Raw genomic sequence first — 57,098 nt, 5'->3', positions numbered from 1 at the left:
CAACTGCGCGGCCGTCCACGCGCGGGGCTTGCTGTCGATGGCACACAGCGAGCCGAGCACCCGACCGGAGAGATCGGTCAACGGCATTCCGGCGTACGCGACCACGCCGAGGTCGTCGATCGCCAGATTGTCCCGCACGCGGGGGTAGAGCCGGGCGTCCGGCAGCACCATCGGCACCTCGATGTCCACGACGTGCTGACAGAACGAGTGGCTCAGCGGGGTCTGCCGACGCTCCGACCAGGGCTCCGGCAACCCGACCGCGCCGGGGAAGAACTGCCGGTCGGCGGAGACCAGGGAGACCAGCGCCACCGGCACGTCCAGCAGGTCGCTGACCAGCCGGGCGAAGCGGTCGAACGCCTCGTCCGGGGCGGCGTCCAGCCCGGTGTCAGCGAGCGCACGAAGCCGCGCCGGATCGCCGAGCACCGACGGTGGAGCGATCGGGAGCCGGGCGGTGGCGGGGGAGCCGTCGGTCATCGAGCACCTGTCTGCCGGGGCGGAGGCCGACCGGCCCTCCGACCCTTCGTTATACCTCGTTCGGGGCGGAGTCGAACATCGGTGTGCTGAGTCTCGCCCGCTGCGGCACCGCGCGCCATCCCCCGGGACGCCGGTTCGTCGCCGTGCCGCGCCGGCCGCAGGCCAGGGGGACTATCGTCGGCGGACGTGAAGGTATGGATCCCACACCAGGCCGGTCTGAACCTCATGGGCGAGCTGCCCCCGGACGTGACGGTGGAGGTGTGCGAGCACGCCGACCGACTGCCCTCGGAGGCGGCCGGCGTCCGCGTCTGGGTGCCACCGTTCCTGGGCGGCTCGGACGCGACGGCCTTGCTGCGTGAGCTGCCCGACCTGGCCGTGGTGCAGTTGCTCTCCGCCGGGGCGGATGCCTGGGCCGGTCGGACCCCGCCGGGGGTCACGCTCTGCGACGCCCGTGGCGTGCACGACCCGTCCACCGCCGAGTGGGTCGTCGCGGCGGTCCTTGCCCAGTTGCGGGCCTTCCCGACGTTCGTCCGGGCGCAGGCCGAGCGGCGTTGGGCGAACGAGGGGAACCTTCCGACCGACGAGCTGACCGGCAAGCGGGTGCTGATCGTGGGGGCCGGCGCGATCGGCACCGCCGTGCGGGACCGGCTCGCCCCCTTCGAGGTGAGCTTCACGCTGGTCGCCAGGACCGCCCGCCCGGAGCAGGGCGTGCACGGCGTCGAGGAGCTGCCCCGGCTGCTGCCCGAGGCGGACGTGGTGATCGTGATCGTGCCGCTGACCGACCAGACCCGTGGCCTGATCGACAAGGACTTCCTGGCCGCGATGCCGGACGGGGCGTTGCTGGTCAACGCTGCCCGGGGGCCGGTGGCCCACACCGAGGCGCTGGTCACCGAGCTGGCCACCGGTCGGATCTCGGCCGCCCTGGACGTCACCGACCCGGAGCCGCTGCCCGCCGACTCGCCGCTCTGGACGATGCCGAACGTGCTGCTCACCCCGCACGTGGCCGGGTCGGTGCGAGGTCTGCTGCCGCGTGCCTACCGACTGGTCGGTGATCAGGTGCGCCGTTTCGCCGCCGGGCAGCCGCTGATCAACACGGTGGTCGACGGTTACTGACCGGGCGCCTCGGCCGGGTTGTGGGGCAGCGTCTGGCCGGTGGCCGACACCAGCCGGGGCAGGTCCACGCCGCGTACCGCCGGCAGGGTGACCTGCTGGCCGTCGTCGAGCCGCGCGACCGCACGTCCGCGCTGGTCGGTGACCAGTTCGAGGACCTGGTCCCAGTCGATGCGGCGTTGCCCGGCCAACGCCCGAACGCGCAGCTCCCGGGCGTTGGCGTCGGTGCCGGCCCGCCAGGCCCAGAGGGCGACGGCGAGCGGCAGGAGCAGCACCGGCAGCAGGTAGGTCCGGGCGCTCGCCAGCGGCAGTGCACCGATGAAGGCGATGACCGCGGCGACCAGGATGGCTTGGTTGTACCGGAAGCGGACCGTGTCGGACTTACTCACCCTCCGATGATCCCACCCCCGGCCGGTCCGGCTCGCGGCGGGCGGTGCCGGCGGGGTGCGTAACGCCGTACAGTGACACAGGTCATTGTCTCCTTCAGGTGACCGACACGTAACCAATCCGGCCGCCGATCGTTGCCAGTTGTTGAGCAGCGGACCCGCAACGTCCGATGCCCCGCACCGTCGTACCGCCCCCGTGCCCCCTCACGAAGGCGACCGCCGTGCTCCTCGCGTACCCGTTCCGTGTTCTCGTCCCCCGCCGGGCGGCACCGGAGGCCGCCACCTCCACCGCAGTGGCGCTGCTCCTTCTCGCCGGTGCCGTCGACCTGGTCCCGACCTCGGTGGTGATCGCGCTGGCCGCCGGTGCCGGCGCCACGCTCGCCGGGGTGCGGCTCTCCCGGCTGGCCGGCCGACGCCGCGCCGATCCGTCACCGCGCACGGCGGGCGTGCTCCTCGACGCGGCGGTGGTGACGGCTGGCCTCACCGCCGTCGTGCTGCCCCTGGCCGACGTCGGGTCGACCGTCGCCGTGCTGGTCGGTTCGCTGGTCGTGGCGGCCTTCGCCGGGATCGGTCTCTACCGCCTACCCGGCCGGACGCGGGCGTCGGCCGGGGCCCGGCTGCGCCGGTTGGTCGAGTCGGGCGGCCCGGCCGTCGGCCTGGCCCTCGCCGGCTGGCTGCTGCTGCCCCGTGCCAACCTGTCGGGTTCGACCCGGCTGGTCGTCGCGTTGGCGCTCGGCGGGCTGGGCATGGCCGCGCTCAACGCGTTCGCGGGGCCGCGACGACGCTCGGGTGCGGAGGTCTGCCGGGGCGGCGTCCTGCTCACCCTGGGCGGGTTGGTGCTGTTGGCCACGCTGCCGACCGCGCCGGTCGGGCCGGCGGCCCTGCTGGCCGTACCCCCGCTGGTGTTCGGGATGTTGCTCGTCGCGGTCGGTGCGGCCGACGCGGCGGACGAGGGTGACGCGGAGCCGGCGGAGCCGATCGCAGCAGCCTGGCCCCGGGCGGTGCTCCCGGCGGCGATGCTGCTGCTGGCGGCGGGTGTGCACCTCGGCGCCGGCCGTGCTCCCGACCGGACGAGCGTGTTGTTGGCCCTGGCGGCGGTGCCGCCCCTGGTGCTGCGTGAGCTGCTGCGCGCGGGTGACGCCTCCACCACCGAACGGCGGGCCGCGCACCGCCGAAGCGCGGTCCGGCATCGCCGTGCGGCGTCATCCCGCTGGCCGGGCAGGTCTGAGCCGCCGGCCGCACCGCCCCAACGCCACTCCCGCCGCGCCGTCGACCCGGAGGGTCCGGCCACCGCGAGTGGTGTCGGCTCAGCCTGGTCACCGGACGACGGTGCCGCCTGGTCGGCGCTGAGTCGGCGGCCCGTCCCGGCGGGCGGCGGTGGCCCGGGCGACCGGGCGGCCCTGCTGGACGCGCTCGCCGCGATCGGCGACGTGCCGGCACCGGCGGGCGCGCTGCTGCTGGTGGACCTGCACGGCACCGAGGGCGTCGGCCCGACGACCCGGGAGGACATGGTGGCCGAGGCGGTGCACCGGGCCCGCGCGGTCATCGCCCCCGACGACCTGGTCACCGGGTGCACGGGCGCGGGCTTCGCCGTGGTCACCGCCGCCGGTCCGATGCTGGCGTACGCGCTGGGCACCCGGTTGTTGACCGCGCTGAGCCCGCCCTACCGGCTGGCCGGTGCGATGCTGCGGGTGCAGACGAGCATCGGGTTGGCCGAGGTCAGCGGTGCCGGGCCGGCGGACGTGCTCCGTCAGGCCGAGCTGGCCCGACGACGGGCCGTGCAGCTGGGCCGGGACCGGGTCGAGTGGTACGACGCGTTCCTGGAGGAACAACTGGTTCGCCGGCTCGACCTGGAACGCGAGCTGCCCGGCGCGGTGGCCCGCGGTGAGTTGGATCTCGTCTACCAGCCGGTGGTGGACCTGGCCGACGGGCAGCCGGTGGGCGCGGAGGCTCTGTTGCGCTGGCGGAGCCCGGTGCTCGGCACGGTGCTCCCGGCCGAGTTGCTGCCGGTCGCCGAGGACCTGGACCTGATCGGCGAGTTGGAGTGGTGGGTTCTGGACCGGGCCTGCCGGCAGTTGTCCGACTGGTCGGTGGGCGTACGGGAGCTGTGGATGGCGGTCAACATCACCACCCGGGAGCTGACCACTCCCGACTTCGTGCAGCGGGCCGCGGCCGTGCTGGCCGCGTACGGGGTGCCGCCGGAGCGGCTGGTCGTGGAGGTGAGTGAGCCGAGGGTCGCTGGCGACCTGTCGACGGTGGTGGCTCGGTTGGCCGGGCTGCGGTCGCTGGGTGTGCGCACCGCGTTGGACGACTTCCGGGCCGAGCACGCCTCGTTGGCGCAGCTTCGCCGGTTGCCGATCGACCTGCTCAAGGTGGGCCCGGAGTTGGTGGGCGCACGGCCGGACGGGCAGCCGCCGCTGATCGACGTGGTGGTCAACGTCGGCGAGCGGCTGGGGGTGGAGATCGTCGCGGAGGAGCTGGAGTCGTCGGCCCAGGTGGAGGGGGCGCGCCGGGGCGGCTGTCGCTACGGGCAGGGGTTCGCGCTGGCACGCCCGGCGACGGCCGAGCGGGTCGAGGCGTACTTCGAGGAGTTTCCCTCGGCGTCCCGCTGAGCCTCGGCGCTGAACCGGTTCACCTGGCCCGGGGTGGTGCGGTGCTGCCCCGCGGTGTGAGGTGCGGTGTCTCGTCCTGCACCCGACCGGCGGGCTGTCCGGCGATGACCGCCAGCAACTGGCGGGCGGCGTGCGCGCCGTACGCCGGGATGTCCCTGCCCAGCGCGGTCAGCGGCGGGTGCACCAGGCGGCACAGCAGCGAGTCGTCCCAGGCCACGATGGACAGGTCACCGGGCACGGTGAGCCCCATCTCCTGGGCGACGGACAGCCCGGCGATGGCCATCACATCGTTGTCGTAGATGACCGCCGTGGGCCGTTGGGCGGAGCTGAGCAGCCGGCGGGTGGCCCGGCCACCCTCCTCGCCCGTGTAGTCGGACCAGACGGTGACCGCGTCGATGAGGTCCAGCCGCCGGCAGACCTCCACGAAGGACTCGGTGCGGATCTCGGTGTGCCGCAGGTCGGGCAGACCGGCCACCCGGGCGATGCGTCGGTGCCCGAGCGCGACCAGGTATTCCACCGTCTCGGTCAGCGCCGCGGAGTCGTCGGACCAGACACTGGCCAGCTCACCGGTGCCGCCGGGCCCGCCGATCACCACCGCCGGCAGTTGCAGCTGCTCCAGCGCGGGGATGCGGCGGTCGTCGGTGCGCAGGTCGCAGACGAGCACCCCGTCCACCCGGCGTTCGGCCCACCACCGTCGGTAGACCGCGATCTCGGCGTCGTGGTCGGCCACCACCTGGAGCGTGAGCGCGTACGAGCGGGCGGAGAGTTCCGCCTCGACGCCACTGATCAACGCCATGAAGAACGGCTCGACGCCGAGTGTCCGGGCCGGTCGGCACAGGGCCAGGCCGACCGCCCCGGCGGTGGCGGCGGAGAGGGCGCGGGCGGCGCTGCTCGGGCTGAACCCGATCTCCGTGGCGATGGCCAGGATGCGCTGCCGGGTGGTCTCGGAGACGCCGGGCTGCCCGTTCAGCGCGTACGACACGGCGCCCTTGGACACGCCGGCCCGTCGGGCGACGTCGGCGATGGTCGGCCGCTTCACGGGCGTGCTCCTCTGCTCTGCGGCCGTTGACAGCCCGGAGTCCGAACCGTACGGTTTCTCAACTTATCCGGTTCAGTGGACGTCTTTCGATGGAGAAGGTGCGGTGCAATCGTGAGCCGACAGGCACTCTACGACGGTTGGACCCTGCGGGCGGCACCCGGAGCGCAGGTGCCGGCCGAGATCGCCGGGCGGGCCGTGCCGGCGACCGTGCCCGGTTGCGTGCACACCGACCTGCTCGACGCCGGGCTGATCACCGACCCGTACCTCGACGACAACGAGCTGGCACTGGCCTGGATCGGGCGCACCGACTGGAGCTACCAGACCACGTTCGCGCACCGGCCGGGCGACGCGGAGCGCGTCGACCTGGTCTGCGCCGGCCTGGACACCGTCGCCACGCTCACCCTCAACGGTGTCGAGGTCGGCCGCACCGAGAACATGCACCGCGGCTACCGGTTCGACGTCCGGTCGTTGCTGCGCGAGGGCGACAACGACCTGGTCGTCGCGTTCGACTCCGCGTACCGCTACGCCGAGGCGCAACAGGAGCGCCTCGGCGACCGACCCAACGCCTATCCCGAGCCGTTCCACTTCATCCGCAAGATGGCCTGCAACTTCGGCTGGGACTGGGGGCCGACCCTGGTCACCGCGGGCATCTGGCAGGAGATCGGCCTGCACGCCTGGTCCACCGCCCGGTTGGCCACCGTCCGCCCACTGGTCACCGTGGACGGCCGGGACGGCCGGGTCGAGCTGCACGTCGAGATCGAGCGGGCCTCGGACGTCCCGCTGACCGTCCGCGCCACCGTCGCCGGCGCCCACACCGAGGCGGTCGTCCCGGCCGGCCAGCGCACGGCCGTGCTCACCCTCACCGTCCGCGAGCCCGCGCTCTGGTGGCCCCGGGGGTACGGCGAGCAGGCACGCCACCCGGTCGAGGTGACCCTGCACGGGCCGGACGGCGACACCCTCGACGCCTGGTCGCACCGGGTCGGCTTCCGCTCCGTACGACTGGACACCACGCCGGACGAGCACGGCACCCCGTTCGCGCTGTCGGTCAACGACGTCCCCGTCTTCGTCCGCGGGGTCAACTGGATCCCGGACGACGCCTTCCCCACCCGGATCACCCGCGACCGACTGGCCGAGCGGTTCGACCAGGCCGTCGAGGCCAACATCAACCTGCTGCGGGTCTGGGGCGGCGGCCGGTACGAGTCGGCGGACTTCTACGACCTCGCCGACGAGCGGGGGCTGCTCGTCCAACAGGACTTCCTCTTCGCCTGCGCGGCCTACCCGGAGGAGGAGCCCTTCGCCACCGAGGTGGCCGCCGAGGCGGTCGAGCAGGTGACCCGGCTGACGCCGTACCCGTCGCTGGTGCTCTGGACCGGCAACAACGAGAACATCTGGGGCTGGCACGACTGGGACTGGCAGGAGCCGCTGGCCGGGCGCACCTGGGGGCGCGGCTACTACCTCGACGTGCTGCCCCGCATCGTCGGCGAGCTGGACCCGACCCGCCCGTACTGGCCGGGCAGCCCCTGGTCGGGCACCGAGGCGATCCACCCCAACGACCCGGCGCACGGCACCACCCACATCTGGGACGTGTGGAACACCGACGACTACACCAAATACCGGGAGTACGTGCCGCGCTTCGTCGCCGAGTTCGGCTACCAGGCGCCACCGGCGTACGCCACCCTGCGCCGGGCGCTCAGCGACGAGCCCCTGGCGCACGACTCACCGGGCATGACCCACCACCAGAAGGCGGCCAACGGTGACGCCAAGCTCCAGCGGGGCCTGGACGCACACCTGCCCGCACCGGCGGACTTCGACGACTGGCACTACCTGACGCAGCTCAACCAGGCCCGGGCCATCCAGCTCGGCGTGGAGCACTTCCGCTCCCACCGGGACGTCTGCGCCGGCACCATCGTGTGGCAGCTCAACGACTGCTGGCCGGTGACCTCCTGGTCGGCCGTCGACGGCGACGGCCGCCGCAAACCCCTGTGGTACGCGCTGCGCCACGCGTACGCCGACCGGCTCCTCACCGTGCAGCCGCGCAACGGTGGTCTGGCCCTGGTGGCCGTCAACGAGACCGCCGAGGCGTGGGCCGTACCGGCCGCGGTCACCCGGTTCACGCTCACCGGGGAGCCGAGGGCGAAGACCTCGGTCGACCTCGACGTGCCGGCGTACTCCTCGGTGGTGATGGCGTTGCCGGCGGACCTGGCCCGGCCGGAGGATGCCCGGCGCGAGTTGCTGGCCGCGGAGGCCGGCGGCACCGAGGAGCGTGCCCTGTGGTTCTTCGCCGAGGACCGGGAGGTGGACTGGCCTCTGGCGGCCTGGGAAACGACGGTCGAGCCGTTCGACGGTGGTCAGCGGGTCCGGGTCACCGCCCGCACGGTGCTGCGCGACCTGACGCTGTTCGCCGATCGGGTGGACCCGGCGGCCACAGTGGACCGGGCACTGGTAACGCTGCTGCCGGGCGAGTCGACGACGTTCACGGTCCGGGCTTCCGGTTCGCTGGACACTGCTGCGCTGACCGCCCGGCCTGTGCTGCGCTGCGTCAACGACATCCGGCGAAGCTAGGCCACCACCGGCCGGCTGCCGACCTCAGACATGATCGCGCTCGATCCATGACGTAGTGGCCTCCCTGGACGGGGAGGCCACTACATCCATGTTCGAGCACGATCTACGCCGTTCGAGCGCGATCAACGCTCCGAAGCGGGGGTCAGGCGCGGGCGGCGGCGAGCACCTGGCCGACCAGGGCCCCGGAGGTGCCGGAGCGCTCGTACTCGGGTCGGCTCAGGCTGCCGCCCATCAGCGGTGCCGGGTTGCGGTGCACGGCCGGGCTGTCCGAGCTGACCAGGGCCGCGAAGTGGTACTCGTCGGCACCCGTCGCCTCGACGATCCGGGCGATGTTGCGCGGGGTGATGCCACCACCGGGCATGACGACGATCCGTCCGGCAGCCCGGCGCACCAGGTCGGCGATGAGCGGGGCACCCTCCAGCACGCTGACCTCCTGGCCCGAGGTGAGCACCCGGTGCACGCCCAACTCGATCAGCTGCTCCAGCGCCGCGTGCGGGTCGCGGGTCATGTCGAACGCACGGTGGAAGGTGATGCTGGCGTCGCCGGCGGCGGCGATCAGCCGACGGGTGGTCGGCACGTCGACGTCGCCCTCGGCGGTCAGCACGCCGATCACGATGCCGTGCGCGCCGGCCGCGACGGCGGCCCGTACGTCCCGCTCCATGGCTTCGATCTCGAACGGCGAGAAGATGAAGTCGCCGGCCCGGGGCCGGACGATCACGTGCACCCGGATCCGGGTGACGGCGCGCAGGGTCGTCTCGATGGTGCCCAGGCTGGGGGTCAGCCCGCCGTCGAAGAGCGCGGAGCACAGCTCCACCCGGTCGGCGCCGGCCTCCTCGGCGGCGACCGCTCCCTCGACGCTGTCGATGCAGATCTCGAATGTGTTCATGAGTCTTCCTTTTCGCTACGAGACGGTGCCGCTTCCGACGGCGGGGTCCAGTCGATGACGGCCGTGACGGCGCCGACCGGTTCGCCGCCGCCGAGCACCGGCACCCGGCGCAGCGCGTCGGCGCCACCCACCGGTACGCCGACGGCGTCGAGGGCGGCGAGGGCGATGGCGGTGGTGGCCCGGGGTGAACCGTCGATCGCCTTGACCGCCACGGCGTGACCGTCCGGTGCGGCTACCGCGAGCACACCCTCGGCCCCGCCCTTGGCGAGCACGCCGGGCAGTGCCCGCATCAGGTCGGTGTTCGGGTGCCCGTGCCAGCCACCCACGTACTCCGGGTGTTGGCGCATGGCCTGCGCGACCAGCGCCTCGTCGCTCCCGGCGGGCGCGGTGACCAGCGCCTGGAACGTGCGGGCCAGGCCGGTCAGCGGCAGGCCGAACAGGGGTGCGCCGCAACCGTCGACGGCGTGGTGCGCGACCGGCGTTCCGGCCAGCCGGGCGACGGTGGCGGCGGTCTCCCGCTGGAGCGGATGCCCGGGGTCGAGGTAGTCGTGGGTGCTCCACGAACGGGCGACGCAGGCGACCAGCATCGCGGCGTGCTTGCCGGAGCAGTTCATCCGGATCCGGTCGCGCTGCCCGCCCGCGCGGATCAGCCGGTCCCGGGTCGGTTCGTCCTCCGGCCAGTCCACCGGGCAACCGAGCGCGTCCTCGGTCAGGCCGGCACCGGCCAACATCGCCCGGACCACCTCGACGTGCCGGTCGTCGCCGGTGTGGCTGCCGGCGGCGAGCGCCAGCGCCGGGCCGGTCAGCTCGTCACCCGCCGCGACCCGGCAGGCCAACGCCTGCACCGGCTTGAGGGTGGAGCGGGGGAGCACCGGCTCGTCGGGTACGCCGGCGGCGAGGACGACCTCACCGTCCGGGGCGAGCACCACGACACTGCCGTAGTGCCTGCTCTCGACGAAGTCGTTGCGGACGACCCGAGCCAGTTCGGCGTAGCGGAAAATGGTCACCGCGGGGTGTTCCCTTCGATGAGCGGCGGGGGCAGTTCGGCGGCCCGTCGTGCTCGCCGGCCGCCGAAGCGGCCGTTACGGGCCTGGAGTACGCGGGCGAACTTCGACAGCGAGGCGTTGACCACCAGGTAGATCAGTGCCACCACCAGGAACGTCTGGATCAGCAGGTGGGTGTACGAGGAGAGCACCTGCCCGCTGTAGAGCAGCTCGGTGTAGCTGACCACGAAGCCGAGCGAGGTGTCCTTGAGCAGCCCGACCAGCTGGCTGACCAGGGACGGGGTGAGCTGGAGCAGTGCCTGGGGCAGCACGACCAGCGCCATCACCTGCCCGCGACGCAGCCCGACGGCGAGGCCGGCCTCGGTCTGTCCCCGGTCCAGGGCCAGGATGCCGGACCGGAAGATCTCGGCGAACGCCGCCGAGTTGGACACCACCAGCGGCACCACGAGCTTCCAGAAGAGCGGGAAGTTCATGCCGTACTGCGGCAGGGCGAACAGCGTCACGTAGATCAACAGCAACGTGGGAACGGTCCGGAAGACCTCCACGTACGCGCCGGCCAGCCAGCGCAACGGTCGATGCGTCGACAGCCGGCCGAGAGCCAGGAGCAGCCCGAGCGCGGCACTGAGCACGGCGGTCGCGGCGGCGGCGCGCAGCGTGGCCCACAGGCCGTTGAACAGGTACCGCCAGATCGGCCAGGTGGTGAACGGCTCCCACCGTTCGGCGGCCAACTCGCCGTGGCTGGCGAACTGGTAGACGGCCGCGGCCAGGGCACCGGCCAGCAGAACGGCGCCCAGCACGGTGGCGATCCGGATGCGTCGCTGGGCGCGGGGGCCGGGCTCGTCGAAGAGGATCTTCTGGGTCTGGTTCATCGGACGATCGCCAGCCTTCGTTCCAGCAGGCCGGTGACCTGACCGATGATCAGCGCCAGCAGCATGTAGGCGAGGCCCGCGCCGGTGAAGACGGCGATCGGCTGGGCCTCGACGAGGTTCACGGTGTTGGCCGCCTGGGTCAGCTCGACGACCCCGACAGCGGCGGCCAGCGAGGTGTTCATCAGCAGCGCGATGCAGATGTTGCCGATCGGCTGGATCACCGCCCGGAGTCCCTGCGGCAGGATCACGTGCCGCAGGGACTGGCCGAAGGTGAGCCCGATGGCGCGGGCCGCCTCGGCCTGACCCACGCCGACCGTGTTGATCCCGGCGCGGATCGCCTCGGCCAGGTACGCCCCCTCGTAGACGGCGATGACGATCGCGGCGGAGGTGAACAACGGGAACGTGATGCCGATGGTCGGCAACGCGAAGACGAAGAGCACCAGCAGGGCCAGCAACGGCAGGTTCTGGAACACCTCGACGTACGCCGTGCCGATGGCGCGCAGCAGCGGGACGGGGGCGATCCGCAGGGTGGCCACGACGATGCCCAGCAGCATCGCGCCGACGGTGGTCACGACGGTCAGTTCGACCGTCGTGACCAGGCCGTGGCCAAACTCGCTCAGGTGGGCGGTGAGGGCGTCCATCGGTACGAGAGGTTGCTCAGGAGCCGTCGGCGGAACCGAGGGCCGGCGGGGTGGGTGCCCCGCCCTCGACCACCGAGCCGAGTGTGCCCTCCCAGACCTTCGCCCACGTGCCGTCGGCCTGGATCTTCTTCAGCCAGTTGTTGACGAACTCCTTGAACTGCGGGTCCTCCTTGTTGAGGCCGATGCCGTACGCCTCGGTGGTGAACGGCTCGCCCACCACCTTCATGCCCGGGTTGGCCTTGGCGCCCGACGCGAGCAGCGTGAAGTCCTGCACGTACGCGTCGCCGCGCTTCTGGAGCAGGGCCTGGAGCGCCTGCGGGTCGGTGCCGAACGCGATCTGCTTGGAGCCGGGTGCGGCGGAGGGCAGCGCGGTGACCGCGGGGGTGTTCGCCCCGACGATGACGGTCTTGCCGGCGAGGTCCTTGACGCTCTTGATCGAGGTGTCGTCCTTGCGGACGCCGACCGCGAGACCCGAGGTGAGGTACGGCCCGGCGAAGGCGACCTGGGTGGCCCGCTGCGGGGTGATCGTGTACGTCTGGAAGACCGCGTCCACCGACTTGGCCTGGAGCATGGCCTCCCGGGTCTGGGTGCCGATGGTCGTCGTCTTCACCTCGGGCTTGCCGATGATGTACTTCGCCAGCAACTTCGCCATGTCGGCGTCGAAGCCCTCGATGGTGCCGCTGACCGGGTTCTGCTGGGCGAGCAGCGGCGCGTCCAGGGAACCGCCGATGTTCAGGTAGCCGCGCTTGCGGATCGCGTCCATGGTCGAGCCCGCGGGGATGTCCGCGTCGGTGGCGACGGGGGCGGCGTCGTACACCGACTGGGCGACGACGCCGTCGCCGCCCAGACCGGGGTTGCCGGGCAGCGTCGGTGCGCTGCCGCCGCTGTCACCGCCGCAGCCGGTCGCTGCGAGGGCCACCGCGACGGCGGTGGCGGTGAGGGCGAGCGAACGCCGCCCGGTGAAGCTCATCTTGAGGATTGACATGACACCCTCCCGTTGGGGGCTAGTGCTGGAGGATCTTGGACAGGAAGTCGCGGGCCCGCTCGGTCTGCGGGGCTGCGAAGAAGTCGTCGGGGGCGCCGGATTCGACGATGCGGCCGTCGTCCATGAAGACGACCCGGTCGGCGGCGCGGCGGGCGAAGCCCATCTCGTGGGTCACCACGATCATGGTCATCCCCTCGGCGGCGAGGGAGACCATCACGTCGAGCACCTCGTTGACCATCTCCGGGTCGAGGGCCGAGGTCGGCTCGTCGAAGAGCAGCACCTTCGGCTGCATCGCCAGCGCGCGGGCGATCGCCGCTCGCTGCTGCTGCCCCCCGGAGAGTTGGGCCGGGTGGTGGTTCGCCTTGTCGGCGATACCGACGCGTTCCAGCAGGGTCATCGCCTGCTGCCGTGCCTCGGGCCGGGCGACCCTGCGGACCCGGGTGGGGCCGAGGGTGATGTTGTCGAGCACCGTCTTGTGGCCGAAGAGGTTGAAGGACTGGAAGACCATGCCGACGTCGGCGCGCAGCCGGGCCAGCGCGCGGCCCTCGGCGGGCAGCGGCTCACCGTCGATCTCGACGCTGCCCTGCCCGGCGGTCTCCAGCCGGTTGAGGCAGCGGCACAGGGTCGACTTGCCGGAGCCGGACGGCCCCACCACGACGACCACCTCGCCGGCGGCCACCGTGAGGTCGATGTCCTTGAGCACGTGCAGCGGGCCGAACCACTTGTTGAGGCCGCGTACCGACACCATCGGTCGGTCCGCAACCGTCGTCCCCGGTGCCACCAGACGCACCCACTTTCTTCGACAAGCGAACCAAGTCAGCTTCAGATCGAACCAACAGCGCCATCTAAAGGTAGCCAGGAAACTAAGTCAACCGGTTGCTTGAACAAACTGCGGATGCTAAGAACCTGACGTGACGATTGACGACGCGCCACGCGAAGCCCTCCGGGGCGGCCCCCGGGAGCTGCTGCGCTGGGTGGCCACCGGAGCGGCCGTCAGTCGTGCCGACCTGTCCCGGCTCTCCGGGCTGTCTCCCTCGACGGTCTCCCAGCGGGTCGAGGCGTTGATCAACCAGGGTTTGCTGGAGGAGACCGGCGCCGGACGGTCCCGAGGTGGACGACGGCCGCGCCAGCTCGCGGTGCCCACCGGAGGCGCCGTGGTCGGTGCCATCGACCTCGGCGCGCACCACGCGCGCGTCGGCACCCTGGACCTCTCCGGGCGGGTCGTCCAGGGCCGCACCCTGCCGGTACGCATCGAGGACGGCCCGGAGGCGGTGCTCGGCGCGCTGCTGGCCGAGGTCGCCGCGTTGGCCGCCGCACCCGATGACCCGGCAGCCTCGTCAGCGACCGGCTCTCCGACGTCCGGCGCCGCCGTGGGCGCGCTGCGAGGCATCGGCATCGGCATTCCCGGCCCGGTGCAGCACGCCACCGGACGGATCGTCAGCCCGTCCCGCATGCCCGGCTGGAACGGCTTCGACGTCGCCGCGTTCTGCGCCGGCCGGGTCGACGTGCCGATCATCGTGGACAACGACGCCAACCTGATGGCGCTCGGCGCTCACCGCACCGCGTATTCCGAACTGGACCACGCCGTCTACATCAAGGCCGGCACCGGGATCGGCTCCGGTGTCATCTCCAGTGGACGCCTGCACCGGGGCGCACAGGGATCGGCCGGCGACATCAGCCACTGCCGGGTGGTGGCCGATCCCGCGCCACTGTGCAGTTGCGGCAACGCGGGTTGCCTGGAGGCGGTGGCCAGCGGCGCGGCCCTGGTCACCGCGCTACGCGACCAGGGCGTACCGGTCTCCGACCTGACCGGTGTGATCCGTCTGATCGACGACGGCGACCGGCATGCCACGGCGCTCGCCCGGCAGGCCGGCCGGGCCATCGGCGAGATCCTGGCCGTCGTGGTCAACTTCTTCAACCCGCAGGTGGTCGCCATCGGCGGCCGGCTCGCCGACTGTGAACCGCTGCTGGCGAGTATGCGGGCCACCCTCTACGAGCGGTGCCTGCCGTTGGCCACCCAGACCCTGCTCATCGAGCGGGTCGCCACCGGTCAGGACGTCGGCATCACCGGCGCCGCCCACCTGGTGATCGACCACGTGGTGGCGGCCAACTGACCTGGCTCATCCCGGCTGTGGTGCGTGCCCGGCCGCACCAACCGGCGGCCGACCAGCCGCGTCGAGCCACTACGTACCGTCAAGGGGTCTGCCCGCTCTGTCGCGTTCTGACGGGCTATCGACGCCCGCCGTCTTGACGTTTTCCCTACACCTGGTCACCTAGCCTTCCGGTGTTCCTCACCTGACCGTGATCGATCCTGGAGGTTTTCCACGTGCGGATCAGCGGACGGCTGCTCGTGTCGGTCCCGTTGGCGATGGTGATGGCCACCGCCGCGTGCGGTGTGGCGTCGGCACCGGCCGCCGGGCAGGGCGATGTCCCACGCTCGACTTCGAGTGAGCCGCGTTCGAGTTCGAGCCCCAGCGACACGCCAATCTCCAGCCCGACGCCGGAGACCCCGACCGACGCGGAGATTCCCACCAGGGCCGCCGGCACCTTCACCACGGCCACCGGCACCGGTCGCGTGATCGGCAGGGGAAAGAAGCGGGTGCGCTACAGCGTCTCGGTGGAGAAGGGGATCGCCTGGGGCGACATCGCGGCCTGGAAGCCGGACCGGTTCGCCGAGAGCATCGAGCAGGTGTTGGCGGCGCCGAACGGGTGGGCCAGCTCCGCGCAGCACCCGGTCACCAACGGCGCGGTGAACCTGACCCGGGCGTCGTGGTCCTTCCAGCGGGTCAGCACCTCGAAGGTCGACGTCGACGTCCGGCTGGCCACACCGGGGACGGTGGACCGGCTGTGCGGTGCGAGCGGTGTCGACACCGAGGGGGTCTACTCCTGCAAGTACGGCAAGACCATCATGATCAATTTACGGCGCTGGTTGCAGGGCTCACCGGGATACCCGGTCAGCATCGAGGAGTACCACGCTGGCGTGATCAATCACGAGTTCGGGCACTTCCTGGGCTTCGCCCACATGACGTGCGGTGGTCGCGGCAAGCCGGCCCCGGTCATGATGACCCAGACGATGGACCTGGGCGGATGCGTGCCCAACGTCAGCCCGTTCGTCGGCAACGGGCAGTTCGTCAGCGGACCGTGGGCACCGTCCTGATCCGGTGATCCCTGCCGCGGCGATCAGTGCCCGGCCGGGCGGATCGACACGCCGGCCGGACGGCGCCGGGAACGGGACGGGCGGGCCCGGCGTGACGCCGAGCCCGCCCGAACACGGAACAGGTCAGTTGCCGGCGGTCAGGCCCTGCAGACCCTTGAGCATCTCGGCGAAGTCGAGGGTCTCCGCCGTCGGCGGCGTCTCGACCGTCACCGCCTTGCCGTAGTCGGTGTAGTCCATCACCAGCTCACCCAACGGGCCCATCTTCAGGGCGGCCCGGCGGGGCCGGTACTGCTCGTCGACCCACAGGTCGGTGGTGATCTCCTTGACGCCCATCTTGGTCATCTGCTGCTCGACGCCGGCCCGCAGCTTCGCATCGACCTGCTCGAGGTGGGTCGCCAGCGGGGTGTTGACGGTGTAGTGGACGGTGGCCGCCCCGTTCACCGTCTCCTGCCCGACCACCTTCGTGCCCTCGGTGGCCAGCAGCGTCTTGACCTGCTTGGTCGGGTCGATGTCCTCGAACTGCTGGCCAAAGTTCATCCCGGCCTGCTTGCCGGCTTCGTCGAGGTCCATCTTCATCCAGCGCTTGCCGTCCATGCTCGCGCGGTCCTCGGCCGGAATCTCGACGTAGATGACCGCACCGACCATCCGGACGACAGTCGAGTCGCCCTTCGGGTCCGTCGTCGTCATCTCGGCCTTGACCGGGTCGCCGAGGTCCAGGACGCCGCGCATCTCGACCTTCTCGCCGCCCGCATTGCCCGTCATCGACACGGTCACCGAATCGCTCTTGTTGGTGGCCTCGGACGTCTTCTGCAGCGACCCCTTGAGATCACTGGCCAGCAGCTCCAGAACGCTGGGCTGCTTGGGCTCACTGGACCCGCCGGACGTCGTGCCACACGCGGAGACAGCGAGCGCGGTGAGCGCCGAGACCGCCACCGCCACGGACTTCTTGCCAAACGACACGTACACGCCTCTTCCCCGCAGGAATCCGGGCTCTCCCCGAATTGATCGACGACACGCTAACCGACGCGTCCGACATCCGCGGACCGTGTTTCGCCGACGACACCATCGACGTCGGGATATCCGACCTGGTGGGACACCCCGACATCGGCGATCCACTGTCGATCGCGAGCGGTGGTTACTCCGGGACGCGGCGGTAGGCGCCGTCGCTGGCCGAGGTGGCCATCGAGGCGTACGCGCGCAGCGCCGCCGACACCGGGCGCTGCCGGTCGGTCGGGGTGTACGGCTTGTCGCGCTTCTCCTCGGCCACCCGTCGCGCCTCCAGATCCTCGGCGGGCACGTTCAGCTCGATCGACCGGCTCGGGATGTCGATGACGACCTCGTCGCCGTCACGGACCAGGGCGATCAGCCCACCCGAGGCCGCCTCGGGGGAGACGTGGCCGATGGAGAGCCCGGAGGTGCCGCCGGAGAAGCGGCCGTCGGTGAGCAGCGCGCAGGAGCGGCCCAGCCCGCGTCCCTTGAGAAACGAGGTGGGGTAGAGCATCTCCTGCATACCGGGGCCGCCCTTCGGTCCCTCGTACCGGATCACCACGACGTCACCCGCGACCACCTGCTTGGCGAGGATCGCGGTCACCGCGTCGTCCTGCGACTCGTAGACCTTCGCCGGGCCGCGGAAGGTCAGGCAGTCGTCCGGCACGCCGGCGGTCTTCACCACGCTGCCCTCCGGCGCCAGGTTGCCGTGCAGGATGGCCAGCCCGCCGTCGGCGGAGTAGGCGTGTTCGTTGTCCCGGATGCAGCCACCGGCCGCGTCGGTGTCCAGCGACGACCACCGGTTGGTGGTGGAGAACGGCTCGACGGTACGCACGCCACCGGGAGCCGCGTGGAACAGCTCGACCGCCGTCGGCGTCGGCGAGCCGCCGCGCACGTCCCAGTCGGTCAGCCACTGCGCCAACGAGGGAGAGTGCACGGCGTGCACGTCCCGGTTGAGCTGCCCGGCACGGTCCAGTTCACCGAGGATCGCGGGGATGCCGCCGGCCCGGTGCACGTCCTCCATGTGGTACTGCGGGGAGTTGGGCGCGACCTTGGCCAGGCACGGCACCCGCCGGGAGATCGCGTCGATGTCGGCGACGCCGAAGTCCATCTCCGCCTCACGGGCGGCGGCCAGCAGGTGCAGCACCGTGTTGGTGGAGCCGCCCATCGCCACGTCCAGGGCGACGGCGTTCTCGAAGGCGGCCTTGGAGGCGACCGTGCGGGGCAGCACCGAGTCGTCGTCGCCGTCGTACCACCGCTTGGAGATGTCCACGACGGTGCGGCCGGCCTCGACGAAGAGCGACCGGCGCGCGGCGTGGGTGGCCAGCGTCGAGCCGTTGCCCGGCAGAGCCAGCCCGATCGCCTCGGTGAGGCAGTTCATCGAGTTGGCGGTGAACATGCCGGAGCACGAGCCGCAGGTCGGGCAGGCGGAGCGCTCGATCTCGCCGAGCTGCTCGTCGGTGACCGCCTCGTTCGAGGAGGCGATCATCGCGTCGATCAGGTCGATCTTGCTGTGCACGACGCCCTCGATCGCCATCGTCTTGCCGGCCTCCATCGGGCCGCCGGAGACGAAGACGGTCGGGATGTTGAGCCGCAGCGCGGCCAGCAGCATGCCGGGGGTGATCTTGTCGCAGTTGGAGATGCAGACCAGGGCGTCCGCGCAGTGCGCGTTGACCATGTACTCCACCGCGTCGGCGATCAGCTCCCGGCTGGGCAGCGAGTAGAGCATCCCGCCGTGGCCCATCGCGATGCCGTCGTCGACCGCGATCGTGTTGAACTCCCGGCCCACCCCACCGGCCTCGGCGATCGCGTCGGCGACCAGGCCACCCATGTCCTTGAGGTGGACGTGACCAGGCACGAACTGGGTGAAACTGTTGGCGATGGCGACGATCGGCTTACCGAAATCGTCGTCGGTCATCCCGGTGGCCCGCCAGAGGGCCCGGGCGCCGGCCATCGTCCGACCGTGTGTGGAAGTCCTCGACCGCAGCTCAGGCATGTATACCAGCATGACACCGCCGCCGCGGGGGCTGGGCCCGGTGGCGCCGTGTCCCAACAGATGCACACCCAGCCCCCCATGAGGTGCGCGCATCCGGCACTCTTGGGAGCGTGCATCTCCCCCCGGGCATGGTCGCTGTGGCGGCGTTCAGCGGGCTCGTCGCCGCTGTGGCCGCCGTGCTGCTGACCGTGGTCGCCGTGCGGCGCACCGGCCCGCGCCGGCCCGCGCACCTGCTGCTCGCCGCGGCCGCCGGGGGCGCGCTGCTCAGTCTGCTGGCCGGGGTCGTCGCCGCGCTCAGCGCGAACGACCACTGGGCCCACGAGCAGGGGCTGCGCACGGGCTGGGCGACCATGGTGGCGATCGGCACGGCACTGAGCGGGCTGGCCTTCGCCGCCGGTCTGCTCCGGCTGCCCGGGGTGGCCGCCACCGCGTCGGGAACGGCCCGGCTCGCCCTGGACGGGCTGGTCATGGCCGCCGCGCTGTGGTTCGTCGGCTGGGTGCTCTTCTCCGAGCCCACCCGGCTGCTCGGCGCCGCCACCCCGATGGCCTGCCCGGCGATCCTGCTGGCCACGGTGAGCGCCGCGCTCGGTGCCGGGCTCGCCGTGATCGTGGTCTTCCGGGCCGCGACGCCCCGTCGACGGCTCGCCGCCCTGGCCTCCGGCATCACCGCGGTGACCTGCGGCGGGCTGGGCCTGAGCGCCGGGCTCTGCCAGGCCGGGCCGACGATGGCGCTGACCGGTGCGGCGGTGCTCGCGGCCGGCCTGCTGACCGTCGCGCTCGCGGTGTACCGGGCGGACCGGCCAGGGCAGGTGGAGCTGGACCTGATCGGTCGCGACGGCGAGTACGCCGTCGCCCCGATGCTGGCGATGGCCGCGTCGGCGATGTACCACCTCGCCCAGGAGGGCCGGTTCACGGCGGCGGGCATCGTGGCCGGCAGCGTCGAGGGCTTCGCCCTGGTGGCACGGCAGTACCTCACCCTCCGCGACGTCCGGGGGTACGCGAGCCGCCTGGCCGAGCGGGAGGCGCACTTCCGCGAGCTGGCGCACACCGACCCGTTGACGTCGCTGGCCAACCGGCGGGGCCTGCTCCGCGCACTGCACGACAGCGCCGCGACGGGCAATCCACACGTCCTGCTCGGCCTCGACCTGGACGGCTTCAAGAACGTCAACGACATGCGTGGTCACGATGTGGGCGACGCCGTGCTGGCCGAGGTGGGTCGGCGGCTGCGCGGCAACCTGCGCCCCGGCGACGTGGCCGCCCGGCTGGGCGGCGACGAGTTCGCCGTCCTCATGCAGGGCCGGCAGGCCGAGGCGGACCGGGTCGCCGAACGGTTGCTCGGGGTGCTCAACCGGCCGTACGACGAGCCGGAGGGGCCTGTCTTCCTGTCGGTCAGCATCGGGGTGGCCGCGTCGGGCGGTGAGCCGGACGTGGAGCTGCTGCTGCGCCACGCCGACCTGGCGCTGCGCTACGCCAAGCAACGCGGCAAGAACCGGATCGAGCGCTACGACGCCGCGTACGACCAGCTGTTGCGTCGGCGTACCGCGGTGGAGCACGAGCTGCGCGGCGCCATCGACCGCGACGAGCTGCGGTTGGCCTTCCAGCCGGTGGCGTCGTTGCCGTCGGTGCGGCCGGTCGGCGCCGAGGCGCTGCTCCGCTGGCACCACCCCGAGCTGGGCAACGTCCGTCCGGACGAGTTCATCCCGCTCGCCGAGGAGTGCGGGATGATCGCTCCGCTCGGTGCCTGGGTGCTGCACCAGGCCTGCTACCAGCTCTCCCGGTGGTTGGCGGACGGGCACGACGTCTGGGTGTCGGTCAACGTCTCCCCGCGTGAGCTGCACGCCCCGGAGTACGTGGTCCAGGTCGCCGAGGCGCTGCGCGCCCACCACGTGCCGCCGCAGCGGCTGGTGCTGGAAGTCACCGAGCATGCGGTCGCCACCGACCTGGACGAGCTGATCCGGCGGCTGACCGCGCTGCGGTTGACCGGTGTCCGGATCGCGCTGGACGACTTCGGGGCCGGCTACTCGTCGCTGGGGCAGTTGCGTCGGCTCCCGATCGACATCCTGAAGATCGACCACAGCCTCGTCGCCGAGCACGAGCCGGTCCGCCCGGTCGGTCAGGACGGTCCGGCGTTCGCGCCGATGGTCGACATCGTCATGCGACTGGGCCACCAGCTGGGGCTGGAGGTGATCGCCGAGGGGGTGACCACGCCGACCGAGCTGGCCGCCGTGGTGGCCGCCGGATGCCGGTTCGGCCAGGGCGCGCTCTTCGGGTGGGGAGTGCCGGCCGAGCACCTGGAGGCGATGCTGGAGGCGGCGACCTCACCGGGCGCGCGGCCTGCTCCGCTGCCCGCCCCACGCCGGGATCCGGGCTCGTCAGGGCAGCTCAGCCCATCTGCCGATGGCGCGTCGCCGGCCGACGCGCCGACGTCCGTTAACCAACATGTGGGATCAGTTGACTCATCGCGTGAGATGCGTCAGGCTTAGCCGCATGTCGTCGTACCGGTCGCTGCGAGTACTTACCTGAGCGCACTCTCCCACCTGAGAGTGCGCTGGCCCCGTGCATCTGCACGAGGGCCGTTTTTATTGCCATCGGAACCTGGCGACGCGAGCCCCGCCCGTGTCGCATCGCTTGACTAGCCACCAGCCACTCCAGCCGAAGGCCAGAACCGTCATGACGAGACCCACGCCTGAGACCCTCGCCCACACCGCCCGCCGGGCCCGCGCGGCCGCCGACCCGTCCGTCGACGTCGACCCGGCCGCCGCACGCGGCGCGGCCACCCCGGCCGTCCCGGCGGTACGACCCACCGCCTCGGCCCAGGTCTCCGGGGCCGGCTCGCTCGTGCGGTCCCTCGAGGCGCTCGAGGTCGACGTCGTCTTCGGCATCCCGGGCGGCGCGATCCTGCCGGCGTACGACCCGCTCTACGACTCCACCGTCCGGCACATCCTGGTGCGGCACGAGCAGGGCGCCGGGCACGCGGCGACCGGGTACGCGCAGGCCACCGGCAAGGTCGGCGTCTGCATCGCCACCTCCGGCCCGGGCGCGACGAACCTGGTCACCCCGATCGCCGACGCGTACATGGACTCGGTGGCGATGGTGGCGATCACCGGGCAGGTGGCCAGCCCGTTGATCGGCACCGACGGCTTCCAGGAGGCCGACATCCAGGGCATCACCCTGCCGATCACCAAGCACAACTTCCTCGTCCAGAACGCCGAGGAGATCCCGCGGGTGCTGGCCGAGGCGTTCCACCTGGCCAGCACCGGGCGACCCGGTCCGGTGCTGGTCGACATCCCCAAGGACGTGCTCCAGGCGCCGACCACCTTCAACTGGCCGCCGACCCTGGACCTGCCCGGCTACCGCCCCACCCTGCACCCGCACGGCAAGCAGATCCGGGAGGCGGCGCGGCTGATGGCCGGTGCCCGCCGGCCGGTGCTCTACGTGGGCGGCGGCGTGCTCAAGGCCGGTGCCACCGATGGGCTGCGCCGGCTGGCCGAGCTGACCGGCATCCCGGTCGTCACCACGCTGATGGCGCTCGGCGCGTTCCCCGACTCTCATCAGCAGCACCTGGGGATGCCCGGCATGCACGGCACGGTCGCCGCGGTCTACGGCCTGCAGAAGGCGGATCTGATCGTCGCGTTGGGCGCCCGGTTCGACGACCGGGTCACCGGCAAACTGGACTCGTTCGCCCCGGACGCGACGGTGGTGCACGCGGACATCGACCCCGCCGAGATCGGCAAGAACCGGCACGTGGACGTGCCGATCGTCGGCGACGCCAAGCACGTCATCGACGAGCTGATCGCCGCGGTGACCGTCGAGCGGTCGGCGGGTCGCAGCACCGACCTGGGTGACTGGTGGACCCAACTGGACGACCTGCGCAACCGCTACCCGCTGGGCTACGACGAGCCGTCCGACGGCACGCTCTCCCCGCAGTACGTGATCAAGCGCCTGGGCGAGATCGTCGGTCCCGACGCGATCTTCGTGGCCGGGGTGGGTCAGCACCAGATGTGGGCGTCCCAGTTCATCTCCTACGAGAAGCCGTACACCTGGTTGAACTCCGGTGGCCTCGGCACGATGGGCTACGCGGTGCCGGCGGCGATGGGCGCCAAGGTCGGCAAGCCGGACACGGTGGTCTGGGCGGTGGACGGTGACGGCTGCTTCCAGATGACCAACCAGGAGCTGGCCACCTGCGCGTTGGAGGGCATCCCCGTCAAGATCGCCGTCATCAACAACGGCAACCTCGGCATGGTCCGGCAGTGGCAGACGCTGTTCTACAACGAGCGCTACTCCAACACCGAGCTCGGCACCCACAAGCACCGCATCCCCGACTTCGTCAAGCTCGCCGAGGCACTGGGCTGCGTCGGTCTGCGCTGCGAGAACGCGGACGACGTCGACAAGACCATCGCCGCCGCCATGGAGATCAACGACGCCCCGGTGGTGATCGACTTCGTGGTCGGCAAGGACGCGATGGTCTGGCCGATGGTCGCCGCCGGCACCAGCAACGACGAGATCATGTTCGCCCGCGGCGTCCGCCCGACCTTCGACGAGGATGACATCTGACATGAGTGAGCACAGCGAACGAATCAGCAGGCTCAGCCCTGCCCACGGTCGTGGCGCGACCGAGCGAAGCGAGGCCGTGGCATGACGATGCACACCCTGTCCGTGCTCGTGGAGAACAAGCCCGGCGTGCTCGCCCGGGTCTCCGGCCTGTTCTCCCGGCGCGGGTTCAACATCGACAGCCTCGCCGTGGGTGAGACCGAGAACCCGGACGTCTCCCGGATCACCATCGTGGTCAACGCGGAGTCGTCCCCGCTGGAGCAGGTCACCAAGCAGCTGAACAAGCTGGTCAACGTGCTGAAGATCGTCGAGCTGGATCCCCAGGTCTCGGTTGCCCGTGAGCTGCTGCTGGTGAAGGTCCGCGCCGACAGGTCCGCGAGGTCCCAGGTGCTGGAGACCGTCAACCTGTTCCGCGCCCGGGTCGTCGACGTCGCACCGGACACGCTGACCATCGAGGCCACCGGCACCCCCGACAAGCTCGACGCGCTGCTGCGCGACCTCGAAGCCTTCGGCATCAAGGAGATGGTCCAGTCCGGGCTGGTGGCGATCGGGCGCGGCTCGCGTTCGATCACCGCCGGTCCCGCGCTGCGGGCCGCCTGACCGCCACCGGTCGGCCCTGGCGGGCTGCCCCGAACCCATCCACACAGACCACGACGGGCCGCCCCGGCCGTCGTACGAAAGGGAAGTTTTCTCATGAGCGTTGAGGTGTTCTACGACGACGATGCCGACCTCGGCCTGATCCAGGCCAGGAAGGTCGCGGTGATCGGCTACGGCAGCCAGGGTCACGCCCACGCGCTGTCGCTGCGTGACTCGGGCGTCGACGTGGTGATCGGTCTGCCGGAGGGCTCGAAGAGCCGCCCCAAGGCCGAGGAGCAGGGCTTCCGGGTCCTCACGCCGGCGCAGGCCTCCGCCGAGGCCGACGTGATCATGGTGCTCGCACCGGACACCGCCCAGCGCGGCATCTACACGGAGTCGATCGCCCCGAACCTCACCCCGGGCAAGGCCATCTTCTTCGGCCACGGCTTCAACATCCGGTACGGCCTGATCACGCCTCCGGCCGAGGTGGACGTGGCGATGGTCGCGCCGAAGGGCCCCGGTCACCTGGTCCGCCGCCAGTACGCCGACGGCAAGGGCGTGCCCTGCCTCGTCGCCGTCGAGCAGGACGCCAGCGGCAACGCGTTCGCCCTCGCCCTCGCGTACGCCAAGGGCATCGGTGGCACCCGCGCCGGCGCGATCAAGACCACCTTCACCGAGGAGACCGAGACCGACCTCTTCGGCGAGCAGGCGGTGCTCTGCGGTGGCGCCTCCGCGTTGGTGCAGACCGGCTTCGAGGTGCTCACCGAGGCGGGTTACGCCCCGGAGGTCGCCTACTTCGAGTGCCTGCACGAGCTGAAGCTCATCGTCGACCTCATGTACGAGGGCGGCATCGCGAAGATGCGGTACAGCATCTCCGACACCGCCGAGTACGGCGACCTCTCCCGCGGCTCGCGCATCATCGACTCCCGGGTCAAGGACGAGATGCGCAAGATCCTGGGCGAGATCCAGTCCGGCGAGTTCGCCCGCGAGTGGGTCGCCGAGGACGAGGCCGGCCGGCCCAACTTCACCAAGTGGCAGGCCGAGGGCGCGGCGCACCCGATCGAGGAGACCGGCAAGAAGCTGCGCGGCATGATGAGCTGGGTCGACCGCCCGATCACCGAGACCGCCTGACGCGTCCTGCTCCACCGACGGCCCCGGGTCGGCGCTCTCCCCAGCGTCGCCCAGGGCCGTCGGACCATGTGCCACCCCGCCCCGCCCCGGCACGCGCTTCGCCCGCCAACGGGCGGGCGCGCCATCGAACGCGGTGCGCCGGTGCGGGTGGGACGCCTTGTCGCCGGGACCGTTTCGGCCCGGTGAACGGTCGATGTCCAGCACCCGACCGGGCGTGTGAGGGCCCTCACCCCGAAGACCGGAACATGCCGGGCAGCAAGGCCCCTACGATCGCCTGTAGGTGCAGCAGCCGGCACCTGACGGCCACGGCACGGATCAGCGCAGGGTGCAGTGCGGCGCCCCGCCGCCCGGGCCGATCGCAAACACGACCTCTACGAGGACCGATGAATCCTGTCGTACTGATCGCCGAAGAACTCGCCCCCGCCGCCATCGAGGTGCTCGCCCACGACTTCGACGTCCGTCACGTCGACGGCACCGACCGTCCGGCCCTGCTCTCGGCGCTCTCCGAGGCCAACGCCGTCATCGTGCGCAGCGCGACCCAGATCGACGCCGAGGCGATTGCCGCCGCGCCGCGACTGAAGGTGGTCGCCCGGGCGGGCATCGGACTGGACAACGTCGAGGTGCCGGCCGCCACCGCGCGGGGCGTCATGGTCGTCAACGCGCCCACCTCCAACATCGTCTCCGCCGCCGAGCAGGCCGTCGCGCTGCTGCTGGCCGTCGCCCGCAACACCGCGAGCGCCAGCTCCGCGCTCAAGGCGGGGGAGTGGAAGCGGTCGAAGTACACCGGCGTCGAGGTGCAGGGCAAGACCGTCGGCGTCGTCGGGCTCGGTCGCATCGGGGTGCTCTTCGCGCAGCGCATCGCCGCGTTCGGCACCCGGCTGATCGCGTACGACCCGTACATCCAGCCGGCCCGCGCGGCGCAGCTCGGCGTACGTCTGGTCGGCCTGGAGGAGCTGCTGCGGGAGAGCGACTTCATCTCCATCCACCTGCCGAAGACGCCGGAGACGGTGGGTCTGATCGGTGAGAAGGAGCTGGCGATCGTCAAGCCCGGCGTTCGCATCGTCAACGCCGCCCGTGGTGGGCTGGTCGACGAGCAGGCGCTCGCGAACGCCATCGCCGAGGGTCGGGTCGCCGGCGCCGGTGTCGACGTGTACAGCAAGGAGCCGTGCACCTCGTCGCCGCTGTTCGCCTTCGACAACGTGGTGGCCACCCCGCACCTGGGCGCCTCCACCCACGAGGCGCAGGACAAGGCGGGTCTCGCCGTGGCCAAGAGCGTCAAGCTGGCGTTGCAGGGCGAGTTCGTCCCGGACGCGGTCAACGTGCAGGCCGGTGGCGTGGTCGCCGAGGACGTCCGGCCGCTGCTGCCGCTGGCCGAGAAGCTGGGTCGGGCGTTCACCGCTGTCGCCGGTGGGGTTGCCGCCAGCGTCACGGTCGAGGTGCGTGGCGAGATCGTCAGCCACGACGTGTCGGTGCTCAAGCTCGCCGCCACCAAGGGCCTGTTCAGCTCGGTGGTCGAGGAGCAGGTCACCTACGTCAACGCCCCGCACCTGGCGGCCGAGCGTGGCGTCGAGGTCACCCTGGCGACCCTGGCCGAGACGGCCGAGCAGCCCACGTTGGTGACGGTGCGTGGCGCGCTGCCGGATGGTCGTACGGTCAGCGTCTCCGGCACGGTCACCCACTCCGGTGCCCGCGACGTCCTCAAGCTGACCGAGGTGGACGGCTTCGACGTGGAGATCGGCGCGGAGGGCATCCTGCTCTTTCTGCGCTACGCCGACCGGCCCGGCGTCGTCGGCACCGTCGGCACCCTGCTCGGCGAGTCGGGCATCAACATCGCCGCCATGCAGGTGGCCCGGCGTGAGGCGGGCGGTGAGACGCTGATGACGCTCACCGTCGACCAGGCGCTCGGGGCGGACCTGCTGACCTCTGCCGCCGACTCGATCGGCGCCACGTCGGCCAGCGCCGCCGACCTGCGCGACGAGTAGTAGACGACGAACACTGTGGGGGGCCTGGCGATTCGCCGGGCCCCTCGTCATTTCCTGGCCGTGCCGCCGGTCAGGTCAGCCGTGAAGCCGGGCCGGGGGCGGGTAGACCGAGCCGTCCTGCGGGTCGAAGAGCATCAGCCCGTGCTCGCCGGCCAGCCGTTCGATGTCCAGCAGCACCTGGTCCGCGCAGGTCGGGTGCAGGTTCAGCTCGACGTGATCGTGGGCGGCGTGCAGCGGCGCCACCGCCCACGGGCTGTTCGGGCCGGGGTGGCGGTCCGGATAGGAGGCGGTGATGGCCCGGTAGAAGCTGACCACCCTCGGGTCCGGGTACCGGTCCACGTGTCGCCCCCGTCGGCAACCGTCGACCGCTGTCCGTACGTCCTCGGGCGTCGCCCCGTCCTCCAGGGCCCACACGCTCAGATCGAAACTCACGGCGGACAGCGTGCCATCCGTCGTTCACCGTGTCGAAACTGCCTCGCCGCCCGGCCAACCACCGGATACCGCAGCTCCGGTCACGACGGTCCGCTGTGGAGACTCTTGCGTCGAGTTGCGTCGATTCGCTAGCGTACGTGCTGCGGTCACTGGCCGAGTTCGAGGCGCCGGCCCGTCTTCGGGTGGCGCGGTCGACGTCCGGCCCGACCGGTCCGCACCCCTCGATTGTGCGAGCCACGCGCACTCGTCGCTGACCGGCCCCCACGGTCGTTGCCGAGACCGTGGGGGCCGATCGCATCGGCCCGACCGGCCGTCGATCACCGGGGCCGGCGGGGGTTCGCCGGCAGATCACCGGCCGAGGTGCGCATCGGGCCCGAGCGCCGCGGGGAGACGGGCTCGCCGTGACGACGTTCCTCAGCGTCGGTGTGCGGATCAGCTTCCGTGTGCGACTCAGCGTCGGTGTGCGAAGAGCGCGCGATAGTCGGAGTTGCCACGGAACCACGACAGGCCGGTGGGGCCGGCCGCGTAGAGCGCGGTGGCGTAGGCGTCGGCGACGGTGAGGTCGGGGCCCACGACGGTGGCGGCGACGAGCTGGTCGGTCGGTTCACCGGTGTGCGGGTCCACCACGTGCCCCTGCCGTCCGGACACCCCGGAGGTGCCGACCGCTCCGGCGGTCATCTCCAACACCAGCGGGGCGCGCTCGGGTGCGGTGGGGTGGTGCACCGCCACCCGCCAGGGCCCGCCGTGCGGCGCGTGACCGCGCACGACGAGGTCGGCGCCGGTGAGCACGGCGTAGTCGTGGATGCCGGCGGCGCGAAGTCGCTCGGCGGCGCGTTCGACAGCCCAGCCGCCGAGCAGACCGCCCGGGTCGAAGCCGCCGGGCACCGCCCAGGCGTCGAACCACCCGTCGGTGGCGGCGCGCATGGCCGCGCAGCGGTCCACCAGGTCGGCCAGTGGCGGGTACGAGTCGGGGCTGATCTCGCCCCGACGTAGGCGCGAGACCAGGCTCTCCGGCCGGTTGGGACCGTAGGTGAGATCGATGGCGCGCAGCTCCGCCACGCTGTCCCGCAGTGCCTCGCCGACGCCCCGGCGGCCGAGCCACGCGGGGGCGTTGAGCAGGAGGGTGTATTCGGCGGTCGCAGTACGAACGGTGTGCTGCACCGCGATCCGGTCGTCGGTGGCGGCGGCCGGGTCGATGCGGTGTCGGCGGCTGCCGAGTCGGAGGTCCGGTCGGCGGTTGCGGAACGCGGACGGGTCCGGCCAGCGGGTCCTCGGCTGCTCGTCGATGCGCATCGCATCTGCCCCCTCGCGCTTGGCGTCGCGTCGTCGCGACCCCGATGGTCGGCAGGCCCCCGTGACCCGCTGACCACCACGGTATGCAGCGGACATGACCGCCCCATGAGTCTCAGCTGAGAGGGTGCTGTGCATCCCAGCGTCCCAGATAATGGAAGGCGCGTACCGGGAGGCGGGACAGCGACGTACCGTTGCCCGGAGGAGAACCGTTGAGCAGAGGAGTGCGGTCGTGGCGCGGATCGCGGTGGTGGCCGGGGACGGCATCGGGCCCGAGGTGGTCGCGCAGGCCCGCAAGGTCCTCGACGCGGTGCTGCCCGACGTGCAGGCCACCGAGTACGACCTCGGCGCCGCCCGCTGGCACCGTACCGGAGAGGTCCTGCCCGACTCGGTGCTGACCGAGCTGGCCGGGCACGACGCGATCCTGCTCGGCGCGGTCGGTGACCCGACGGTTCCGCCGGGTGTGCTCGAGCGAGGGCTGCTGCTCAAGCTCCGGTTCGCCTTCGACCAGTACGTCAACCTGCGCCCGTCCCGGCTCTGGCCCGGGGTCGCCGGCCCGCTCGGCAACGTCAAGCCGGGCGAGGTCGACCTGGTGGTGGTGCGTGAGGGCACCGAGGGTCTCTACGCCGGGGCCGGTGGTTCGTTGCACCGGGACACCCCCGCCGAGGTCGCCACCGAGGAGAGCCTGAACACCCGGCACGGCGTGGAGCGGGTGATCCGCGACGCGTTCGCCCGCGCCGGCCGCCGGGAGCGGCGCAAGGTCACCCTGGTGCACAAGACCAACGTGCTCACCCACGCCGGGTCGCTGTGGTCGCGCACCTTCGACGTGGTCGCCGCCGAGCACCCGGACATCGCCACCGAATACCAGCACGTCGACGCGGCGGCCATGTTCCTGGTCACCCAGCCCCAGCGCTACGACGTGGTGGTCACCGACAACCTCTTCGGCGACATCCTCACCGACATCGCCGCCGCCGTCACCGGTGGGATCGGGTTGGCCGCCAGTGGCTGCATCAACCCCGAGGGGGCGTACCCCTCGATGTTCGAGCCGGTACACGGCTCGGCGCCGGACATCGCCGGGCAGGGCATCGCCGACCCGGTCGCCGCGGTGCTCTCCGCCGCGTTGCTGCTGGAGCAGCTCGGGCACGCCGAGGCCGCAGCGAGAGTCAACGCGTCGGTCGCCGTCGAGCTGGCCAGCCGTACTCCGGGCGTGACGCTGCGTACCGAAGAGGTCGGCGACCGGCTCGCCGCCCACGCCGTAGCCTGACCGCCCCGGCCCCACCAGCGACCGGCCCGGCCTCGGCTCGGCCGGGCCGCCCTGTCTCGCCCGACCGGCGCTACCCGCTGAACGACCGTTCGGGGTAAGTTTCTGGCACAGCCAAGTCGGTGTGCGATTCCGCACGCCGTTGTCCCGCAGGGAGGTCAGCGCGATGAGCGGTGGTGACAAGCTCGACTTCGAGATCCGTCCGAATACCGCACCGGTATCCGCCGCCGACCGGGCCGCCCTGCTGGCCAACCCCGGTTTCGGCCGCGTCTTCACCGACCACATGGTCACGGTCCGTTACGCCGATGGCAAGGGCTGGTACGACGCCCGGGTCGAGGCACGCGCCCCGATCCCGATGGACCCGGCCAGTGCGGTCCTGCACTACGCGCAGGAGATCTTCGAGGGGCTGAAGGCGTACCCGACGGCCGACGGTGGCGTGACGATGTTCCGGCCGGACGCCAACGCCGCCCGTTTCGCCACGTCGGCGCAGCGGATGGCGATGCCGGTGCTGCCGCCCGAGGTGTTTGTCGACTCGCTGCACAAGCTCATCGAGATCGACCGGGAGTGGATCCCCACCGACGAGCACGGCAGTCTCTACCTGCGGCCGTTCATGTTCGCCAGTGAGGTCTTCCTCGGTGTCCGCCCGGCCAACGAGTACCTCTACATGGTGATCGCCTCACCGGTCGGCGCGTACTTCACCGGCGGGGTCAAGCCGGTCACCGTCTGGGTCTCCCCGGACTACACCCGGGCGGCGCCCGGTGGCACCGGCGCGGCCAAGTGCGGCGGCAACTACGCCGCGTCGCTGGCCGCCCAGGCGGAGGCCATCGAGGCCGGCTGCGACCAGGTCGTCTTCCTCGACGCGGTGGAGCGCCGGTTCGTCGACGAGCTGGGCGGCATGAACGTCTTCTTCGTCTACGACGACGGCACGGTGATCACCCCACCGTTGACCGGCACGATCCTGCCGGGCATCACCCGCGACGCCATCCTCACGCTGGCCGGCGAGGCCGGGCACCAGGTCGAGGAGCGGCCGGTCAGCTTCGCCGACTGGCAGGCCGATGCCGCCAGCGGTCGCCTCCGGGAGGTGTTCGCCTGCGGCACCGCCGCGGTGGTCACCCCGATCGGTGGGGTCCGCTTCCCGGACGGCGAGTTCCTGATCGGTGGCGGCGAGCCCGGCCGGGTCACCATGGCCCTGCGTCAGCAGCTGGTCGACATCCAGCGTGGCCAGGCCGCCGACCCGCACGGCTGGGTGCAGCGGGTCCTCTGACATCCGGCACTGCGCCGGCCCGGGACGGGCCGGCGCAGTGGGACCGGCACGACGTCTGGAGCCGCGACGCCCGGAGCCGCGACGCCCGGGACCGCGATTCCCGAGCCGCGATTCCCGGTGCCCTCGACCGTCGCAACCTCGGCGGTCTACGTGTCGGTGGGCTCGGCGAGCAGGTGGTCGCGGAGGGCCGCGAGCTGCTCGTCGGTCACCCCGGCGTGCCGCAGGTACGCCTCGACCGAACCGTGCCCCTCGCGCAGCTCGTCAAGGAAGATCTGCATCGCCTCGGCGGGTGAGGCCAGGAACGGGGCCGGGACGTCCACGCCGTCCGGGTTGATGGAGGCCAGCCACGCGCTGTACCGGGCCGACGCCTCGCTGCTGAGCGCGTAGTCCGCGGTGATGTCCGCGTCATCCACGCCCAGCACGGCGAGGGTCAGCGCGCAGACGATGCCGGTGCGGTCCTTGCCGGCGACGCAGTGCACCACGACCGGGGCGTTGGCGGAGTCGGCGATCAGCCCGACGGCCTCGGCCAGCCCGGCGGTGCCGGTCTGGGCCAGGGCGGCGTACCGGTCCGCGAGGTATCGGGCCAGGCTGGCGCCCTCCTCGTGCGGCACGCCCGCCCAGTCGTCGTGTTCCGGGTGGATGTGCCGGTAGGTCAGCCCCTGGTATGCCGGCACCCGGCCGTCCCGCTCCACCTCGGTGGGGCGGCGCAGGTCGATGACGGTGCGGATGCCGATCGCGACGAACGCGTCCCGGTCCTGTTCGGTGAGGCGGTGCAGCGAGTCGGAGCGGTAGAGCCGACCCCGGCGTACGGGTCGACCGCCGTGACCGAGGTAGCCGCCGGCGTCGCGGAAGTTGAAGGTGGCGGGGAGCGGGATCTGTCGGCTGTCGTCGATGGCGTCCACGCCCTCACGGTAACGGCCGGTGGGTTCGCGCCCCACCGGCCGTCGGGGCCGAACCGTCAGCGTGCCGTGCCGGGCGGAAGCGCACCGTACGTCTCGTCGTAGTAGCCGCCCAGCTGATCCCGGTAGCTCGGGTCGCTGTGGCTGGTCTCGTCGTACTCCGGGGCGGCCTTGATCTGGTCGCGGGTCCGGTCGACGGAAACGGTGCGCTGGTCGTGGTCGACCTGGTTGACGGTGCCGGCCGGCAGCATCACCTTCTTACCGAAGATCCAGGGGCCGGTGTCCACGACCAGGTAGCTGCCGCCCACCTCGTGGCTCGCGCTGTCGATCTTGCCGATTCCACCGTCGCTGGCCTCGACCTTGTAGCCGACCAGGTCGGCGTCGGCCACCCCGGCCTGGTCCCGGTAGCGCCAGGGGTCGAAAGTGCCGGCCGGCGCGCCGCCGGGCACCGTGCCCTGGTCGCCACCGCGCAGCGGGTCCGGCCCGGCGTGGGTGGCGTGCGGATCGATCCTGTCCATGCCGTTCACTCCTGACTGTCGCCGATCGTCTCGACGTAGGTGGGTGCGTCCCCGCAGGAGCTACCCGGCCGCCGGGGCCCGGAAACGGCGAGCGACCGAGCCTGGGGTGCGGCGACATCCCGGCTGAGACCACCCTCCGTGACTGTCCCGCTATGTGGATTGTTCCTCCCAGATCCAGGGGTGGGGTGGCAGAGTGGCGATCGTGACCAGCACCGCCCTGATTATTGCGACCTAGCGCGCCGGCCCCCCTCCGCCGAGCGCGCAGACCTCCCGCATCCGCGGGAGGTCTTTTTGTTGCTCCGAGAAAGGATCCTGATGACGTTCCAGGTCTTCGACACGACGTTGCGCGACGGCGCCCAGCGCGAGGGGCTCACCTACTCGGTGGTCGACAAGCTGGCCGTGGCCCGCCTGCTCGACGAGTTCGGCGTCGGCTTCATCGAGGGGGGTTGGCCGGGCGCGGTGCCCAAGGACACCGAGTTCTTCCGCCGGGCGCGCACCGAGCTGGACCTGCGGCACGCCGTCCTGGTCGCGTTCGGTGCCACCCGCAAGGCCGGTGTCGCGGTCGCCGACGACCCCCAGGTGCGTGCCCTGCTGGACGCGCAGACACCGGCGGTGGCGCTGGTCGCCAAGGCCGACAGCCGGCACGTCGAGCGCGCGCTGCGCACCACCGGCGCGGAGAACCTGGCGATGATCCACGACACCGTCAGCCACCTCGTCGGCGAGGGCCGACGGGTCTTCGTCGACGGCGAGCACTTCTTCGACGGATACCGGCACGACCCCGCGTACGGCGCGGCGGTGGTGCAGACCGCGCTGGCCGCCGGCGCCGAGCGCATGGTGCTCTGCGACACCAACGGCGGCATGCTGCCGTCCCAGGTGAGCGCCGTGATCGGTGACCTGACCGACCGGCTGGGGATCGACGCCGGTCTGCTCGGCATGCACGCCCAGAACGACACCTCCTGTGCGGTGGCCAACACGATCGCCGCCGTCGAGGCGGGCGTCCGCCACGTCCAGGGCACCGCCAACGGGTACGGCGAACGCCCCGGCAACGCCGACATCTTCGCGGTCGTCGCCAACCTCCAACTCAAGCTGGGTATGCCCGTCCTACCGGAGGGCTGCCTGGCGCAGATGGTGCGGGTCTCGCACGCCATCGCCGAGATCGCCAACATCGCCCCCGACACCCACCAGGCGTACGCCGGGGCCGCCGCCTTCGCTCACAAGGCGGGGCTGCACGCGAGCGCGATCAAGGTCGACCCGTTGCTCTACAACCACGTGGACCCGTCGGTGGTGGGCAACGACATGCGGATCCTGATCACCGAGATGGCCGGCCGGGCCAGCGTCGAACTCAAGAGTCGTGAGCTCGGCCTGGACCTGGCCGGCAGCCCGGAGACGCTGACCCGGGTCACCAAGCGGGTCAAGGAGTTGGAGGCGGGTGGCTGGTCCTTCGAGGCCGCGGACGCGTCCTTCGAGTTGCTGGTCCGCTCCGAGTTGCCGGAGGGCAGCCCGGCCCGACCGTTCACTCTGGAGTCGTACCGGGTGCTGGTCGAGCACCGCGAGGACGGCGCGGTGGTCTCCGAGGCGACCGTCAAGATCCGGGTACGCGGTGAGCGGGTGATCGCCACCGCCGAGGGCAACGGCCCGGTCAACGCGCTCGACGAGGCGCTACGGGTGGGGCTGGCTCGGCACTACCCGCAGTTGCGCGACTTCGAGCTGGCCGACTACAAGGTTCGCATCCTGGAGGGCAGCCACGGCACCGGCGCGGTGACCCGCGTGCTGCTGGAGACCGCCAACGGCACCGGCCGGGACTGGACCACGGTCGGCGTGCACCCCAACGTGGTCGAAGCCAGCTGGCACGCCCTGGTGGACGCCCTCACCTACGGCCTGGCCCCCACCACCGTCTAACCCCAACCCCAACCCCAGCCCGACCCGCGCCACCCCGTCGATCATGGACTTGTGGTGGTTGACAAAACGGGATCCGGTGGCCAAAACGCCCACCACAACTCAATGATCGACAGGGGCTGGGGCTGGGGCTGGGGCTGGGGCTGGGGCTGGGGCTGGGGCTGGGGCTGGGCTGGGGCTGGGGCTGGGCTCAGGTTGGGGTGGCGGGCGGCAGTCGCGGGCGGGGCTAGGGGATGGGGAGGGTGACGGTGGCCAGGACGGGGCGGTGGTCGCTGCCGGGCAGGGCGAGCACCTTCACCGATCGGACCGCGATGCGCCGGTCGACGAGCACGTGGTCGATGGTGACCGGTGGGATGAGGTCACCGTCGTACGGGCCCCAGGTGCCGGTCAGGCCCTCCCCGGTGGCGTCGGCGGCGTCGACGTAACCGGTGTTCAGCAGGGCCCGCAGGGGACTGTGGTCGAGGGTGGCGTTGAAGTCCCCGGCGAGGATCTGCAGGCCGCCGTCCGGGGTGGCCGGCGGCTGAGCTGTCAGGTCGGCACGCCAGGCGCCCACCTGATCCACCGCGTACGGCGCCGAGGGGTGGGCCGACTCCACGCGGACCGGGGGCGCGCCGGGGACGGCCACCGTGCCGTACGCCTGGGTGAAGCCCCAGCCGTCGAGGTTGCGCCGGACGCCGACGTCGGTGAGCGGCCACCGCGAGTAGAGCCCGGAGCCGGGTGTGCCGATCTCCGGGTTGAGTTGCCGGTGCGGCAGCAGCCGGTCGAGGCCGAGTCGGTCCAGGGCCGCCTGCGCGTCCGGGGTGAACTCCTGCACGGTGAGTACGTCCACCTCGTACCGTCGGACCAGCTCGACCAGTGTCTCCGCGTCGCCGGCGCCGGCGAGCAGGTTGGCGGTGAGCAGCCGGACGGTCGGCCCGGCCACCGTCGGCTGCGCGGAGGCCAGCGCCCGGGGTGCCACGGCACCGAGCAGCGCCACCGCCGCCACTGCCGCGAGGGCCGCCGGCCACCAGCGCCGCAGGGCGAGTGCGAGGGCGAGGGCCAGCACGCTGAAGCCGGCGACGTACGGCGTGAAGGCGAGCGCCTGCACCAGCGGCCCCCGGTCCAGGCCGATCAGCCGGAGGGTGGCCCAGAGGGCTGTCGGGGCGACCGCCAACCAGCAGACCGCCGTGCCGACCCGAGCGCTTCGGTGCGAACCCGGCGCGGGCGCGGGTGGGGGCGTTGGCGGAGCGTCGACGATCATGGCGATGATCCTAGTTCAGAGCCCCGAAGCAATTTCGTGAATGGTGATGCGCTCATCTTTCACAATTCCCTGACGGCTGATTGACAGCTCGACAAAGTGAGATCAACTATTGACTATCGGCTTTTTTCGGTGCTACGTTCCATCTGGCTTAAACGACGCAACTCTGAGTAGTAATACCAGCTCAGATGGGTTTTAGATCGTTGAGAAATCAACCTCGCTGGGTGCAGGATAAGCAACTTGCCCCCGCCCTGTCGTCGTCGTGCCGCCTATTTATGGGCAGTCATCCGTCCCGCCCTGCGGGTCGGCCGAATTCGCACGGTCACACAAGGGGGACCTGTCATGAGCACATCTTTCCGACGTAAGGCGGCGGCGATCACGTTCGCCGTCCTGGCGCTCAGCCTGGCTGGTGGCGGCATCGCCGTCGCCCAGCCGTCGGCGAAGGCGCCGCAGGAGGCCGCCCAGCCGGCGGCCCGCGGCACGAACTCCCAGCCGCCGGTCAGCGCCGAGTCGGCCCGCATCGCGAAGTCCGCGCTGAAGGCGGGTGCCGCCACCACGCTGGTGGCCACCAACGCCTTCACGGTCGTCAACTCCAACGGCACCAAGGCGCGCGGCACCGGCACCGTGGTCAAGTACGGCGTCGGGGAGTACGAGGTGATCTTCGGTCACACCGTCTCGGCCGGTGCCTTCCTGGCCACCCTCTCCCTGTCGGGCTCCTGCTGCATCCCGCCGGGTGGCGAGGTCTCAGTCGCCCCGCGGCTGCTGACGCCCAACGCGGTCTTCGTCCAGACCCGCAACTCGGCCGGGACGCCGGCCAACCTGGGCTTCACCCTGCTCACCCACACTCCCTGACCGACATCGAGGTCCGGCCCCCGCGCCTGCTGCGCGGGGGCCGCACCATGTCCGCGGCCGGCCCGCAGGTCCCAGCCCCGAAACAGCCCGACTGGGGTCTGATCCGGCACGTCGGCTGTCGTGAACAGGTGGGCGGCCCGTTTTTACGTGATACCTAGGTAATCGGTCCTCTCCGGGTGCCTCATGCCGGTCTTCACCCTTTCGCGCGGCTCATCCCTGTTCGGGCCACCCCGGGCCGGTCCGGGCCGCACAATCCGACGTTTGCCCGGCACGTGCCAGGGAAGCAAGCACCGTGACGGACATCTCGGACACCCTGGCCAGCATGCCCAGCTCGGTCGATCCCGAGCCGACGGGCGCCGAGCTGGAACAGACCCTCTTCGAGGTCAAACGCGTGATCGTCGGGCAGGATCGCCTCGTCGAACGCCTGCTCACCGCACTGGTCGCCAACGGGCACTGCCTCCTGGAGGGGGTGCCCGGCGTAGCCAAGACACTGGCCGCCCAGACCCTCGCCACAGTGGTCGGCGGCACCTTCTCGCGGATCCAGTTCACTCCGGACCTGGTCCCCTCCGACATCGTCGGCACCCGGATCTACCGGGCCTCCAAGGAGACCTTCGACATCGAGCTGGGCCCGATCATGGCCAATCTGGTGCTGGCCGACGAGATCAACCGAGCCCCGGCAAAGGTCCAGTCGGCGCTGCTGGAGGCGATGGCCGAACGGCAGGTCTCGATCGGCGGGCGGAGCTGGCCCGTCCCGGAACCGTTCCTGGTGCTGGCCACCCAGAACCCGATCGAGTCCGAGGGGGTCTACCAGCTCCCGGAGGCGCAGCGCGACCGGTTCCTGATGAAGGTGGTGGTCGACTACCCCAGCGACGCCGACGAACTGGCCATCCTCTACCGGATGAGCACCGACCGGCCCACCCCACGCCGGGTGCTCGACGCGCAACGGCTGCGGGACCTCCAGCTCCACGCCGAGCGGATCTTCGTCCACCACGCGCTGGCCGAGTACGTGGTGCGGCTGATCCTCGCCACCCGGGACCCGGGCCGGTTCGGGCTGCCGGAGATCGCCCCACTGCTGGCGTACGGGGCCAGCCCGCGGGCCACCCTGGGCCTGGTCGCGGCGGCCCGGGCGCAGGCCCTGTTGCGCGGACGGGAGTACGTGCTGCCCGAGGACGTCCGCGAACTCGCCGTCGACGTCCTCGCCCACCGGCTGGTGCTCTCCTTCGACGCGGTGGCCGACGGGGTGTCGGCCGAGAGCCTGGTGCGTCGGCTGGTCGAGGCGGTACCACCGCCCCGGCTGGCCAGCGGGCACCCACAGCAGGCGCCGGATCTGGCGGCGGCATGAGACGCGCGCAGGTGGCACGCGCCGCCGTGCCAGCCGACCCCGGTCTGGCCGAGCTGGCCCCCGACCAGCGGTTACGCCGCCTGGAGCTGACCGTCACGCGCCGCCTGAACGGCCTGCTGCACGGCCAGTACCGCGGTCTGCTGCCCGGACCGGGCAGTGAACCCGCCGGCAGCCGCGAGTACCGACCGGGCGAGGACGAGGTACGCCGGATGGACTGGGCGGTGACGGCCCGTACCGCCGTTCCACACGTCCGGCAGGTCGACGCCGACCGTGAGCTGACCACCTGGCTGTTGGTCGACGGCAGCGCCAGCATGGAGTTCGGCACCGCCGAGCTGGACAAGCGGGAGTTGGCGGTGGCCGCCGTCGCGGCGGTCGGGTTCCTGACGGCGGGCGTCGGCAACCGCCTCGGCGCCCAGGTGCTGAGGGCGGACGGGGTGCGCCGTTTCCCCGCCCGCGCCGGGCGTACCCATCTGCTTGCTCTGCTCCGCGCGCTGCTCGCCGCCCCGCGTGCCACCGCACCCGGGTCGGTGGCCGGGGGACAGCCGCGGCCGCCGGATCTGGCCGACGGACTCGACGCCCTGCACCGGATCGCCAACCGGCGGGGTCTGGTCGTCGTGGTGTCCGACTTCCTCGACGGGCTGCCCGACGACGCCGGCCAGCAGGCGCCCTGGGAACGGATGCTGCGCCGGCTGACCGGCCGGCACCAGGTGCTGGCGATCGAGGTGGCCGACCCACGTGAGCTGGAGCTGCCCGACGTCGGCCTGATCACGCTGATGGACCCGGAGACGGGCCGCTGCCGTGAGGTGTGCACATCGGACCGACGGTTGCGCGAGCGGTACGCCGAGGCCGCCGCCGCCCAACGCGACCAGGTCCACCAGGCGTTGCGCCGCAGTGGGGTCACCCACCTGCCGTTGCGCACCGACGGGGACTGGAGCGCGGACATCGTCCGGCACGTCCACGCCCAACGTCGGCTGGCCGCCGCGCCGGCCGGCCACCGACGGGGAGGTGTCGCGTGATCTGGCAGTCGCCGCTGCGACTCTGGCTGCTGCTCGGTGTGCTCGCCCTGGTCGTCGCGTATCTCGTGGTGCAGCGCCGACGCAGCCGTTACGCGGTCCGCTTCACCAACCTGCGGTTGCTGGACCGGGTGGCGCCGGAGCGGCCCGCCTGGCGCCGGCACGTACCGGCCGGGCTCTTCCTGGCCATGCTGGCGCTGCTCGTGGTCGGGTTCGCCCGACCCAGTGCCGAGGTCCGGGTGCCCCGGGAACGCGCCACGGTGATGGTGGCGGTGGACGTGTCCACGTCGATGCTCGCCACCGACGTGGAACCGGACCGGTTGGCCGCCGCGAAGCAGGCCGCTCGGCGCTTCGTCGAGGGCCTGCCCGACGAGTTCAACGTGGGGCTCGTCGCCTTCGCGGGCAGCGCGGCCGTGCTCGTGCCGCCGGGCACCGACCGGGACGCCCTCGACGAGGGGATCGACCGGCTCGCCGAGGGAATCACCGGGGTGCAGGGCACCGCGATCGGCGAGGCCATCAACACCTCGCTCGGCGCGGTCAAGAGCCTGGACAGCGAGGCCGCGAAGGAGACGCCGCCGGCCCGGATCATCCTGCTCTCCGACGGCGCCAACACCTCCGGGATGGACCCGATGGAGGCGGCGGCGGAGGCGGTGACGGCGGAGGTGCCGGTGCACGCCATCTCGTTCGGCACACCGTCCGGATTCGTGGACCGCGGAGGACGGCCCATCCAGGTGCCGGTGGACGGGCAGACGCTCAAGGCGGTCGCCGAGGAGACCGGCGGGATGTTCCACGAGGCCAGCACCAAAGACGAGCTGCGCGCCGTCTACGACGACATCGGCAGCTCGGTCGGCTACCGCACCGAGCGGCAGGACGTCTCGGCCCGGTTCATCGGCCTCGGACTGGTGTTCGCGATGGGCGCCGCCGCCGGATCGATGCGCTGGTTCTCCCGGCTGCCCTGATCGCCGCGCAACGCAGGACCGACGTCGACCGTGAGGAGTACGCATGGCAGTGCAGACCGGACTGGGCGAACCGCGCGGTCCCTGGTTCATCTCACCGGAACTCGACCCGGACGGGCGCGGGTGGTGGGACCCGCCCGAGCGGGAACCGGGCGGGCGACGGTCCGGGCGGCTGCTGGCCGTGCTGGGCGTGGTGGCTGTCTCCGCCGTGTCCGGTGCTCTCGCCGGTGGCGTGGTGGCCAGCCGGGACGGGGCTGGGGGCCCGGCTGCGGCGTCCGCCGCCCCGGTGCCGGCCGAGCTGGTCACGGCGGCGGAGCGGACCGTACCGGGGGTGGTGTCGGTGTTGGCCGGCGGCGGCGCGACCGGAGGGTCCACGACCAGCGGGTCCGCGACCGGTTCGGGCTTCGCCGTCGACGACCAGCAGCACCTCATCACCAACGACCACATCCTGGCCAAGGGCGGTGGTGGGCCGGTGACCGTGGAGCTGCCCGACGGCCGCCGGTTCGCCGCCGAGGTGATCGGACGGGAGCCGCGCAGCGACCTGGCCGTGCTGAAGGTGCCGGCATCGGCCGGGCTCACCCCGTTGCCCCTGGCCAAGCCGGGAGCGACCCGGGTCGGTGAGCCGGTCCTCGCCGTCGGTTCGCCGCTCGGTCTGGCCGGGACGGTCACCGCGGGCATCGTCAGCGCGCTGGACCGCCAGGTGCGGCTGGGCAACAACCAGCACAGTGCGGTGCAGACCGACGCCTCCATCAACCCCGGCAACTCCGGTGGGCCCCTCGTCAACGCCCGCGGGGAGGTGGTGGGTGTGAACACCGCCATCGCCACCATCGACGGAAACGGATCGATCGGTATCGGGTTCGCCATTCCGATCGACCAGGTCCAGCAGACCGCCGACACGATCATCGGCAAGGGTGGCTGAGCTGCCCGAACGCCCTGACGGGGGCCATCACTGTCAGATATCCGGCGGCACGGCATCGGGCCATGGAAATATGACGGTCGGTATGGATACTGGCGGAGGTGGAGCGTCCTCTTCTCGCGGTCCTCCTGCTGGTGGGCCTGGTCATCGGATGTGCAGTGGGGTCGGCGTACGCCCGGGCGCGACGCGGGTGGAACGATTACCAGACCGTCAAGAAATCGGTGCCGGGTGCCCGCCGAGGCGCCTGGACACTCGTCCGCGGGGTCGTCGTGAAGGCCGGGGTGATCGCGCTGTTGCTCTTCGGCGCGGTGGCGTACGCGGCGGTCGGCGCCGACGAGGAGACCGCCGGGCCTGCGCCCAGCCAGGCCCCGACAGAGAGTGAGCGTCCGCACCGATGACCCCCAGCGGGTCGTCGCGGGTTAGCCTCGGGGCGTGGACGACGGACTGCGGGTGACCGACCGGTGGGTCGTCCCCGCCGGGGAGCTGCGGGAGCGCTTCTCCCGCTCGTCCGGGCCGGGTGGGCAGGGGGTGAACACCGCCGACTCCCGGGTCGAGCTGAGCTACGACCTGGCCAACTCGCCGGCCGTGCCCGAGTGGCTGCGGTCGCGTGCCCTGGACCGGCTGGCCAACCGCCTGGTCGACGGGGTGCTGACGATCGCCGCCAGTGAGCACCGGGCCCAGTTGGCCAACCGGGAGGCGGCCCGCGAACGGATGACCGCGCTGCTGCGCGAGGCCGCCGCACCCCCACCACCGGCTCGCCGAGCGACCCGCCCGTCACGCGGGGCCAAGGAACGCCGGCTGGCCGAGAAGAAGCGCCAGTCCCAGCGCAAACGCGACCGCCGCACCGACGACGACTGACCGGCCCGCCCCGGGTCAGGCCGGGACGGCGGCGAGCAGCCGGTCGCGAAGCACCGCTGCCCGCTCGGCGAACGCGCGTTGCGCCGTCGCGTACTCCGCACGGCCGTCCGGGGTCTCGACCCGCACCGGCGGGTAGCCGAGTGCGGCCAGGTCGTACGGGCTGGCCCGCATGTCCAGTGTGCGGATGTCCCGGGCCAGCTCGAACGCGTCGGCCACCAGCTCCGCGGGGACCAGCGGCGAGAGCTTGTACGCCCACTTGTACAGATCCATGTTGGCGTGCAGGCAGCCCGGCTGTTCGAGTGCGTGCTGTGTCTCCCGCGTCGGGCTGAGCAGGTTCAACGGTCGAGCCGGCGGCGTGAAGAACCGGAACGCGTCGAAGTGGCTGCACCGTACGCCGCGCTCCTCGACGACCGCGGCGGTCCGCTCCGGGGTCAGCCGCAACGGCCAGGCGTTGTGCCGCAGCTCCTCACGGGTCTGCCGGTAGACCATCGCCCACTCGTGCATCCCGAAGCAGCCGAAGTGCGGCGCCCGCCCGGCGGTGGCCGCCAACAGGGAGCGGATCCAGGCGATCGACTCCCCGCGCCGCGCGCGTACCGCCTCGGTGTCGAGGGTGACCCCGGCGGTGCTGGCGCGGTAGTCCCGGCCGAACTCGGCCGGGTCGGCGTCGCGCAGCTCGACCCCGGCCCCGGGGTGCCAGCGACGGAGCTGGGCCGGGCGGTGCGAGTAGTAGGTGAACAGGAAGTCGGCCACCGGGTGTCGTTCACCACGCCGTCGGCGGGCCAGGTGCGGCGTCAGCCAGACGTCCACGCGTTCCTCGTGGGCCCGTCGGCGGGCCTGCCACTGCGCCACGTCGAGCACGGCGGGGGCGAGGGCGGCGGTCACGCACCCCAGGGTACGACCGCCGCCCGCACACCGGTCAGGGCATGTGCACCCGGACGCCGGCGGAGAACACCCCGCTGCGCAGCTCCAGCTGCTGGGGCGGGTCCCGCCCGTCGACGGTGAAGACCAGCGGGAGCACCATCCGGGTGCCCGCCGCCATCGGGTCGGCGAAGATGTCCCGACCCAGGTTGGCCGCCCGGGTGGCCGGCTCGTCGGTGCTCACCCAGCGCCCGCCGGGCAGGTACGCCCGTTGCAGCTGACCGTGCCAGGGCTGGTGGTCGCCGGTGACGTTGCGCACCCCCACGGTGGCCTGGCAGCGTCGGCCGTTGGCCGGTGCCGCGCCACCGCCGCCGGTCTTGCCGGCCGAGCCCGGCGCGCCACAGGACATCCGGTACACGGTGAACTCGAACGCCGACTCCCGCAGCGGCACACCCACTCCTCCGGTGACCCCGGTGCCCATCCACGCGCCGCTGGTCGGCTGCTTCTGCGTGTCGATCTCCGAGACCTGCCGGGTCGCCGTCCAGCCGGCGGTGCCGACGACGCCGGCCAGCACCACGACGGCGGCACCCACCAACAACCAGACCGGTGGGGTACGCCGACGCCTCGACGGTCTCGGGGCTGCCGGACGCGGATAGACCGTCCCGCGATCACCGTCCGGCCCGTCGCCGGTGGCCAGGGCGGCAGCCGTCACCCGACGCCCGCGCCGACGTCGCCACACCCACACCAGCGCGGCGCTGATCAACAGCAGGGCGGCCAGGCCGGCCAGCAGCACCGGGTACCGCCGCCAGGGCGGCGCCTCGGTGACCTCGGCCGCCGGGGCTCCCGCCGCCTTCCAGGTGGCCGTCGCGCAGTCGTACGGCCGACTGCCGTCACTGGTGAACGCGCAGGCCGGCGCGGTCAGTGGCTGGCCCGGCGCGGTCGCGGCGAGCGCGGTGCCCAGCGTGGTGCTGCTGTGCGCCGGCAGCCGCAACCGCCAGGTCACCTCCGTGCTGGACCCGCCGGCTCTGGTGGACCGGCCGCCGGCGCTGATCGCGGTCGGCGACGAGCCGGCCGGCAGCTCCTGGCGCACCGTGGTGTCCACCGGCGCGTTGCCCACGTTGCGCACCTGGATCCGGTACCTCGGTGCCGGGCTGCTCTCCGGTGCGACGGCCACCGTCACCTGTTGTGGGGGTGCCGACGCCGGTGCCCGGGTCGGTGGCGCCACCGCCGGTGGCGCCGAGGGCGGGGTGGGCTCGGTCAGCCACGCGACCACCGCGACCGGTGGTTGCGTGACGGTCGGGCCGGCGGTCCGCGCCGGTGGCCCTGCGGCGTTCGGTCGTGGCGTCGCGACGACCGGTGGCGCCGCGGCCGGTGATCGTGGCGTCGCGGTCGTTGGTTGTGGCGTGGCGGCCGGTGGTCGTGGCGTGGCCGCCGCCTCCGGGGCCACCGCCGGCAGGGCCGGCACGGCGGCGAGGATGCCGAGGCAGTGTACGAACACTGCGAGGGCTCTGTGGTGTCGTGTCGATGCAGGCATACGAACGAACCTCCGGAGCCGACGGTAGGGGCGGATCGGCTCCGTGCGGGTACGAAGTCGGGAAGACCGCCCCGGTCACCTCCTGCTCCGATAGGGTGCCGCGCTGACGGGTTGGGCACACCTCACGGCCGGTCCTGGCCGGTGGGGGTGTCGGCGGGGCTAGATTGGCCGGGTGCGTATCGCTCGTTTTGCCCATGCCAAGGGAATGTCGTTCGGTGCCGTCGAAGGCGAACCGGAGGCCGGGCCGCAGGGCCTGACCATCGCCGAGATCGAGGGCCACCCGTTCGGCCAACTCTCCTTCAGTGGGGCCCGTTGGGCCCTTTCCGACGTTCGGCTGCTCTCGCCGATCCTGCCCAGCAAGGTCGTGTGTGTCGGCCGCAACTACGCCGACCACGCCGCCGAGCTCGGCAACGACGTGCCCAAGGAGCCGTTGCTCTTCCTCAAGCCGTCCACCTCGGTGATCGGCCCCCGCGACGCCATCCGACTGCCGATCTTCTCCAAGCAGGTCGAGCACGAGGCCGAGCTGGCGGTCGTGATCGGGGCCCCGGGAGCGCGCCGCGCCGACCGGGCCGCCGCCGAACGCGCCATCTTCGGCTACACCTGCGCCAACGACGTCACCGCGCGGGACCTCCAGCGCTCGGACGGGCAGTGGACCCGGGCCAAGGGCTTCGACTCGTTCTGCCCGATCGGGCCGTGGATCACCACCGGTCTGGACGTCTCCGACGTGGAGATCCGCTGTGAGGTGGGTCGCAACCCGGAGGAGATGGAGGTACGCCAGCTCGGCCGGACCAAGGACATGGTCTTCGACGTGGTGGGTCTGGTGTCGTACATCTCGCACGTCATGACTCTGCTGCCCGGAGATGTGGTTCTGACCGGCACTCCGGCCGGGGTTAGCCCGCTCGTCGAGGGGGATACGGTCACCGTGCGGATCGAGGGGATCGGCGAGCTCACCAACCCGGTGGTTCCCGTCGCCTGACCCGTCGGATACCCCTGTTTTCGCAGCTCACGAGGGGTTCGGGGGGATCGGATTTGGCCAGTCCGCACCGGGAGGGTAAAGTTCACTCCCGGCACCGCAAGGTGCCAATGGGGTATGGGGTAATTGGCAGCCCGACTGATTCTGGTTCAGTTAGTCTAGGTTCGAGTCCTGGTACCCCAGCGCTGCTGGAATTCGCGAGAGTTCCAGACGCTGGATTCTGACGGAGTTCGACTCCGCCCCTCCGGGGGCGGAGAGTGGTCTCTGGTAGAGTGCAGCTCCTCCGCCCGCATGGGTGGGGGAGCAAGAGCTAGTTCTGGCCCCGTCGTCTAGTGGCCCAGGACGCCGCCCTCTCAAGGCGGTAGCGCCGGTTCGAATCCGGTCGGGGCTACATTGTGCACAGCCCGTCTCACCTGGTGAGGCGGGCTGTTTCGCTTGTCCGCGCCGGCCCGTTGGTTGTCTGCGCCGGCCCGCTGCGGTTGTCTGCGCCGGCCCGCTGCGCGCCGCACCCCGCGATCATGCCGACGCCACAGTGCCGCTAGACTACAGCCGTGCCGCCCGCGAGGGCGGTGAACGGAAAAGTTCTGGCCCCGTCGTCTAGTGGCCCAGGACGCCGCCCTCTCAAGGCGGTAGCGCCGGTTCGAATCCGGTCGGGGCTACAACACCGAAAGCCCGTCCCGCCTCTGGCAGGACGGGCTTTTCCCGTACCCACCCGCCCGCCCCCGGCCCGCCCCCCTTCCCCCACCTCCGCCTCGGTGATCAAGAGCTTTGCGTCACCGCTTTCGGCGTGTCGTGACGCAAACCTCTTGATCACCGGGGGAGTGGGGTGGGCCAGGGGCAGGGGCAGGGGCAGGGGCAGGGGTGGGGGTGGGGGTGGGGTTAGAGGCCGGAGAGGCGTTGGCCGGCTCTCACCACTGCCATGGCGTGGCGTTCGCCGGGGCGGCGGCCCAGGCGCTCTATCGGGCCGGAGATGCTCACCGAGGCGATCACGCGGCCGGTGCGGTCACGGATCGGGGCGGAGACGCTCGCCACACCGGCCTCCCGCTCGGCGACACTCTGCGCCCAGCCACGACGGCGTACCTCGGCCAGTGTCCTGCCGGTGAACTTGCTGCGCGGCAGCAACGGCATCACCGCCTCCGGTGGCTCCCAGGCGAGCAGAATCTGGGCCGCGGAGCCGGCCGTCATCGGCAGCACCGAGCCGACCGGAACGGTGTCCCGCAGGCCGCTGGCGCGCTCCGCCGCCGCCACGCAGATCCGCTCGTCGGCGCGGCGCAGGTAGAGCTGTGCGCTCTCACCGGTGGCGTCGCGCAGCGCGGCCAGCAAGGGCTCGGCGGCCGTGAGCAGAACGTCTGGCGCGGCGTTGGCCAGCTCACCCAGCCGAGGGCCGGGACGCCACCTCCCCTGTGTGTCGCGCACCAGCATCCGGTGAATCTCCAGGGCCTGTGCCAGCCGGTGTGCGGTGGCTCGGGGCAGCTTGGTGCGTTCAACGAGTTCGGCCAGGCTGGCGCCGTCTACGCAGGCGGCCAGGATGACCACCGCCTTGTCGAGAACGCCGACACCGCTCATACTGTGTCCCACAAGCCGAAACTTACCTCCCAGAATTTAGGATGTCCAGATGGTGGGAGTCACTCCTGAGCCGAGGACCCTGGCCGAGAAGGTCTGGGACACGCACGTCGTACGGTCCGCCGCTGGTGAGCCGGACCTGCTCTTCATCGACCTGCACCTCCTGCACGAGGTGACCAGCCCGCAGGCGTTCGACGGGCTGCGGCTCGCCGGGCGCCGGGTGCGTCGTACCGACCTGACCCTCGCGACCGAGGACCACAACACCCCGACCGGGTACGCCGACCCTGCGTTCCGCCTCCGCCGCGGTGACCTGCTCACCATCGAGGACCCCACGTCGCGTACGCAGATCGAGACGTTGCGCCGCAACTGCGCCGAGTTCGGGTTGCGGCTGCACCCGCTCGGTGACGACAACCAGGGCATCGTGCACGTGATCGGCCCGCAGCTCGGTGTCACCCAGCCGGGCATGACGATCGTCTGCGGTGACTCGCACACCGCCACCCACGGCGCGTTCGGCGCGCTCGCCTTCGGCATCGGCACCAGCGAGGTGGAGCACGTGCTGGCCACCCAGACGCTGCCGCAGAGCCGGCCGAAGACGATGGCCGTGAACGTCACCGGCCGCCTCGCGCCCGGTGTCACCGCCAAGGACCTGGTGCTGGCGCTGATCACCCAGGTCGGCACCGGCGGTGGGCGCGGGCACATCGTCGAGTACCGCGGCGAGGCGATCCAGGCCCTCTCCATGGAGGGGCGGATGACCATCGCCAACATGTCCATCGAGTGGGGCGCCAAGGCCGGCATGATCGCGCCGGACGAGACCACCTTCGCGTACCTCAAGGGTCGGCCGAACGCGCCGCAGGGCGCCGACTGGGACGCGGCGCTGGCGTGGTGGCGGACGCTGCCCACCGACGAGGGCGCGCGCTTCGACGCCGAGGTGACCCTGGACGCCAGCCGGGTCACCCCGTTCGTCACCTGGGGCACCAACCCCGGCCAGGGGGCGCCGCTGAGCGCGCCGGTGCCGGACCCGGAGGAGTTCACCACCGACTCGGAGCGTGCCGCCGCGCGCCGCGCCCTGGAGTACATGGACCTGCGTCCCGGCACCCCACTGCGGGAGCTGCCCATCGACGTGGTCTTCGTGGGCTCCTGCACCAACGGTCGTCTGGAGGACCTGCGGGCCGCCGCCGACGTGCTGCGGGGGCACCAGGTCGCCGACGGCGTCCGGATGCTCGTGGTGCCCGGTTCCGCCGCTGTGCGGGAGGCCGCCGAGGTCGAGGGGCTGGACAAGGTCTTCACCGACGCCGGGGCCGAGTGGCGGTTCGCCGGCTGCTCCATGTGTCTGGGGATGAACCCCGACACGCTGAAGCCGGGCGAGCGCTCCGCGTCCACCTCGAACCGCAACTTCGAGGGCCGTCAGGGCCGGGGTGGGCGTACCCACCTGGTCTCCCCGCCGGTTGCCGCCGCCACCGCCGTGGTCGGTCGGCTGGCCGCCCCCGCCGACCTGTAGAAGGGACCGAGGAGATGGACAAGTTCACCACCCACACCGGCACCGCCGTGCCGCTGCGTCGGTCCAACGTGGACACCGACCAGATCATCCCCGCCGTGTACCTCAAGCGGGTGACCCGGACGGGTTTCGCCGACGGGCTGTTCAACGCGTGGCGGGAAGACCCGGCATTCGTGCTCAACGATGACAGCTATTCCGGGGCGTCGATCCTCATCGCCGGTCCGGAGTTCGGCACCGGCTCCTCCCGCGAGCACGCCGTGTGGGCACTGCGGGACTGGGGCTTCCGCGCGGTGGTGTCCCCCCGCTTCGGCGACATCTTCCGTGGCAACGCCCTCAAGGAAGGTCTGTTGCCGGTCGAGTTGGAATTGAAAGCCGTCGAAGAGTTGTGGGATCTGGTCGAGTCGGATCCGACCACTCCGGTGACCGTCGACCTGACCGCCCGCCAGCTCCGGGCGGGGGACGCCAGCTGGTCGTTCCCGCTGGACGACTTCAGCCGTTGGCGGCTGCTGGAGGGCCTGGACGACATTGGACTCACCCTTCGGCACGCCGCCGACATCGACTCCTACGAGGCGCGCCGACTGCCGTTCCTGCCCTCCGTGGCATAGCCGTACGCCCGCTCACACAGCGAATTCCACCCCCATCGGTCCAACCGGTGGGGGTGAATCCGTTACGACACAAGGGCTTTTTTCTACCGAATGTTTGTGTCTCGGCAGCACAGGGCATACCGTGCGCGCAGAATGGCTCGCGTCGAGTCAGTTGCACAATCGGGAGGAAGTCGTGAACAAGGCCGAGCTCATCGAGGCGCTCGCTGTTCGCCTGGGGGACCGGAAGATGGCGACGGCCGCGCTCGACGCGGTCCTCACCGAGGTCCAGGCGGCAGTCACCAAGGGCGAGAAGGTGGCGATCACCGGATTCGGAGCATTCGAAAAGCGTGTGCGTGGCGCGCGAACAGCGCGCAACCCTCGTACCGGCGAGGCGGTGAAGGTCAAGAAGACGTCAGTCCCGACCTTCCGCGCCGGCGCCGGGTTCAAGGAGATGGTGGCCAGCGGCAAGGTGCCGAAGGCCACGGTGGCGACGAAGAAGGCCGCCGCCAGCACCGCCACGGCCAAGGCCGCCGGCACCAAGGCAGCCGGTACGAAGGCGGCTGGCACCAAGGCAGCCGGCACGAAGGCGGCGGGCACCAAGGCAACCGCGGCCAAGACGGCCGCCAGTAAAAAGACTGCCCCGGCCAAGGCGAGCAAGACCACCACGGCGACCAAGACGGTCGCCAGCAAGAAGACCGCCCCGGCCAAGGCGAGCAAGACCACCACGGCGACCAAGACGGCCGCCGGCAAGAAGACCACCGCGGCGGCGAAGAAGACCACCGCGGTGACCAAGTCGACCGCGGCGAAGAAGACCACCACGGCGGCGAGCAAGAGCGCGGCGGCCAAGAAGGCGCCGGCGAAGAAGGCTCCGGCCAAGAAGGCGGCCAGCAAGCGCTGACCGACCTGCCCCGAAAGGGCGTCCACCCGTGGGTGGGCGCCCTTTCGGCGTACGGGGGCCGTTGACCCGCTCGCCTCGCTCGCGCAGAATCGCCGTGCCGGTCCCCCTCCGCCGGCCCGTCGACGCGAAATGGGGCGCCGGTGCGCTACCGCCAGCTCACCACCGGGACGCTCGCGCTGGGCGTCCTCCTGCTCATCGACGTGCTGCGGGTCTGGTTGCCCGGCATCATCACCATCTTCGGCCAGGCGGCGTCCACGCCGGCCGAGCTGATGGGCGCGTTCGCCCTCGGCTGGTTCGTGCTAGCGCTGGGCGCGCCCGCGGTGGTCCGCCGGATCGGCGCCCGCCCGGTCACGGTCGCCGCCGCCGTTCTGCTGGCCGCCGCCCGGCTCGCGCTCACCGCGACACCCGGCGGGCGTACGCAGCTCTGGTTGGCCACCGCTGGGCTGCTCGCCGGACTGGTCTGGCTGGTCGGCGTCGCCGCCGGCATCGACCGACCGGTTCCGGGGCTGGCGTTGGGTCTCGCGGTCAACGCGGCCCTGCACGCGGTGTTGGACACCGTCGACCTGGTGTGGCGGGGCGACTGGTTGGCCTGGCTGCTCAGCTCCGTCGCGGTGGTGCTGTTCGTGCTCGGCACGGCGCAGCCCGGCACCCCTGCCGAGGCCGGCACGCGTGCCGGTGGCGCGTGGGCCTGGCTGCTGGCCGGGCCGGCGCTGCTGCTGGCCGGAATGGTCGCGCTCTCCCCGGCGCTGGCCCGGACCGGGATGTCGTACCTGGTGGCCGGGGACGGTGTGGCTCGTTCGCCGCTGTTCGGCCTGGCGCCGGTGCCGGTGGCCGTCGCCGGGTTCCTGTGCACCGCGTTGACCCGGCCGCCGCGAGGGTGGGGCCGTGCGTACGGGCCGGTGGCGCTGCTGGCCGGCGCGGTGCTGTTCGCTCTCGACCGGGGTGACCTGCTCCTCCCGGCCGTCCTGCTGGCCGCCGTCGGGCTCGGTGCCTGCCTGGCCCTCGCCGACGTCGCCAGCGGCCCGGAGAGCGTCACCAGCGGCCCGGAGAGCGTCACCAGCGGCCCGGAGAGCGTCACCGGCAGCGCCGGCGGCACGGGGGCCCGCCGGGGGTACGCGGTGGCCGCCGGCATGGTCGTCTTCGCGCTGGGAGCGATCGGCTACTACTCCGCCTACGACCTCGGTTACCCCAACGCGGCGGTGCCCGTGGTGGTGGCCGCGCTGGTCGCCGTCGTCGCGTTCGCCGCGCGTCCCGTCGCACACCGGCTGCCCGGGCCGTTTCCGCCGCTCCGGGCCGCCGCCGCGGTCACCGCGCTGGCCCTGCTTGCGCCGGTGCTCGCCGACGAGGTCCCGGTGGCCAGCAACCGGGAGGGCCCGCCGGAGCGGCTGACCGTGGTGGCGTACAACATCCGGATGGGTTTCGGGCTGGACGGTCGGTTCGACCTGCCCGGGCTCACCGAGGTCGTCGACCGGCAACGGCCCGACGTGGTGCTGCTCAGCGAGGTGGACCGCGCCTGGCTGCTCAACGGTGGGCACGACACCCTGGACCTGCTGGCCGGCCGCCTCGGTATGCCGTACGTCTTCGGGCCGGCCGCCGACCCGGTCTGGGGTGACGCGGTGCTCAGCCGTTGGCCGATGCGCGACCCGCGTAGCCTGCCGCTACCGGCCGTCGGTGCGCCCACCGGGGCGCAGGCTCTCGCCGTCACACTGGACCTGGGTGACGGTGTCCGTACCGCCGTGGTCAGCACCCACCTGCAACCGCCACCCGGGCAGGGCCCGGTGGTGCAGGCCCGCGCGGTCGCGGACTTCGCCACCCGGTACGCGGCCGGCCGACCCCTGGTTGTCGCGGGCGACCTGAACACCGAGCCCGGCGACGAGGCGTACGCGGAGTTCACCGACGCGGGCCTCGCCGACGCGTTCGCGGCCGCCCGACCGCTGGCGACCAGCCCGGCGGACGACCCGCGCCAACAGATCGACCACATCTTCGTCTCGCCCGGCCTGGCACCCAGCAACCCGGTGGCGCCCCGCAGCACGGCCAGCGACCACCTGCCGGTCGCGGTGACCCTGACCCTGCCGCCCCGCTGACAGCACTGGGCCCGTGCGAAGCCGGGCCGGTGCGAAGCCGGGCCCTACAGGCGGTCGGCGGCCAGCAGCCGGTCGGCGGTGAACGCGAGCAGCCAACCACCGCCCTTGGGCGTGGTGAAGTCCTCGTCGGTGCGGCCGGTGAGGTGCTCCAGCGCGCCCGGCAGCACCTTGCCCTGACTGCACACCGCCACCTGCCCACCGGCGGTGGCCAACTCCAGCAGCCGGGCGGCGGTGGCCAGGATCTGCTCGTCGCTCTGCTGGCCGGGCTGGGGCTCGTCCAGGTCGCCGCAGATTTCGATCGGCAGGTCGAGCAGCGCCGCCGCCGGATCCAGTGTCTGCACGCACCGTCGCGGTGACGCCGACACCAGCCGGGACGGCCGGATCAGGGCGACCAGGTCGGCCAGCGCGCTCGCCTGGGCCCACCCCTCCGCGTCCAGGGGTCGCCCGACGTCCGGGCCGGACCAGGTGGCCCGCTTGCCGGCGTGCGCGTGCCGCACCAGCGCGACCGTCGCGGTCACCGGCGGCAGCGCGGCGAACGCCGCCAGGACCTCGGCGTCGTGGGGGTAGCTGACCAACCGGATCGCGTCGTCCACCGCGAGCCAACGCATGTCGTCCACCTCGGTGTCCGGTTGGAAACCGCCGCTGGCCACCGCGAGCATCGACCAGTAGTCGACCAGCTTGGCCTGCCCCTCGCTGCGGTAGCGCACCGACGGCAGCCGGACCTGCGGCACGCCCCGTACGTCGGACTCCTCCGCCACCTCGCGGACCGCCGCCGCCAGCGCGTGTTCACCCGGCTCCAGTTTGCCCTTCGGCAGAGTCCAGTCGCCGTAACGGGGGCGGTGCACCACACAGACGCGTACGCCGTCGGGGGTCGGCCGCCAGGCCACCCCGCCCGCCGCCCGGATGCCGATCACGGCAGCCAACTGGTCCGCCGTCGCCGGGTCGCCCGATGCCAGGCGGCCGGGAGGAGGCCCCGCATCCGGCGTACGGACCCGCGTTCCCGCTCGGCGAGCCGCCCGGCGGTGACCGCCAGCTCGTGGTCGTCCGGCCGCTCGGCGGCGATCTCCAGCCAGGTGTCCGCTGCCACTGCCGCGTCCTGGTGCTCGCCGAGGACGTCCTGCACCCGGGCCAGGGCGCGGGACAGTCGGCGCGCACCCTTGCTGACCGTCGGTGCCACCGCGTTGACCGCGTAGCGGGCCTGCTTGGCCTCCTTGCGAACGGCGTGCCAACGGTCGTCCGGTGACTCCGGGTCGAGCCCGTCGACCCCGTCCGGCCCGCTCAGCCGCGACCAGGGCCGGGCCACCAGCGCGGGCAGCGCCTCGCCCGCGGGTGCCGCCGCCCGGCGGGTGAGCCGGGGCGCGCGGGCGGCCAGCACCAGCGAATCCACCAGAGCCAGGTAACGCGCGGAGCGCAGCGCCTCGTCGATGGCGGCGTGCGCCGTCCGCTGCCGTTCGGCGAGCACCTCGTCCAGTCGGTCCACCGCCCCCGGATCGAGTGGGCTGAGCGGGTCGGCGTCGGCGGTGCGGCGCAGCCGTGCGCGCAGCACCTCGGCATCGCGGGCCGCGCCGAGAACACCGGCCAGCCAGCGCAGCTCGTCCCGCAGCGGGCGGGACCAGGTCTTGCGGAGCAGCGGCTTGAAGGTGCGCAGGTCACTGCGTAGGCGTCGACAGGCGACCCGCATCTGGTGCACGGCAGTGTCCCCACTGGCGGCCGGGGCCCGCAGCCGGACCAGTGGGTCGTGCGCCAGCAGCCGGCGGATCTCCTTGCGGACCGCTTCGGTCACCACGTCGCCCGCACTCGCCCCGTCGGTCAGCCCGGCCGGCGCGACCAGGTCCGGATCGGCCTGCGCCGTCGCGCCCAGAGCCCGTACGTGCTTCGGGGTGAACGACCCGCCCCGGGCGCCAGCCTCGCGCAGCACCGCGCCGATCCGGTCGAGCAGCTCGCGGTCGCCGGCCTTGCGCTCCGCCTCCACCTCGCGGAACGTGTCGGTGGTGGCGCCGGAATCGTCCAGCACGGTCACCCGGTCGTCCACCACCTCGGCCAGCACGGTGCCGGCCTTGTCGCACACCTCGTACGCGTGCCGGACCGTCCGCACCACCGTCACCGGGGCCAGCGGTGCCCCCCGGTGCAGGACGGTGACCAGCTCCACCAGCTCCGGTGGTGGCTGCCCCTTCGGCCCTGGACGGGAGATCTCGTGCCGGACGCCCGGCGTCCCGGTCGGCAGTTTCACCGTCCAGGGCAGCTCGTCGCCCCGGCGGTGACGCAGGGAGGCGCCGGCGCGAGCCAGCCGAAGGTCGACGGTGTCGAGATAGCGGGCGACCAGCGTCACCGCCGGCAGCGCCCGGACCCGACCCCCGGCCGGGGCCGTGGCGGCCAGGTCCGGCAGCACATAGGTGTCGTCCACCTCGTACTTCTGCTCCTCCTCGACCATCAGCTCAGCCTATGCGGTGATCGGTCAGCCGGCCGTGCCACCGACGCGGCGCAACAGCAGTTCCTGTAGGTGCGCCCGGGCGTTGTCGTCGTCGCTGGTCCGCCGGGTCCAGCTGCCGTCGCCGGCCAGCTCGAACGCGTCCACGTCGGGACTCATCGCGGCCGCCAGCACGTGGTCCAGCTCGGCTCGGGCGATCGGGTCGGTCACCTGCACCAGCGCCTCCACCCGACGGTCCAGGTTGCGGTGCATCAGGTCGGCCGACCCCATCCAGAACTCGGCCTCGCCGTTGTTGCCGAACCGGAAGACCCGCGAGTGCTCCAGGAAACGACCGAGGATCGAGCGGACGCGGATGTTGTCCGACAGCCCGGGCACCCCGGGACGCAGCGTGCACATGCCCCGGATGAGCAGGTCGACGTGGACGCCGGCCTGGGAGGCCCGGTACAGCGCGTCGGTCACCCCCTCGTCGACCAGGGAATTGACCTTGAACTGGACCAGGCCGGGCATACCCAGTCGGACGTGCGAGATCTCCCGCTCGATCCGCTCGATGAGGCCGGTGCGGATGCCCTGTGGGGCGACCAGCAACCGCCGGTAGGCGGTCTGCCGGCTGTAGCCGGTGAGGACGTTGAACAGGTCGGTGAGGTCCGCGCCGATCTCCGGGTCGGCGGTGAGCATGCCGAAGTCCTCGTACAGTCGGGCGGTCTTGGGGTGGTAGTTGCCCGTGCCGATGTGGCAGTAACGGCGGATCTGGTTGCCCTCCTGACGCACCACCAGCGCGGTCTTGCAGTGCGTCTTCAGGCCGACCAGGCCGTACACCACGTGGCACCCGGCGCGTTCCAGCGTGCGGGCCCAGCCGATGTTGGCCACCTCGTCGAAGCGGGCCTTCACCTCCACCAGCACCACCACCTGCTTGCCGGCGGCGGCCGCGTCGACCAACGCGTCGACGATGGGGGAGTCCCCGCTGGTGCGGTAGAGGGTCTGCTTGATGGCCAGCACGTTCGGGTCGGCGGCGGCCTGCTCGATGAAGCGCTGCACGCTGGTGGCGAACGAGTGGTACGGGTGGTGCACCAGGATGTCCCCGTCGCGCAGGGTGGAGAAGACGCTGCGCGGCACCTCGCCCTCGGCGAGCCGGGGGTGGGTGGAGGGCACGAACGGCGGGTCCTTGAGGTCCGGTCGGTCGGCCTCCCCGTAGACCTGCCACAGCGCGGACAGGTCCAGCAGGCCGGGCACCCGAAGTACGTCCTGGTCGTCCATGTCCAATTCGCGTACGAGCAGCTCCAGCACGTGGTCGGAGATGGACGCGGCCACCTCCAGACGCACCGGCGGGCCGAACCGCCGCCGGGCCAGCTCCCGTTCCAGGGCCTGGAGCAGATCCTCGTCGCGGTCCTCGTCGACCTCCACCTCGGCGTTGCGGGTGACCCGGAACAGGTGGCACTCGACCACCTGCATACCACTGAACAACTGCCCCAGGTGCACCGAGATCAGGTCTTCCAGGGGCAGCATCCGTACGCCCGGCTGGCCCCGGTCGACCCGGACGAAGCGGGGCACGTTGTTGGGCACCTTCACCCGCGCGAACAGCTCGGAACCGCCGTTCGGGTCGCGGACCGCCACCGCCAGGTTCAGCGAGCGCCCCGAGATGTACGGGAACGGGTGCGCCGGGTCCACCGCGAGCGGGGTCAGCACCGGGAAGATGTGCTCCCGGAAGTAGGTGCGCAGGCGTTCGCGCTCCGGGTCGCCCAGCTCGCCCCAGCGCAGGATGCGGATGCCCTCGTCGGCCAGCTTGGGCAGCACGTCGTCGACGAAGCAGGCGGCGTGGCGGGCACCCAGCGCCGCGGTGCGCTCGGCGATCAGCTCCAACTGGGTACGCAGGGGCAGCCGGTCGCCGCCGCGCACCGGCAGGCCGGCGGAGAGCCGCCGCTTCAGCCCGGCGATCCGCACCATGTAGAACTCGTCCAGGTTGCTGGCGAAGATCGCCAGGAACTTGGCCCGTTCCAGCAGTGGGGTGCGCTGGTCCTCGGCCAGGGTGAGCACGCGGGCGTTGAAGTCGAGCCAGGAGAGCTCCCGGTTGAGGAACCGGTCCTCCGGCAGTGGCGTCGGCGGCGCGGCGTCCTCGTCGTCGTCGGCGCCGGTCGGCAGGTCGTCCGGCAGGACCTGGTGGACGCCCCCGGCGGTCGGGCCGGTCGCCCCGATGGTCGGCCCGGGATCCAGGACCTCGTCCAGCCCGGAGGAGGCGGCAGCCGGGTCGTCGGCGAGGGTGTCGGCGCGGGCGGCGCCGGCCCGTTCGGCGCGGGACGGGCGGAATCGGCCGTCGGTGCCGCGCGCGCGGGAGCCGTTGCGGAGATCGGTGGCGGGCGGGTGGGCCGGTTGCTCGCGAGGGGTGCTCACCCGCTCATAATCACCCGATTACGGTAAACGCAAAATGAACTTGGGCTCGCCGGCTCAGATCATCGTCGGCAATGTCACCCGGACGACCTCTCCGTCGGGATCCGTGTCGATGCGGACCCGCTGGCCCAGCCGGAGTAGCCGCAGCCCGGAGGCATCGAAGGCACGCGCGGGGAAGCGCATCTCGGTGCCGTCGTCGAGCAGCAGGACACCGCTGCGTGTTGCCGCGTCATAACTGGCCACCGTGCCCTGCATGCTGGCACCGTACACCCGGGGGGTCACCCCGCGGAGCGGGCCGGCCGGCTGGCGGCGGTGACGAGCGCGGCGGTGCGCGGCCCCAGTCCGAGCCGGGCGGCGGCGGCCAGGTCCGCGGCGGTGTCCACGTCCCGGCGCAGGCTGGGCCAGTCGCCGGTCAGGGGCAACGCCCCGCTCGCCGCGTGCGCGACCGCCGAGCCCACCCCGAAGCGAGGATCCAGCGGCACACCCGGCGGGGCGGCGAGCAGCACCGTGCCGCTGCCGGGGGCGTCCGGCACGAACCGGCGTACCCCACCTCGGCCGTTCTGCGCCGCGAGCAGCGCGCCGGCCAGCTCGGGCGGGCGCAGCGCCGGCAGGTCCGC

49 protein-coding genes, 3 tRNA genes and 1 pseudogene (1 of these 53 running past the window's edge) are annotated in these 57,098 nt (G+C 72.1%); 28 read left to right on the top strand and 25 right to left on the bottom strand.

Annotated features, from left to right (window positions below):
- On the bottom strand, nt 1-474 hold the 5' end (the start) of the coding sequence (locus tag LADH09A_RS20580; RefSeq protein ID WP_238647108.1) for a SpoIIE family protein phosphatase. Its footprint begins 1,344 nt before the window's first position; the window shows 474 of its 1,818 coding nt (coding positions 1-474); it begins with the start codon at nt 472-474; its stop codon lies off the left edge, out of view.
- 186 nt (nt 475-660) lie between these two features.
- On the opposite strand from LADH09A_RS20580, the gene LADH09A_RS20575 reads away from it, so the two are divergent.
- Entirely contained in the window at nt 661-1,587 is a 927-nt protein-coding gene (locus LADH09A_RS20575; protein WP_238647107.1) for a 2-hydroxyacid dehydrogenase, read from the top strand.
- On the opposite strand, the gene LADH09A_RS20570 is transcribed toward LADH09A_RS20575, so the two are convergent.
- Nucleotides 1,581-1,973, bottom strand: coding sequence for a PH domain-containing protein (locus LADH09A_RS20570; protein ID WP_238647106.1), 393 nt, complete (start codon nt 1,971-1,973; stop codon nt 1,581-1,583). The genes LADH09A_RS20575 and LADH09A_RS20570 overlap by 7 nt on opposite strands.
- 218 nt (nt 1,974-2,191) lie before the next feature.
- Between LADH09A_RS20570 and LADH09A_RS20565 the strand changes: the two genes are divergently transcribed.
- A complete protein-coding gene (locus tag LADH09A_RS20565; protein WP_238647105.1) occupies nt 2,192-4,582 on the top strand; it encodes a GGDEF domain-containing phosphodiesterase in 2,391 nt (796 codons plus the stop codon).
- A gap of 19 nt (nt 4,583-4,601) precedes the next feature.
- Here the strand turns inward: LADH09A_RS20565 and LADH09A_RS20560 are convergent, their stop codons facing one another.
- Entirely contained in the window at nt 4,602-5,621 is a 1,020-nt protein-coding gene (locus LADH09A_RS20560; protein ID WP_238647104.1) for a LacI family DNA-binding transcriptional regulator, read from the bottom strand.
- A gap of 111 nt (nt 5,622-5,732) precedes the next feature.
- On the opposite strand from LADH09A_RS20560, the gene LADH09A_RS20555 reads away from it, so the two are divergent.
- Nucleotides 5,733-8,183 carry a glycoside hydrolase family 2 protein gene (locus LADH09A_RS20555; protein ID WP_238647103.1) on the top strand — a complete coding sequence of 817 codons (2,451 nt, stop codon included), beginning with the start codon at nt 5,733-5,735 and terminating at the stop codon, nt 8,181-8,183.
- Nucleotides 8,184-8,325: 142 nt separating this feature from the next.
- On the opposite strand, the gene LADH09A_RS20550 is transcribed toward LADH09A_RS20555, so the two are convergent.
- The 6 genes from LADH09A_RS20550 to LADH09A_RS20525 are packed head-to-tail and all read right to left on the bottom strand — an operon-like array spanning nt 8,326 to nt 13,316.
- Nucleotides 8,326-9,069 carry a copper homeostasis protein CutC gene (locus LADH09A_RS20550; protein ID WP_238647102.1) on the bottom strand — a complete coding sequence of 248 codons (744 nt, stop codon included), beginning with the start codon at nt 9,067-9,069 and terminating at the stop codon, nt 8,326-8,328.
- Nucleotides 9,066-10,076 carry an asparaginase gene (locus LADH09A_RS20545; RefSeq protein ID WP_238647101.1) on the bottom strand — a complete coding sequence of 337 codons (1,011 nt, stop codon included), beginning with the start codon at nt 10,074-10,076 and terminating at the stop codon, nt 9,066-9,068. Before LADH09A_RS20545 ends, LADH09A_RS20550 begins: the two co-directional genes overlap by 4 nt.
- Nucleotides 10,073-10,942, bottom strand: a complete 870-nt coding sequence (locus LADH09A_RS20540) for an amino acid ABC transporter permease (protein WP_238647100.1) — start codon at nt 10,940-10,942, stop codon at nt 10,073-10,075. The genes LADH09A_RS20545 and LADH09A_RS20540 overlap by 4 nt, the downstream gene beginning before the upstream one ends.
- Nucleotides 10,939-11,583, bottom strand: coding sequence for an amino acid ABC transporter permease (locus LADH09A_RS20535; protein ID WP_238647099.1), 645 nt, complete (start codon nt 11,581-11,583; stop codon nt 10,939-10,941). Before LADH09A_RS20535 ends, LADH09A_RS20540 begins: the two co-directional genes overlap by 4 nt.
- A 16-nt stretch (nt 11,584-11,599) precedes the next feature.
- Nucleotides 11,600-12,568, bottom strand: coding sequence for a glutamate ABC transporter substrate-binding protein (locus tag LADH09A_RS20530; protein ID WP_238647098.1), 969 nt, complete (start codon nt 12,566-12,568; stop codon nt 11,600-11,602).
- 19 nt (nt 12,569-12,587) lie between these two features.
- Nucleotides 12,588-13,316 (bottom strand): amino acid ABC transporter ATP-binding protein, encoded by a 729-nt coding sequence (locus LADH09A_RS20525; protein ID WP_238647097.1) that lies wholly within the window; start codon nt 13,314-13,316, stop codon nt 12,588-12,590.
- Nucleotides 13,317-13,479: 163 nt separating this feature from the next.
- Between LADH09A_RS20525 and LADH09A_RS20520 the strand changes: the two genes are divergently transcribed.
- Nucleotides 13,480-14,682, top strand: a complete 1,203-nt coding sequence (locus LADH09A_RS20520; protein ID WP_238647096.1) for an ROK family transcriptional regulator — start codon at nt 13,480-13,482, stop codon at nt 14,680-14,682.
- A 145-nt stretch (nt 14,683-14,827) separates the two neighbouring features.
- On the opposite strand, the gene LADH09A_RS31980 is transcribed toward LADH09A_RS20520, so the two are convergent.
- Complete coding sequence (locus LADH09A_RS31980) at nt 14,828-15,136, bottom strand: hypothetical protein (protein ID WP_238647155.1); 309 nt, start codon at nt 15,134-15,136, stop codon at nt 14,828-14,830.
- Here LADH09A_RS31980 and LADH09A_RS20510 point away from each other — a divergent pair.
- The gene (locus tag LADH09A_RS20510; protein ID WP_238647154.1) at nt 15,054-15,725 is read left to right on the top strand and encodes a DUF3152 domain-containing protein; all 672 of its coding nucleotides are present in this window, start codon (nt 15,054-15,056) and stop codon (nt 15,723-15,725) included. The two genes, LADH09A_RS31980 and LADH09A_RS20510, sit on opposite strands and share 83 nt — an antisense overlap.
- A 123-nt stretch (nt 15,726-15,848) precedes the next feature.
- Here LADH09A_RS20510 and LADH09A_RS20505 read toward each other — a convergent pair whose 3' ends face one another.
- Nucleotides 15,849-16,691 (bottom strand): SCO4651 family lipoprotein, encoded by an 843-nt coding sequence (locus LADH09A_RS20505; protein WP_238647095.1) that lies wholly within the window; start codon nt 16,689-16,691, stop codon nt 15,849-15,851.
- 169 nt (nt 16,692-16,860) lie between these two features.
- Complete coding sequence (gene ilvD / locus LADH09A_RS20500) at nt 16,861-18,708, bottom strand: dihydroxy-acid dehydratase (protein WP_238647094.1); 1,848 nt, start codon at nt 18,706-18,708, stop codon at nt 16,861-16,863.
- Between the two features lie 128 nt (nt 18,709-18,836).
- On the opposite strand from ilvD, the gene LADH09A_RS20495 reads away from it, so the two are divergent.
- The 5 genes from LADH09A_RS20495 to serA all read left to right on the top strand — a co-directional run bounded on the left by LADH09A_RS20495 (nt 18,837) and on the right by serA (nt 26,948).
- Entirely contained in the window at nt 18,837-21,191 is a 2,355-nt protein-coding gene (locus LADH09A_RS20495) for a putative bifunctional diguanylate cyclase/phosphodiesterase (RefSeq protein WP_274529864.1), read from the top strand.
- A gap of 187 nt (nt 21,192-21,378) precedes the next feature.
- Nucleotides 21,379-23,262 (top strand): acetolactate synthase large subunit, encoded by a 1,884-nt coding sequence (locus LADH09A_RS20490; protein WP_238647092.1) that lies wholly within the window; start codon nt 21,379-21,381, stop codon nt 23,260-23,262.
- Between the two features lie 81 nt (nt 23,263-23,343).
- Nucleotides 23,344-23,859, top strand: coding sequence for an acetolactate synthase small subunit (gene ilvN / locus LADH09A_RS20485; protein WP_088946549.1), 516 nt, complete (start codon nt 23,344-23,346; stop codon nt 23,857-23,859).
- Between the two features lie 93 nt (nt 23,860-23,952).
- Entirely contained in the window at nt 23,953-24,966 is a 1,014-nt protein-coding gene (gene ilvC / locus LADH09A_RS20480) for a ketol-acid reductoisomerase (RefSeq protein ID WP_238647091.1), read from the top strand.
- A gap of 383 nt (nt 24,967-25,349) precedes the next feature.
- The gene (gene serA / locus LADH09A_RS20475) at nt 25,350-26,948 is read left to right on the top strand and encodes a phosphoglycerate dehydrogenase (protein ID WP_238647090.1); all 1,599 of its coding nucleotides are present in this window, start codon (nt 25,350-25,352) and stop codon (nt 26,946-26,948) included.
- A 75-nt stretch (nt 26,949-27,023) separates the two neighbouring features.
- Here the strand turns inward: serA and LADH09A_RS20470 are convergent, their stop codons facing one another.
- Complete coding sequence (locus LADH09A_RS20470; protein ID WP_238647089.1) at nt 27,024-27,380, bottom strand: hypothetical protein; 357 nt, start codon at nt 27,378-27,380, stop codon at nt 27,024-27,026.
- A gap of 450 nt (nt 27,381-27,830) precedes the next feature.
- Entirely contained in the window at nt 27,831-28,673 is an 843-nt protein-coding gene (locus LADH09A_RS20465; RefSeq protein WP_238647088.1) for an FAD:protein FMN transferase, read from the bottom strand.
- Between the two features lie 229 nt (nt 28,674-28,902).
- On the opposite strand from LADH09A_RS20465, the gene LADH09A_RS20460 reads away from it, so the two are divergent.
- Nucleotides 28,903-29,934, top strand: a complete 1,032-nt coding sequence (locus LADH09A_RS20460) for a 3-isopropylmalate dehydrogenase (RefSeq protein WP_238647087.1) — start codon at nt 28,903-28,905, stop codon at nt 29,932-29,934.
- 163 nt (nt 29,935-30,097) lie between these two features.
- Nucleotides 30,098-31,195, top strand: coding sequence for a branched-chain amino acid aminotransferase (locus LADH09A_RS20455; RefSeq protein WP_238647086.1), 1,098 nt, complete (start codon nt 30,098-30,100; stop codon nt 31,193-31,195).
- Between the two features lie 146 nt (nt 31,196-31,341).
- On the opposite strand, the gene LADH09A_RS20450 is transcribed toward LADH09A_RS20455, so the two are convergent.
- On the bottom strand, nt 31,342-32,097 hold the full coding sequence (locus LADH09A_RS20450; protein ID WP_238647085.1) for a tyrosine-protein phosphatase: 756 nt from the start codon (nt 32,095-32,097) through the stop codon (nt 31,342-31,344).
- Between the two features lie 56 nt (nt 32,098-32,153).
- Nucleotides 32,154-32,612 carry a PRC-barrel domain containing protein gene (locus LADH09A_RS20445; RefSeq protein WP_238647084.1) on the bottom strand — a complete coding sequence of 153 codons (459 nt, stop codon included), beginning with the start codon at nt 32,610-32,612 and terminating at the stop codon, nt 32,154-32,156.
- Nucleotides 32,613-32,927: 315 nt separating this feature from the next.
- On the opposite strand from LADH09A_RS20445, the gene cimA reads away from it, so the two are divergent.
- Nucleotides 32,928-34,511 carry a citramalate synthase gene (gene cimA / locus LADH09A_RS20440; protein ID WP_238647083.1) on the top strand — a complete coding sequence of 528 codons (1,584 nt, stop codon included), beginning with the start codon at nt 32,928-32,930 and terminating at the stop codon, nt 34,509-34,511.
- 223 nt (nt 34,512-34,734) lie between these two features.
- Here the strand turns inward: cimA and LADH09A_RS20435 are convergent, their stop codons facing one another.
- A complete protein-coding gene (locus LADH09A_RS20435) occupies nt 34,735-35,748 on the bottom strand; it encodes an endonuclease/exonuclease/phosphatase family protein (RefSeq protein WP_238647082.1) in 1,014 nt (337 codons plus the stop codon).
- A gap of 339 nt (nt 35,749-36,087) precedes the next feature.
- Between LADH09A_RS20435 and LADH09A_RS20430 the strand changes: the two genes are divergently transcribed.
- The 7 genes from LADH09A_RS20430 (at nt 36,088) to arfB (ending at nt 41,682) form a co-directional block, all read left to right on the top strand.
- A complete protein-coding gene (locus tag LADH09A_RS20430; protein ID WP_238647081.1) occupies nt 36,088-36,597 on the top strand; it encodes a hypothetical protein in 510 nt (169 codons plus the stop codon).
- A 292-nt stretch (nt 36,598-36,889) separates the two neighbouring features.
- Entirely contained in the window at nt 36,890-37,939 is a 1,050-nt protein-coding gene (locus tag LADH09A_RS20425) for an AAA family ATPase (protein ID WP_238647080.1), read from the top strand.
- A 26-nt stretch (nt 37,940-37,965) separates the two neighbouring features.
- Nucleotides 37,966-38,955, top strand: a complete 990-nt coding sequence (locus LADH09A_RS20420; RefSeq protein WP_238647153.1) for a DUF58 domain-containing protein — start codon at nt 37,966-37,968, stop codon at nt 38,953-38,955.
- The gene (locus tag LADH09A_RS20415) at nt 38,952-39,911 is read left to right on the top strand and encodes a VWA domain-containing protein (protein WP_238647079.1); all 960 of its coding nucleotides are present in this window, start codon (nt 38,952-38,954) and stop codon (nt 39,909-39,911) included. The genes LADH09A_RS20420 and LADH09A_RS20415 overlap by 4 nt, the downstream gene beginning before the upstream one ends.
- A gap of 43 nt (nt 39,912-39,954) precedes the next feature.
- Nucleotides 39,955-40,827 (top strand): S1C family serine protease, encoded by an 873-nt coding sequence (locus tag LADH09A_RS20410; RefSeq protein WP_238647078.1) that lies wholly within the window; start codon nt 39,955-39,957, stop codon nt 40,825-40,827.
- 98 nt (nt 40,828-40,925) lie between these two features.
- Nucleotides 40,926-41,222 (top strand): hypothetical protein, encoded by a 297-nt coding sequence (locus LADH09A_RS20405; RefSeq protein WP_238647077.1) that lies wholly within the window; start codon nt 40,926-40,928, stop codon nt 41,220-41,222.
- A gap of 34 nt (nt 41,223-41,256) precedes the next feature.
- Nucleotides 41,257-41,682, top strand: a complete 426-nt coding sequence (gene arfB / locus LADH09A_RS20400; protein WP_238647076.1) for an alternative ribosome rescue aminoacyl-tRNA hydrolase ArfB — start codon at nt 41,257-41,259, stop codon at nt 41,680-41,682.
- 15 nt (nt 41,683-41,697) lie between these two features.
- Here the strand turns inward: arfB and LADH09A_RS20395 are convergent, their stop codons facing one another.
- Together LADH09A_RS20395 and LADH09A_RS20390 are read right to left on the bottom strand one after the other, a co-directional pair.
- Complete coding sequence (locus tag LADH09A_RS20395) at nt 41,698-42,564, bottom strand: 3-methyladenine DNA glycosylase (protein WP_238647075.1); 867 nt, start codon at nt 42,562-42,564, stop codon at nt 41,698-41,700.
- A gap of 34 nt (nt 42,565-42,598) precedes the next feature.
- Nucleotides 42,599-44,074, bottom strand: coding sequence for a hypothetical protein (locus LADH09A_RS20390; RefSeq protein WP_238647074.1), 1,476 nt, complete (start codon nt 44,072-44,074; stop codon nt 42,599-42,601).
- Nucleotides 44,075-44,246: 172 nt separating this feature from the next.
- On the opposite strand from LADH09A_RS20390, the gene LADH09A_RS20385 reads away from it, so the two are divergent.
- From LADH09A_RS20385 to LADH09A_RS20370, 4 genes are all read left to right on the top strand, one after another.
- A complete protein-coding gene (locus tag LADH09A_RS20385) occupies nt 44,247-45,050 on the top strand; it encodes a fumarylacetoacetate hydrolase family protein (protein ID WP_238647073.1) in 804 nt (267 codons plus the stop codon).
- A 108-nt stretch (nt 45,051-45,158) separates the two neighbouring features.
- Nucleotides 45,159-45,230: transfer RNA gene (locus LADH09A_RS20380), tRNA-Gln, on the top strand.
- A gap of 135 nt (nt 45,231-45,365) precedes the next feature.
- Nucleotides 45,366-45,438, top strand: a tRNA-Glu gene (locus tag LADH09A_RS20375).
- Between the two features lie 195 nt (nt 45,439-45,633).
- Nucleotides 45,634-45,706: transfer RNA gene (locus LADH09A_RS20370), tRNA-Glu, on the top strand.
- Nucleotides 45,707-45,926: 220 nt separating this feature from the next.
- On the opposite strand, the gene LADH09A_RS20365 is transcribed toward LADH09A_RS20370, so the two are convergent.
- The gene (locus LADH09A_RS20365; RefSeq protein ID WP_007456408.1) at nt 45,927-46,613 is read right to left on the bottom strand and encodes an IclR family transcriptional regulator; all 687 of its coding nucleotides are present in this window, start codon (nt 46,611-46,613) and stop codon (nt 45,927-45,929) included.
- Nucleotides 46,614-46,662: 49 nt separating this feature from the next.
- Between LADH09A_RS20365 and leuC the strand changes: the two genes are divergently transcribed.
- From leuC to LADH09A_RS20345, 4 genes are all read left to right on the top strand, one after another.
- On the top strand, nt 46,663-48,108 hold the full coding sequence (gene leuC, locus LADH09A_RS20360) for a 3-isopropylmalate dehydratase large subunit (protein WP_238647072.1): 1,446 nt from the start codon (nt 46,663-46,665) through the stop codon (nt 48,106-48,108).
- Nucleotides 48,109-48,122: 14 nt separating this feature from the next.
- Nucleotides 48,123-48,710, top strand: a complete 588-nt coding sequence (gene leuD / locus LADH09A_RS20355) for a 3-isopropylmalate dehydratase small subunit (RefSeq protein ID WP_238647071.1) — start codon at nt 48,123-48,125, stop codon at nt 48,708-48,710.
- 172 nt (nt 48,711-48,882) lie between these two features.
- Nucleotides 48,883-49,587: an HU family DNA-binding protein gene (locus LADH09A_RS20350; protein ID WP_238647070.1), complete on the top strand. Its 705-nt coding sequence runs from the start codon at nt 48,883-48,885 to the stop codon at nt 49,585-49,587.
- A 140-nt stretch (nt 49,588-49,727) separates the two neighbouring features.
- A complete protein-coding gene (locus LADH09A_RS20345; RefSeq protein WP_238647069.1) occupies nt 49,728-51,671 on the top strand; it encodes an endonuclease/exonuclease/phosphatase family protein in 1,944 nt (647 codons plus the stop codon).
- Between the two features lie 44 nt (nt 51,672-51,715).
- On the opposite strand, the gene LADH09A_RS20340 is transcribed toward LADH09A_RS20345, so the two are convergent.
- The 5 genes and pseudogenes from LADH09A_RS20340 to LADH09A_RS20320 form a co-directional block, all read right to left on the bottom strand.
- Nucleotides 51,716-52,594: an NUDIX hydrolase gene (locus LADH09A_RS20340; RefSeq protein WP_238647068.1), complete on the bottom strand. Its 879-nt coding sequence runs from the start codon at nt 52,592-52,594 to the stop codon at nt 51,716-51,718.
- The gene (locus tag LADH09A_RS20335; protein ID WP_238647067.1) at nt 52,582-54,102 is read right to left on the bottom strand and encodes a CYTH and CHAD domain-containing protein; all 1,521 of its coding nucleotides are present in this window, start codon (nt 54,100-54,102) and stop codon (nt 52,582-52,584) included. Before LADH09A_RS20335 ends, LADH09A_RS20340 begins: the two co-directional genes overlap by 13 nt.
- Nucleotides 54,103-54,126: 24 nt before the next feature.
- Nucleotides 54,127-56,484 carry an RNA degradosome polyphosphate kinase gene (locus LADH09A_RS20330; RefSeq protein ID WP_238647066.1) on the bottom strand — a complete coding sequence of 786 codons (2,358 nt, stop codon included), beginning with the start codon at nt 56,482-56,484 and terminating at the stop codon, nt 54,127-54,129.
- Nucleotides 56,485-56,538: 54 nt separating this feature from the next.
- Nucleotides 56,539-56,736, bottom strand: a complete 198-nt coding sequence (locus tag LADH09A_RS20325) for a cold-shock protein (protein WP_030335323.1) — start codon at nt 56,734-56,736, stop codon at nt 56,539-56,541.
- Nucleotides 56,737-56,759: 23 nt separating this feature from the next.
- Nucleotides 56,760-57,098: pseudogene (locus LADH09A_RS20320) on the bottom strand (2-phospho-L-lactate guanylyltransferase); the annotation flags it as partial.

This window comes from Micromonospora cabrerizensis, assembly GCF_022230955.1.
GTDB classification, from domain to species: domain Bacteria; phylum Actinomycetota; class Actinomycetes; order Mycobacteriales; family Micromonosporaceae; genus Micromonospora; species Micromonospora cabrerizensis.
This window is presented reverse-complemented; position numbering and strand designations above follow the sequence as displayed.

What these genes read in the sequence shown, in the direction of transcription:
- LADH09A_RS20550 (WP_238647102.1), bottom strand. Translation starts at nt 9,069, where the DNA reads ATGAACACATTCGAGATCTGCATCGACAGCGTCGAGGGAGCGGTCGCC.
- LADH09A_RS20540 (WP_238647100.1), bottom strand. Translation starts at nt 10,942, where the DNA reads ATGAACCAGACCCAGAAGATCCTCTTCGACGAGCCCGGCCCCCGCGCC.
- LADH09A_RS20535 (WP_238647099.1), bottom strand. Translation starts at nt 11,583, where the DNA reads ATGGACGCCCTCACCGCCCACCTGAGCGAGTTTGGCCACGGCCTGGTC.
- LADH09A_RS20530 (WP_238647098.1), bottom strand. Translation starts at nt 12,568, where the DNA reads ATGTCAATCCTCAAGATGAGCTTCACCGGGCGGCGTTCGCTCGCCCTC.
- LADH09A_RS20525 (WP_238647097.1), bottom strand. Translation starts at nt 13,316, where the DNA reads ATGGTGTCGGTACGCGGCCTCAACAAGTGGTTCGGCCCGCTGCACGTG.
- ilvD (WP_238647094.1), bottom strand. Translation starts at nt 18,708, where the DNA reads ATGCCTGAGCTGCGGTCGAGGACTTCCACACACGGTCGGACGATGGCC.
- LADH09A_RS20495 (WP_274529864.1), top strand. Translation starts at nt 18,837, where the DNA reads ATGGTCGCTGTGGCGGCGTTCAGCGGGCTCGTCGCCGCTGTGGCCGCC.
- LADH09A_RS20490 (WP_238647092.1), top strand. Translation starts at nt 21,379, where the DNA reads ATGACGAGACCCACGCCTGAGACCCTCGCCCACACCGCCCGCCGGGCC.
- ilvN (WP_088946549.1), top strand. Translation starts at nt 23,344, where the DNA reads ATGACGATGCACACCCTGTCCGTGCTCGTGGAGAACAAGCCCGGCGTG.
- ilvC (WP_238647091.1), top strand. Translation starts at nt 23,953, where the DNA reads ATGAGCGTTGAGGTGTTCTACGACGACGATGCCGACCTCGGCCTGATC.
- serA (WP_238647090.1), top strand. Translation starts at nt 25,350, where the DNA reads ATGAATCCTGTCGTACTGATCGCCGAAGAACTCGCCCCCGCCGCCATC.
- LADH09A_RS20465 (WP_238647088.1), bottom strand. Translation starts at nt 28,673, where the DNA reads ATGCGCATCGACGAGCAGCCGAGGACCCGCTGGCCGGACCCGTCCGCG.
- LADH09A_RS20455 (WP_238647086.1), top strand. Translation starts at nt 30,098, where the DNA reads ATGAGCGGTGGTGACAAGCTCGACTTCGAGATCCGTCCGAATACCGCA.
- LADH09A_RS20445 (WP_238647084.1), bottom strand. Translation starts at nt 32,612, where the DNA reads ATGGACAGGATCGATCCGCACGCCACCCACGCCGGGCCGGACCCGCTG.
- cimA (WP_238647083.1), top strand. Translation starts at nt 32,928, where the DNA reads ATGACGTTCCAGGTCTTCGACACGACGTTGCGCGACGGCGCCCAGCGC.
- LADH09A_RS20435 (WP_238647082.1), bottom strand. Translation starts at nt 35,748, where the DNA reads ATGATCGTCGACGCTCCGCCAACGCCCCCACCCGCGCCCGCGCCGGGT.
- LADH09A_RS20430 (WP_238647081.1), top strand. Translation starts at nt 36,088, where the DNA reads ATGAGCACATCTTTCCGACGTAAGGCGGCGGCGATCACGTTCGCCGTC.
- LADH09A_RS20410 (WP_238647078.1), top strand. Translation starts at nt 39,955, where the DNA reads ATGGCAGTGCAGACCGGACTGGGCGAACCGCGCGGTCCCTGGTTCATC.
- LADH09A_RS20390 (WP_238647074.1), bottom strand. Translation starts at nt 44,074, where the DNA reads ATGCCTGCATCGACACGACACCACAGAGCCCTCGCAGTGTTCGTACAC.
- LADH09A_RS20365 (WP_007456408.1), bottom strand. Translation starts at nt 46,613, where the DNA reads ATGAGCGGTGTCGGCGTTCTCGACAAGGCGGTGGTCATCCTGGCCGCC.
- leuC (WP_238647072.1), top strand. Translation starts at nt 46,663, where the DNA reads ATGGTGGGAGTCACTCCTGAGCCGAGGACCCTGGCCGAGAAGGTCTGG.
- leuD (WP_238647071.1), top strand. Translation starts at nt 48,123, where the DNA reads ATGGACAAGTTCACCACCCACACCGGCACCGCCGTGCCGCTGCGTCGG.
- LADH09A_RS20335 (WP_238647067.1), bottom strand. Translation starts at nt 54,102, where the DNA reads ATGGTCGAGGAGGAGCAGAAGTACGAGGTGGACGACACCTATGTGCTG.
- LADH09A_RS20325 (WP_030335323.1), bottom strand. Translation starts at nt 56,736, where the DNA reads ATGCAGGGCACGGTGGCCAGTTATGACGCGGCAACACGCAGCGGTGTC.